The organism is Natrarchaeobius oligotrophus, from assembly GCF_003841465.1.
Lineage (GTDB): Archaea > Halobacteriota > Halobacteria > Halobacteriales > Natrialbaceae > Natrarchaeobius > Natrarchaeobius oligotrophus.
The window spans coordinates 115,344-172,702 of sequence record NZ_REFZ01000002.1 but is presented as its reverse complement, the minus strand read 5'-3'; the positions used below and the strand labels follow the sequence as shown (position 1 = coordinate 172,702).

Annotated in this window: 52 protein-coding genes and 1 pseudogene (1 of these 53 only partly in view); 36 read left to right on the top strand and 17 right to left on the bottom strand. The window is 63.0% G+C overall.

Translation table 11 applies throughout. The annotated features are described in order from the left end of the window. Entirely contained in the window at positions 1-903 is a 903-nt protein-coding gene (locus EA472_RS03620) for a universal stress protein (protein WP_124190150.1), read from the bottom strand. A 121-nt stretch (positions 904-1,024) separates the two neighbouring features. Continuing rightward, positions 1,025-2,266: a glycosyltransferase gene (locus EA472_RS03615; RefSeq protein ID WP_124190149.1), complete on the bottom strand. Its 1,242-nt coding sequence runs from the start codon at positions 2,264-2,266 to the stop codon at positions 1,025-1,027. Between the two features lie 183 nt (positions 2,267-2,449). Between EA472_RS03615 and EA472_RS03610 the strand changes: the two genes are divergently transcribed. After that, positions 2,450-4,003 (top strand): ABC1 kinase family protein, encoded by a 1,554-nt coding sequence (locus tag EA472_RS03610; RefSeq protein WP_124190148.1) that lies wholly within the window; start codon positions 2,450-2,452, stop codon positions 4,001-4,003. 52 nt (positions 4,004-4,055) lie between these two features. On the opposite strand, the gene EA472_RS03605 is transcribed toward EA472_RS03610, so the two are convergent. From EA472_RS03605 to EA472_RS03590, 4 genes are all read right to left on the bottom strand, one after another. Further along, positions 4,056-4,547 (bottom strand): pyridoxamine 5'-phosphate oxidase family protein, encoded by a 492-nt coding sequence (locus EA472_RS03605; protein ID WP_124190147.1) that lies wholly within the window; start codon positions 4,545-4,547, stop codon positions 4,056-4,058. A gap of 301 nt (positions 4,548-4,848) precedes the next feature. Further along, the gene (locus EA472_RS03600; RefSeq protein ID WP_124190146.1) at positions 4,849-5,307 is read right to left on the bottom strand and encodes a DUF6691 family protein; all 459 of its coding nucleotides are present in this window, start codon (positions 5,305-5,307) and stop codon (positions 4,849-4,851) included. 2 nt (positions 5,308-5,309) lie between these two features. After that, positions 5,310-5,867: a YeeE/YedE family protein gene (locus EA472_RS03595; RefSeq protein WP_124190145.1), complete on the bottom strand. Its 558-nt coding sequence runs from the start codon at positions 5,865-5,867 to the stop codon at positions 5,310-5,312. Positions 5,868-5,887: 20 nt separating this feature from the next. Next, on the bottom strand, positions 5,888-7,129 hold the full coding sequence (locus tag EA472_RS03590; protein ID WP_124190144.1) for an MBL fold metallo-hydrolase: 1,242 nt from the start codon (positions 7,127-7,129) through the stop codon (positions 5,888-5,890). Between the two features lie 244 nt (positions 7,130-7,373). Between EA472_RS03590 and EA472_RS03585 the strand changes: the two genes are divergently transcribed. The 5 genes from EA472_RS03585 to EA472_RS03565 all read left to right on the top strand — a co-directional run bounded on the left by EA472_RS03585 (position 7,374) and on the right by EA472_RS03565 (position 12,174). Next, on the top strand, positions 7,374-7,619 hold the full coding sequence (locus tag EA472_RS03585) for a sulfurtransferase TusA family protein (protein ID WP_124190143.1): 246 nt from the start codon (positions 7,374-7,376) through the stop codon (positions 7,617-7,619). A 1-nt stretch (position 7,620) separates the two neighbouring features. After that, complete coding sequence (locus tag EA472_RS03580) at positions 7,621-8,220, top strand: DsrE/DsrF/DrsH-like family protein (protein WP_124190142.1); 600 nt, start codon at positions 7,621-7,623, stop codon at positions 8,218-8,220. A 253-nt stretch (positions 8,221-8,473) separates the two neighbouring features. Beyond that, on the top strand, positions 8,474-10,510 hold the full coding sequence (locus EA472_RS03575) for a heavy metal translocating P-type ATPase (RefSeq protein ID WP_124190141.1): 2,037 nt from the start codon (positions 8,474-8,476) through the stop codon (positions 10,508-10,510). Positions 10,511-10,648: 138 nt separating this feature from the next. Continuing rightward, positions 10,649-11,857 (top strand): sensor histidine kinase, encoded by a 1,209-nt coding sequence (locus tag EA472_RS03570; RefSeq protein WP_207891117.1) that lies wholly within the window; start codon positions 10,649-10,651, stop codon positions 11,855-11,857. 71 nt (positions 11,858-11,928) lie between these two features. Further along, positions 11,929-12,174 (top strand): hypothetical protein, encoded by a 246-nt coding sequence (locus EA472_RS03565; protein ID WP_165874795.1) that lies wholly within the window; start codon positions 11,929-11,931, stop codon positions 12,172-12,174. A 130-nt stretch (positions 12,175-12,304) separates the two neighbouring features. On the opposite strand, the gene EA472_RS03560 is transcribed toward EA472_RS03565, so the two are convergent. Next, a complete protein-coding gene (locus EA472_RS03560) occupies positions 12,305-12,676 on the bottom strand; it encodes a thioredoxin family protein (RefSeq protein ID WP_124190138.1) in 372 nt (123 codons plus the stop codon). A gap of 188 nt (positions 12,677-12,864) precedes the next feature. Here EA472_RS03560 and EA472_RS03555 point away from each other — a divergent pair, with 188 nt between their 5' ends. Both EA472_RS03555 and EA472_RS03550 read left to right on the top strand, forming a co-directional pair. Next, positions 12,865-13,215 carry a DsrE family protein gene (locus EA472_RS03555; RefSeq protein ID WP_124190137.1) on the top strand — a complete coding sequence of 117 codons (351 nt, stop codon included), beginning with the start codon at positions 12,865-12,867 and terminating at the stop codon, positions 13,213-13,215. A 70-nt stretch (positions 13,216-13,285) separates the two neighbouring features. Further along, positions 13,286-13,696 carry a DCC1-like thiol-disulfide oxidoreductase family protein gene (locus tag EA472_RS03550; RefSeq protein WP_124190136.1) on the top strand — a complete coding sequence of 137 codons (411 nt, stop codon included), beginning with the start codon at positions 13,286-13,288 and terminating at the stop codon, positions 13,694-13,696. A gap of 30 nt (positions 13,697-13,726) precedes the next feature. Here EA472_RS03550 and EA472_RS03545 read toward each other — a convergent pair whose 3' ends face one another. Continuing rightward, positions 13,727-14,563 (bottom strand): universal stress protein, encoded by an 837-nt coding sequence (locus EA472_RS03545; RefSeq protein WP_124190135.1) that lies wholly within the window; start codon positions 14,561-14,563, stop codon positions 13,727-13,729. Positions 14,564-15,009: 446 nt separating this feature from the next. Between EA472_RS03545 and EA472_RS23500 the strand changes: the two are divergent. The 6 genes and pseudogenes from EA472_RS23500 to EA472_RS03520 form a co-directional block, all read left to right on the top strand. Further along, positions 15,010-15,141: pseudogene (locus tag EA472_RS23500) on the top strand (DUF7512 family protein); the annotation flags it as partial. Positions 15,142-15,144: 3 nt separating this feature from the next. Beyond that, positions 15,145-16,170, top strand: coding sequence for a sulfite exporter TauE/SafE family protein (locus tag EA472_RS03540; RefSeq protein WP_124190134.1), 1,026 nt, complete (start codon positions 15,145-15,147; stop codon positions 16,168-16,170). Positions 16,171-16,246: 76 nt separating this feature from the next. Then, entirely contained in the window at positions 16,247-18,100 is a 1,854-nt protein-coding gene (locus tag EA472_RS03535) for a cation:proton antiporter domain-containing protein (protein ID WP_124190133.1), read from the top strand. A 359-nt stretch (positions 18,101-18,459) separates the two neighbouring features. Continuing rightward, positions 18,460-18,819, top strand: coding sequence for a thioredoxin (gene trxA, locus EA472_RS03530; protein ID WP_124190132.1), 360 nt, complete (start codon positions 18,460-18,462; stop codon positions 18,817-18,819). Next, positions 18,816-19,871: an NAD(P)/FAD-dependent oxidoreductase gene (locus EA472_RS03525; RefSeq protein WP_124190131.1), complete on the top strand. Its 1,056-nt coding sequence runs from the start codon at positions 18,816-18,818 to the stop codon at positions 19,869-19,871. The genes trxA and EA472_RS03525 overlap by 4 nt, the downstream gene beginning before the upstream one ends. 438 nt (positions 19,872-20,309) lie before the next feature. Beyond that, complete coding sequence (locus tag EA472_RS03520) at positions 20,310-21,200, top strand: VOC family protein (RefSeq protein WP_124190130.1); 891 nt, start codon at positions 20,310-20,312, stop codon at positions 21,198-21,200. A gap of 35 nt (positions 21,201-21,235) precedes the next feature. On the opposite strand, the gene EA472_RS03515 is transcribed toward EA472_RS03520, so the two are convergent. After that, positions 21,236-22,234, bottom strand: a complete 999-nt coding sequence (locus tag EA472_RS03515; RefSeq protein ID WP_124190129.1) for a quinone oxidoreductase family protein — start codon at positions 22,232-22,234, stop codon at positions 21,236-21,238. A gap of 289 nt (positions 22,235-22,523) precedes the next feature. Further along, a complete protein-coding gene (locus tag EA472_RS03510; protein ID WP_124190128.1) occupies positions 22,524-23,621 on the bottom strand; it encodes an NADH dehydrogenase subunit in 1,098 nt (365 codons plus the stop codon). Between the two features lie 536 nt (positions 23,622-24,157). On the opposite strand from EA472_RS03510, the gene EA472_RS03505 reads away from it, so the two are divergent. Both EA472_RS03505 and EA472_RS03500 read left to right on the top strand, forming a co-directional pair. After that, positions 24,158-25,309, top strand: a complete 1,152-nt coding sequence (locus EA472_RS03505) for an acyl-CoA dehydrogenase family protein (protein WP_124190127.1) — start codon at positions 24,158-24,160, stop codon at positions 25,307-25,309. 182 nt (positions 25,310-25,491) lie between these two features. After that, positions 25,492-26,592, top strand: coding sequence for an ABC transporter substrate-binding protein (locus EA472_RS03500; RefSeq protein ID WP_124190126.1), 1,101 nt, complete (start codon positions 25,492-25,494; stop codon positions 26,590-26,592). A 171-nt stretch (positions 26,593-26,763) separates the two neighbouring features. Here EA472_RS03500 and EA472_RS03495 read toward each other — a convergent pair whose 3' ends face one another. Continuing rightward, complete coding sequence (locus EA472_RS03495; protein ID WP_124190125.1) at positions 26,764-27,585, bottom strand: enoyl-CoA hydratase-related protein; 822 nt, start codon at positions 27,583-27,585, stop codon at positions 26,764-26,766. Between the two features lie 213 nt (positions 27,586-27,798). Between EA472_RS03495 and EA472_RS03490 the strand changes: the two genes are divergently transcribed. Further along, positions 27,799-29,355, top strand: coding sequence for a class I adenylate-forming enzyme family protein (locus tag EA472_RS03490; RefSeq protein ID WP_124190124.1), 1,557 nt, complete (start codon positions 27,799-27,801; stop codon positions 29,353-29,355). A gap of 89 nt (positions 29,356-29,444) precedes the next feature. Here the strand turns inward: EA472_RS03490 and EA472_RS03485 are convergent, their stop codons facing one another. Continuing rightward, positions 29,445-29,888 (bottom strand): carboxymuconolactone decarboxylase family protein, encoded by a 444-nt coding sequence (locus tag EA472_RS03485; RefSeq protein ID WP_124190123.1) that lies wholly within the window; start codon positions 29,886-29,888, stop codon positions 29,445-29,447. 280 nt (positions 29,889-30,168) lie between these two features. On the opposite strand from EA472_RS03485, the gene EA472_RS03480 reads away from it, so the two are divergent. Beyond that, positions 30,169-30,747, top strand: coding sequence for a cysteine hydrolase family protein (locus EA472_RS03480; RefSeq protein WP_124190122.1), 579 nt, complete (start codon positions 30,169-30,171; stop codon positions 30,745-30,747). Positions 30,748-30,932: 185 nt separating this feature from the next. Further along, the gene (locus EA472_RS03475) at positions 30,933-31,709 is read left to right on the top strand and encodes a fumarylacetoacetate hydrolase family protein (RefSeq protein ID WP_124190121.1); all 777 of its coding nucleotides are present in this window, start codon (positions 30,933-30,935) and stop codon (positions 31,707-31,709) included. A gap of 30 nt (positions 31,710-31,739) precedes the next feature. Here the strand turns inward: EA472_RS03475 and EA472_RS03470 are convergent, their stop codons facing one another. Together EA472_RS03470 and EA472_RS03465 are read right to left on the bottom strand one after the other, a co-directional pair. Beyond that, positions 31,740-32,780, bottom strand: a complete 1,041-nt coding sequence (locus EA472_RS03470; RefSeq protein WP_124190120.1) for an amidohydrolase family protein — start codon at positions 32,778-32,780, stop codon at positions 31,740-31,742. Positions 32,781-32,860: 80 nt separating this feature from the next. After that, a complete protein-coding gene (locus tag EA472_RS03465) occupies positions 32,861-33,799 on the bottom strand; it encodes a sugar phosphate isomerase/epimerase family protein (RefSeq protein ID WP_124190119.1) in 939 nt (312 codons plus the stop codon). 98 nt (positions 33,800-33,897) lie between these two features. On the opposite strand from EA472_RS03465, the gene EA472_RS03460 reads away from it, so the two are divergent. Beyond that, on the top strand, positions 33,898-34,665 hold the full coding sequence (locus EA472_RS03460) for an SDR family NAD(P)-dependent oxidoreductase (protein ID WP_124190118.1): 768 nt from the start codon (positions 33,898-33,900) through the stop codon (positions 34,663-34,665). A 211-nt stretch (positions 34,666-34,876) separates the two neighbouring features. Next, the gene (locus EA472_RS03455; protein ID WP_124190117.1) at positions 34,877-36,232 is read left to right on the top strand and encodes an APC family permease; all 1,356 of its coding nucleotides are present in this window, start codon (positions 34,877-34,879) and stop codon (positions 36,230-36,232) included. 409 nt (positions 36,233-36,641) lie between these two features. On the opposite strand, the gene EA472_RS03450 is transcribed toward EA472_RS03455, so the two are convergent. Then, positions 36,642-37,445 carry an ABC transporter ATP-binding protein gene (locus tag EA472_RS03450; RefSeq protein WP_124190116.1) on the bottom strand — a complete coding sequence of 268 codons (804 nt, stop codon included), beginning with the start codon at positions 37,443-37,445 and terminating at the stop codon, positions 36,642-36,644. Between the two features lie 253 nt (positions 37,446-37,698). Between EA472_RS03450 and EA472_RS03445 the strand changes: the two genes are divergently transcribed. The 10 genes from EA472_RS03445 to EA472_RS03400 all read left to right on the top strand — a co-directional run bounded on the left by EA472_RS03445 (position 37,699) and on the right by EA472_RS03400 (position 50,134). Further along, a complete protein-coding gene (locus tag EA472_RS03445) occupies positions 37,699-38,799 on the top strand; it encodes a hypothetical protein (RefSeq protein ID WP_124190115.1) in 1,101 nt (366 codons plus the stop codon). Between the two features lie 21 nt (positions 38,800-38,820). Continuing rightward, positions 38,821-39,645, top strand: a complete 825-nt coding sequence (locus EA472_RS03440; RefSeq protein WP_124190114.1) for an ABC transporter permease — start codon at positions 38,821-38,823, stop codon at positions 39,643-39,645. Between the two features lie 76 nt (positions 39,646-39,721). Then, complete coding sequence (locus tag EA472_RS03435; RefSeq protein WP_124190113.1) at positions 39,722-40,537, top strand: ABC transporter permease; 816 nt, start codon at positions 39,722-39,724, stop codon at positions 40,535-40,537. A gap of 222 nt (positions 40,538-40,759) precedes the next feature. After that, the gene (locus EA472_RS03430) at positions 40,760-41,725 is read left to right on the top strand and encodes an amidohydrolase family protein (protein WP_124190112.1); all 966 of its coding nucleotides are present in this window, start codon (positions 40,760-40,762) and stop codon (positions 41,723-41,725) included. A 93-nt stretch (positions 41,726-41,818) separates the two neighbouring features. Then, entirely contained in the window at positions 41,819-43,291 is a 1,473-nt protein-coding gene (locus tag EA472_RS03425) for an FAD-dependent oxidoreductase (protein WP_124190111.1), read from the top strand. A gap of 177 nt (positions 43,292-43,468) precedes the next feature. Beyond that, the gene (locus EA472_RS03420) at positions 43,469-44,365 is read left to right on the top strand and encodes a VOC family protein (RefSeq protein ID WP_165874810.1); all 897 of its coding nucleotides are present in this window, start codon (positions 43,469-43,471) and stop codon (positions 44,363-44,365) included. Between the two features lie 163 nt (positions 44,366-44,528). Then, a complete protein-coding gene (locus tag EA472_RS03415; protein WP_124190109.1) occupies positions 44,529-45,563 on the top strand; it encodes a dihydrodipicolinate synthase family protein in 1,035 nt (344 codons plus the stop codon). 2 nt (positions 45,564-45,565) lie between these two features. Beyond that, entirely contained in the window at positions 45,566-46,816 is a 1,251-nt protein-coding gene (locus EA472_RS03410) for an Nramp family divalent metal transporter (protein WP_124190108.1), read from the top strand. Between the two features lie 299 nt (positions 46,817-47,115). Further along, positions 47,116-48,177, top strand: a complete 1,062-nt coding sequence (locus EA472_RS03405; RefSeq protein WP_124190107.1) for a TAXI family TRAP transporter solute-binding subunit — start codon at positions 47,116-47,118, stop codon at positions 48,175-48,177. Positions 48,178-48,247: 70 nt separating this feature from the next. Continuing rightward, a complete protein-coding gene (locus tag EA472_RS03400) occupies positions 48,248-50,134 on the top strand; it encodes a TRAP transporter permease (protein WP_165874809.1) in 1,887 nt (628 codons plus the stop codon). Positions 50,135-50,206: 72 nt separating this feature from the next. On the opposite strand, the gene EA472_RS03395 is transcribed toward EA472_RS03400, so the two are convergent. Next, the gene (locus tag EA472_RS03395; RefSeq protein WP_124190105.1) at positions 50,207-51,664 is read right to left on the bottom strand and encodes an aldehyde dehydrogenase family protein; all 1,458 of its coding nucleotides are present in this window, start codon (positions 51,662-51,664) and stop codon (positions 50,207-50,209) included. Between the two features lie 234 nt (positions 51,665-51,898). On the opposite strand from EA472_RS03395, the gene EA472_RS03390 reads away from it, so the two are divergent. The 4 genes from EA472_RS03390 (at position 51,899) to EA472_RS03375 (ending at position 54,967) form a co-directional block, all read left to right on the top strand. Next, complete coding sequence (locus tag EA472_RS03390; RefSeq protein WP_124190104.1) at positions 51,899-52,990, top strand: amidohydrolase family protein; 1,092 nt, start codon at positions 51,899-51,901, stop codon at positions 52,988-52,990. Then, positions 52,987-53,349, top strand: coding sequence for a Rieske (2Fe-2S) protein (locus tag EA472_RS03385; RefSeq protein WP_124190103.1), 363 nt, complete (start codon positions 52,987-52,989; stop codon positions 53,347-53,349). The genes EA472_RS03390 and EA472_RS03385 overlap by 4 nt, the downstream gene beginning before the upstream one ends. Positions 53,350-53,423: 74 nt before the next feature. Beyond that, positions 53,424-54,563: an alpha-hydroxy-acid oxidizing protein gene (locus EA472_RS03380; RefSeq protein ID WP_124190102.1), complete on the top strand. Its 1,140-nt coding sequence runs from the start codon at positions 53,424-53,426 to the stop codon at positions 54,561-54,563. Positions 54,564-54,661: 98 nt separating this feature from the next. Continuing rightward, the gene (locus tag EA472_RS03375; protein WP_165874808.1) at positions 54,662-54,967 is read left to right on the top strand and encodes a ubiquitin-like small modifier protein 1; all 306 of its coding nucleotides are present in this window, start codon (positions 54,662-54,664) and stop codon (positions 54,965-54,967) included. A gap of 13 nt (positions 54,968-54,980) precedes the next feature. Here the strand turns inward: EA472_RS03375 and EA472_RS03370 are convergent, their stop codons facing one another. Continuing rightward, positions 54,981-56,642, bottom strand: coding sequence for an aldehyde ferredoxin oxidoreductase family protein (locus EA472_RS03370; protein ID WP_124190100.1), 1,662 nt, complete (start codon positions 56,640-56,642; stop codon positions 54,981-54,983). 271 nt (positions 56,643-56,913) lie between these two features. On the opposite strand from EA472_RS03370, the gene EA472_RS03365 reads away from it, so the two are divergent. Continuing rightward, positions 56,914-57,359, top strand: partial view of a WD40/YVTN/BNR-like repeat-containing protein gene (locus tag EA472_RS03365; protein WP_124190099.1) — the start only. Its footprint extends 616 nt past the window's final position; only the first 446 of its 1,062 coding nucleotides appear in the window; it begins with the start codon at positions 56,914-56,916; its stop codon lies off the right edge, out of view.

Here is a 57,359-nt window from a genome sequence, read left to right as displayed (position 1 = left end):
TCACGGCGACTCCGCGCTGACCGGGACGCAAAACACCGGGACGTCGGTCTGTCGAACCACGTTCTCGGTGACGCTCCCGAGAAACCACTGGCCGATACCGGTTCGGCCGTGCGTCCCCATGACGATCAGATCGACGGCGCGTTCACCTGCGGTCGTGAGGATCACGTCTACCGGCGAGCCGGTCGCGACCGTTCCCGAGACGCCGACGCCGGCGTCGCCGGCACGCTCCCGAATCGCGTCGATCGCCCCCTCGCCTCTGTGCTCGAGCGCCGCCAGAATTTCGTCCGGCTCCTGGACCCGCGACACGCGACCCGTGTCGACGGAGTACACCGCGTGAACCATCGAGTCCAGTTGCGTTGCGAGCGCGACACCCCAGTCGGCGGCGATCGCGGCGCCGTCGCTGCCGTCCGTGGGCACGAGGAGATCGTCGAACGCGACGTCGTCGATCTCGGGCGCGTCCGCGTTCGGCGGAACGGCGAGCACGGGGGTTCTCGCCGTGCGGAGGACGTTCTCGGTGACGCTTCCGAGGAGGACCCTGTCCAGCCCCGTCCTCCCTTTCGTTCCCATGGCGACGACGTCGATTTCGCGTCGCTTCGCGTACTCTCGGATCGTCTGAAACGGCGTTCCCCGCTTGACCGTCGTCGTCACGTCGAGACCCGAATCGTGGGCGGACACCATCTCCGCGACGGTTTCCACCGCGTCTTCCGCGTCGGCCTCGAGCGTCGAGCGTAGCGAGTCGGCCGCATCGATGATCTCGGGCGAGTCGTCGGGAACGTCGACGACCGAGAGCACGTGCACGTTCGCGTCGGTTCGTGATGCGAGCGCAATTCCCCGTTTCGCTCCTGCGAGGGCCCCCTCGCTGTCGTCCGTCGGTATCAGTATCGAGTCGATGGGCCGGCTCATAGCCCTCTCGTCTTCACCGTCGCAGCGGATAATTGTGTGGGACCCGGTGGCGACGTGCAGTCCGCCCCTCGACTTGTCGACGAACCGACGTCAGAGGGACTGTCACACTCGGCGCGAGACGTCATTTCGACCGGTCCAGCGCGTCGACGGCGACCTCGAGCAGATCGACGAGCTGACGGGGTAACAGAAAGCGCTCGCGAACGTGCTCCCGAGCGTGTTCGCCGAACTCCGTTCGACGGCGATCGTCCTCGAGGAGATCCGCGACGCGGTCTCCAGCGCCCGAGGCGTCCTCCGGGTCGACGAGATAGCCGGTTTTCCCGTCTTCGATCTGCAGCGGAATCCCGCCGACGTTCGAGCCCACGACCGGCGTTCGCTTCCAGAGCGCCTCCGAGACGACGAGTCCGAACCCCTCGCGCAACGATTTCTGGACGACGACGTCCGACAGACGCTGCAGGACGTTCACCCTCGCGTCGGGCAGATCGGCCAGCACGTGAACGTTCGGATCGTCGACCGCTTCTCCGGCGACCCGCTCGTACAGCTTCTCTCCCTCCGGATCGTCGCCGGCCATCCCCCCGGCCAGCGCGAGCTGGAGGTCCGGAACCCTTTCGCGTGCACGACGGTACGCCTCGAGCGTACCGAACTGATCTTTCCACGGATCGAACCGCGACACCTGCGTCACGACCGGAGCGTCGAACGACAGCGGGTACAGTCTGTCGCGTTCGTTCGCCATCGTTCCCTCGTCGAGCGAGCGGTTCTTCTCCGTCAGCGGGTCGATCGACGGGTAGACGATCGTCGTCGGTGCGTCGATCTCGATTTCGTAGGCGGATCGGCTGAAAACCGCGTGGTCGATTCTGCTCGTGTATTCGGAGACGAACGCGAGATACTCGTCGGAGGGATCCGTGAGGTCGACGTGACAGCGCCAGGTGATCGGCGCGTCCGGCATCGTCTCCTCGAGTCGATCGATCATACCGAGCGGCTGCGGATCGTGAATCACGACGAAATCGTATTCCCCGTCGAACTCGCGCGCGTTTCGCTCGGTTACCGCACGATAGGTCGCTTTCATCCCTTCGGTCAGCGAAGGACCGCTTCCCTGGAGCCCGTTGTGCATCGCTTTGGTAACTTCGAAGAACTCGTCGTCGCCGTCCATGACGAGCCAGTCGGTGTCGATACCGAGATCGGTACAGAGCGGAACGATCGATCGAAGCAACTCGGCGACGCCACCGCCGGTCGCGGTCGAGTTGACGTGGAGGATCCGGACGTCCGCCAGCGCGTCGGCGAGCGACCGGAGACGCTCGAGTCGCTTGCGCCCCGTCACGGAAGCGTACGCTTCGATCGATCGATCCGAGAGTGATGGAGCGTGCATCCTTCGTCCGAGTCCTACGACGACCTGTAGTATCAGTTGTGGGGCGCCGACCGATCGGGACGGCTTCGAGGATCAACTTCCGGCGACTCGGGCAGGGGGAAAATCAGCCAGCTATTAGTAGTGTCTCGGTCAACGATCCGTCATGAGTCGACACCGGATCGCACCCGCAGCCGCTCGGCGACGATGAGGTTTTACTACCGGTATCTACAGGTGGTCGTTCGATTTTTACCGATCGCGATCGCGCTCCTCAGAGACCGGCGGCGATTCGTTCTGTTCGGTCCCTCGCGATCCGTCTCCGAAGCGGTTCACCGCGAACGCGCGGAGCGATTGACGGAGACGATGCTCGAGCTCGGGCCGGCGTTCATCAAGGTCGGACAGGTCCTCTCGACGCGTCCCGACATCGTCCCACCGACCTACGTCGAGGTTCTCTCGACGCTACAGGACGAGGTTCCCGAGGAAACCGGCGGCGACCCGTTTACGGTCGTCGAACGGGAGCTCGGCGACGTGATCGACCTCGAGACGGTGACGCCGATCGCCGGCGGCTCGCTCGCGTACGTCTACACCGCGGAGTACGAGAACGAACGGATCGCGCTGAAGGTTCGCCGTCCGGAGCTCGTCGAGACGATCGAACGGGACCTCCACGTCATCCGTCGGCTGATTCCTCCGCTCGCGTTCTTCGCGAACGAACGACAACGGTACTCGATCGAGAACGCCGCCAACGATTTCGAGGAGATAATCCTCGACGAGCTGGATTTCGAGCGCGAGGCGTCCGTGATGGTCGAGATCGGCGAGAACTTCGCGGACGACGACCGGGTGGTCGTCCCGGACGTACATCCGGCGCTGTGTTCGAAGCGAATCGTCGCGATGGAGTACGTCGACGGGACGAAGATCACGGACGACGACGCCCTCGCGGATGCGGGGATGGACGCGACCGAGATGGCGACGCTCATAACGCGCACGTACCTCCGGATGGGGTTGATCGACGGCGTCTTTCACGCCGATCCTCATCCGGGAAATCTCGCAGTGACGACACGGGGAAAACTGGTGATCTACGACTACGGCATGAGTCAGCGGTTGACGTCGCAGGAACAGGCCGACATCACCGCGCTGTATCGAACGCTCGTTCGACGGGACATCGACGGGCTGGTGAACGTCCTCATCGCGCTCGACGTCCTCGAGCCGTCCGTGGACCGCGTCGCGGTGCGACGGGTTCTCGAGCTGGTGATCGAGACCCTCGAAGGTCGATCCGTAATCACCTGGCGGGCGATCATCACCGAACTGTTCACGATGCTCCACGACTTCCCGTTTCGAATTCCGCCGAACGTGATGTTGCTCGTCAGGGTCGGCACCGTCGGCGAAGGGGTCTGTCGGAGCCTCGATCCTGAGTTCGACTTTCTAGCGGCGACGCGATCGTTCCTGGTCGATCACGGATTCATCGAGAACGAACTCGAGGCCCTGATAGAGGACATGCGGGCCGACGTTCGTCGGTCCGCACCGGCGGTAGCAGGGCTACCGGCGCGGATCGATACCGTGTTTGGACAGCTCGAGCGCGGCGAACTCGTCGTCAGAACCGATCCCGTCGAATCAACCGACGGCGATTCGGGGACCGGATACGCCGTCCTCTCGAGTGCGTTCGTGGTCGCGGCGGCGCTGTTGTCGTTTCAGGACGCGCTGTTTGCGGCCGTCACGTTCGTGGTCGCCGTTGGGTTTTTGCTGTGCTACGTTCGGGCCAGGTGAGCGGACGCCACCGTTTCGCTTTCGCTCCGAGCGAGCGCTACGGGACCGACTTTCACTCCGATCGCTCGGGACTTTTCCGCTGGGCGAACGTCGGCGGTTTGATCGAATGTCGGATTCCCGACCACTCCTCGATCCGAAGTTCGTAGAACCGAGTCTCTTCCAGTTCACCGGCCGCCTCGAGGAGTTCCGGTCGCCACGTCGGAGTCTCGGCGTCCGCCACGGCCGATCGTTCGTCCTCGGAGAGCGACCGAATCGTTCCCCTCGTAAGAACGCTTTGCCAGTGAAACATCGTCTCAGCGCTGTAGACGAGAAAGCTGGCCGTCTCCGTCCGATCGGAAAGCGTCGCTTTTCGGCTCTCTGCCCCCACGACGTAGATGAAATACAGCCGCGACTCCCCGTCGAATCCGTACGACATCGGAAGCAGATAGGGCGCTCCTGCTGCGGGGAGTCCCAGCACGCCGAGACTCTTCGTCGAGAGGAATTGTTCGATCTCGTCGTCGTCCATCGGCTCCAGTCCGTAGTTGGAAAGTTCGTCTACGGTCATCCGTAGAATAACTCATGGTACCAAGCACCATAATTCGAACACTCGCGGTTTCCCGCCCGGTACTGACGAACCAAGCGTGCAAATCGGTAACACGGGAGCGTACGGCTCGAGTATCGCCGGTAACGCGAGGGGATACTCGTGACCGATCGGAGGGCTCATCCGGACTGTTGTAACGAGGTACCGCTGCACCCGACGGGCTCGCGATCCCACCGATACCGACGGACGACAGATCGTCCGACGGACGGTAGAACGAGTGACCGCAACTGATCGCGAGGTGAGCACCGACCGCGTTTTTCGATCATCAGTCGGCGCTTGCGGGTGCCGTCGAACCAGCGCGCTGACTGCGCCAGTACCCCTGCAGGTAGGCGCCGACGAACATGCCGGCCAGCGCCCACAGGATCGTAACGTTGCCGACGCCGAGGCTGGCGTAGGCCGCTCCGGGACAGATCCCCGACAGGCCCCAGCCGACGCCGAAGATTCCGCCGCCGATCAGGACGTTCCTGTCGAAGGATTTCAGCCGACGACCGTAGGTATCGCCCGTCAGCGGCGCGCGCTCGAGCAGTCGCGGCACCAGCGCGAAGGCGATTCCGGTGACGACCGCCGCCCCGCCCATGACGAACAGCAGCCCGAAGTCCGTAAACTGCAGGAAGTTGAGGACGACCTCGGGACGGGCCATGTGGCTGAAACCGAGCCCGAAACCGAAGATCAGACCGCCGACGAAGATCAGCGGCATGAACAGCGGATGTCGATTTCCGTTCATCGTTACGGACTCACCCCCAGTGCCATCACGACTTGCGCCGTCCCGATCGCCACGATCAGGAACGTTACCACACCGACGATCGACGTCTTAGAGGCCGAGCCGACGCCACAGACCCCGTGGCCCGACGTACAGCCCTTGCCGATCCGGGTGCCGATTCCGACGAGGATCCCGCCGAGGAACAGCCGCCACGGCTGGACGTCGGTCAGCCAGAGGGTGAACCCGCCGACCTCCCGCAACTCACCCGTCGTCCCGGACTCGTAGAGGCCGCTCGAGACCAGCCCCGACTGGAACGTCAGCGCGTACACCGCCGCGCCCGCGACGATGCCGAGCGTGAAGACGATCCGCCAGTCTCTCGAGGCGCGATACCGCTGGAACCGCGACTGGTCCGAGACGTACGACAGCGTCGACTCGAGGAACGTGCTCGCGCCGGCCGGAATCCCGGTGCCGAGGTAGATGACGACGGCCCCGAGGCCGACGAGCAGTCCACCGACGGCGTAGCGGCTGATCCCGGCGGGAAAGAGCGTTTCGTACAGCGCCGGAGCGAAGAGCTCAGTTACCATACGGCTGGTGAGTGGTCGGGTTAGTCACCGGCCAGCGACCCCTGGCTGGCGGCGCAGTTGTTCGGTCCGAGCTCGAGTTCGAACGCCTCCTCGTCGTCGGCCTTCCGCTGACCGAGATTCGTCGGGATGATGTCCTCGTAGTTGGCCGGCCGGGGCGGCATGTCCGAGAGGATCAACTCGACGAACTCGTCTTCGTCCATCGTCAGCGCGTCCATTTCGTCGGCGAGCTGGCCGATCGGTGCCGTGTAGGTGCCGTCTTCGGCGGGCTCGGCGGCGTCGCTGAAGTGAGCGCCGCCGATCAGCGTCTCGTCGGGCAGCGAGAGTACGCGCTCCGTGAGTGACTCGTAGAGCTGTGCGGCGGCTTCGGGTGCGCCGTCGTCGCCCTCTTCGAGGTCGGGGCGGGCGACGCTCTCGACGAAGAGGCCGTCGCCCGTCGCCAGTAACTCGTCGTCGATCAGATACGAGGTCATCCCGGAGGTGTGGCCGGGTGTGTAGACCGTCTCGATCGTCGCGTCGCCGATCTGAAACTCGTCGCCGTCTTCGGCCAGCGTCATCTCGTCGGCGTAGGTGACGCCGCGGTCGACGGACGCGTCGGGGATGACGCCCTCGACTCCCTCCGCAGCGAGGTTTCGGACGCCCGAGATGTGGTCCGCGTGAATGTGCGTGTCGATGGCGTACGTTAGGTCGACGCCCAGCTCTGTGGCGTCCTGCTGAGCTTGCAAAGCAGGGCTCGAAGAACGTAGTTCTGCGGCGTCCTCGAGGTAGCGGTCCGTGAACGCACGCAGCGGGTCGATCACGGCCGCTTCGTCGCCGTCGACGAGGAAGTAGCCGAGACAGCCGCTCGAGGGACGCTGGTACTGGTAAAGCGTCCCGGCGCCGTCGTAGCGCTCGACCTCGACGCGCTCGTAGATGCGCGCCCAGCCGTTCATCCCCTCCTCGAGGTGGTTCACGTCGTAGCCGCGCGCTTTGAGCGAGCCGGCGACGAACTCGCTCGCACCGCCTTTCGCACAGAGAACGGTGACCTCCCGATCGTCCGGAATCTGTGCAAGAACGTCGTCGTCGATCTCCTCATCGAGGAACTCGAAGTACGGAACGTTGACCGAATCGACGTTCTCTCCGTCGATTCGCCACTCCTCGTAATCCGACGCCATCCGCGCGTCGAGCAGCGAAACGTTCTCCCCCGCGTCTATTCGCCCTTTCAGCTCGGCCGGCGACACCGATTCGACCTCGACGTCCGGCGTTGGAAAGTCCATGTCGTTCATGTGGTACAGTTCCCAGTACCGACCGCTGGCACTTAAGGATTTGCATGATATTTACCCAAATGCACAATACAGCTGTCGACGTGACCCGACCGTCACGGTACCGAGTGCGCGTAGATCGGGAATTAAACTCGTGAACGAGTCTCATCTGGAGCGTAACAGTTCGTCTATTGCACAGTAGCCGACATCCTTATAGTGGATCGCCCAGTATTGTGTAATAGGTCCAATATAGAGCATCATATCGATCATGAGTTCAGAATACCACACCGCGGAGACACTCGACGTGAAAGGGCTGTCCTGTCCGATGCCCATCGTCAAGACCAAACAGACCGTCGACGGCCTCGAGATTGGAGACGTACTCGAGGTCGTCGCGACCGACTCGGGCAGTACGAGTGATATCCAGGGCTGGGCCGAGGGCACCGACGGAGTCGAGCTCCTCGAGCAGATCGAGGACGGCCAGCGCTACGTCCACTACGTGGAGAAAACGGCGTAACATGAGCACGGACAATCGAGCGACGACGACCGACGATGGCACGGCCGATGCGGCGCCCGAGTTCGCCCCCGCCGAGCTACAGGCGTTGCGCGAACGCGTCGACGAACTCGAGGCGTCGCTGATCGACGGAACCGACGATGGCGGAAAGAAGATGACGATCGTCGCCACGCAGGGGAGCTTCGACATGGCGTATCCGCCGCTGATCCTCGCCAGTACAGCGGCCGCTTTCGGCTGGGACGTCGTCGTCTTCCACACGTTCTGGGGGCTCGACATCCTCCACGAGGAGAAGTCGAAAGGGCTCAAGCTGAGCGCCGTCGGCAACCCGAACATGCCGGTTCCGAACGCGCTCGCCGCGATGCCCGGTATGGATCGGATGGCCACGCGCATGATGGAACGGAAAATCGACGAGAACGGAACGGCGACAATCGAGGAGTTGATCGATCTCTCCCTCGAGCAGGGCGTCGATCTCCAGGCGTGTCAGATGACGATCGAGTTGATGGACTACGACGAGGACGACTTCTACGACGGTGTCACGACCGGCGTCGGTGCCGCGACGGCGCTCCAGCACATGGCCGAGTCCGACGTTCAGCTGCTGGTGTAGCTCGTAGACGATCCCTCTCGGCGAAAGCGGCGTTCGAGGACGTCCACGGCGACGACCGTCCGGTCGGCACGACCGACGGAGCGACCACTGCCCGCCAGTTCCGGAGAGTCGCGACCGGAACTCGGGTACGACACTCCGTATCTGCCGTCCAGGTACGTCTGAACGGAACAACGAGACCGGTCAGCATCGGTCAGTGACCGGCGTTCGGTCGGATTATGCGAACGCTTATCCAATGTAGACGATACGTATCACCATGGAGACGCCATCGAGTTCCGCTTCGATCACTCCCGGGGGACCGGCGGGGCTCGCGGAACGCCTGGACGTTCGGCGGCAAGCGGCGTTCGTCGCCCTCACGTTTTTCGGGATGATCGGCGGGCTCCTCGGTGGCTGGTTCGGCGCTCCGTCGTCGTTCGTCTGGGGCTGTTACGCGGTCGCCTACGTCTTCGGCGGCTGGTACGGACTCAAAGCGAGCGTCGCCGCGTTGAGTGAGCCCGCGGTGGAAATCGATCTCCTGATGATCATCGCCGCACTCGGTGCGCTCTACATCGGCGCGCCGTTCGAGGGCGCGATGCTGCTGTTTCTGTTTTCGCTTTCGGGCGTGCTCGAGGAGTACGCGATGGGGCGATCGCGAACGGCGATCAGGTCGCTGATCGAGATGCGACCGGAGTCCGCCCGGATACTCCGAGACGGCGAGGAGGTGACGACCCGAATCGACGACGTCGAGGTCGGCGACGTGTTCGTCGTTCGCCCAGGTGATCGGCTACCGCTGGACGGCGTCGTCGAGGCCGGCGAGAGCACGGTCGATCAGTCGTCGCTCACCGGCGAGTCGGTTCCCGTTCCGAAAGCGCCCGGTGACGAGGTGTTCAGCGGGACGATCAACGAGACCGGCAGCCTCGAGGTGCGCGTGACGCGGGAGTCCCACGAGTCGGCGATTTCGCGGCTCATCCACATGGTCGAGAAGGCCCAGGAAAAGCGCGCGCCGACCCAGCAACTCATCGATCGGTTCGAACAGCCGTACGTGCTGGGCGTCTTCGCGATGACGGCCATCGCGATTGCGCTCCCGCTCTGGCTGCTGGAGCATCCGTTCGAATCGACGTTCTACCGCGCCATGACGCTCATGGTCGCCGCTTCTCCCTGTGCGGTCATCATCTCGACGCCGGCGGCGGTCCTCTCGGCGATCTCCGCCGGCGGCCGACAGGGCGTCCTGTTCAAGGGGGGCGAACACATCGAGACGGCGGGCAACGTCGACGCGGTCGCGTTCGACAAGACGGGGACGCTGACGGAGGGGAACACCCGGTTGACCGACGTGACCGCTCGCGACGACGCGTTCCTCTCCACCGATGGCGGTTCCGCCCAGAACGACCGCCTCGACGAATCCCTCGAAGACGGACCGCTGACCGACGAGCAACTACTGGCGCTCGCTGCGGCCGTCCAGTCCCGATCGGAGCACCACCTCGCGGAGGCGACCGTCGAGGCCGCCGAGGAGCGTTCGCTCGAGATTCCCGACTCGAACGGCTTCGAGGCGGTCGTCGGCAAGGGCGTCCACGCAGCCGTCGGGGGCCGAACGATCCACATCGGAAACCCGCGGTACGTCGAAACCGTCCTGGACGATCGGCCGATCGACGGCCTCGAGACCGGGTTGGACGCCGTCCACGATCTCGAAGCGAGCGGAAAGACGAGCGTCCTCGTCGTGGGTGAAACCGACTCACCCGACGACCGTCTGTGCGTTCTCGGCTGGCTCGCGTTCACCGACACGATCCGATCCGACGCGGCCGAGATGATCGAGCAACTCCGCGAGCGGGGCGTCGAACAGATCGTCATGCTGACGGGCGACAACGAACGGGTCGCCCGATACATCGCGGACGAACTCGGCATCGACGAGGTGTACGCGGAGTTGCTTCCCGAGGAGAAAGTCGACCACGTCGAGGCACTCCAGGAGCGCCACGAAGCCGTCGCGATGGTCGGCGACGGGGTGAACGACGCCCCCGCCCTCGCGACGGCGGACATCAGCGTCGGCATGGGCGGCGCTGGAACCGACGTGGCCCTCGAGACGGCCGACATCGTGCTCATGTCGGACAAACTCGATCGGCTCCCCTACGCGTTCGCGCTCAGCAAGGAGACGCGGCGAACGCTCTACATCAACTTTTCCATCGCGTTCGGCGCCATCGGGATCATGGTGATCGCGATCCTCACCGCCGGAATCCCGCTTCCGGTCGCGGTGGTCGGCCACGAGGGATCGACCGTTCTCGTGAGTTTGATCGGGCTGCGTCTGCTTCGCTTCGACGGATGACCGACGAGGAAAACCGGATCGCGCTCGGCCGCAAACAGCCGTCGCCCGTCGGTGATCACCTCGATCGCATGCGAGCGATTCGTTCGAGTGGTGCCGCACAAAAGCGTTATTGACTCCACTCTCCAATAACGGTCAATAATGTCGTGGCCACCCGTTTCGATCGACGGGAAAGGACTCGTTAGCGTTCTCGGTGCGTTCTACGTTCTCGTTGCGATCGTGACCGCGATCGTTCCGACGTCACACGACGAGTCCGCTATCACCGTCCTCGTAACGTTCGGGTTCATCAGCGGTTCCGGATTCGTTCTCCTCGTCGGTGGCTACCGGCTCCAGCGGACCGACATCGATCCGCAGTTCTACGGCGACGTATTCCGTCGGTCGGTCGCCGGAATCGCCGTGATGCTCTCGATACTCGGGCTCTATCACGTCCAGCCCGGCATCGGCATCACCAAACCGCACCGGTCGGTTCCGATCCTCACCGGATTCGCGGGCGTCGCCGGCTACGCCGTCGGAACCTTCGACGCGCGTGCGAAAACGCGCGAACTCGAGCTCGAGGAGCGAAACCGACAGCTCGAACGAATGCAGGCGCGCCTCGAGGAGTCGAACGAGCGCCTCGAACAGTTCGCCTACGCCGCGTCGCACGATCTGCAGGAACCCCTTCGGATGATCTCGAGTTATTTGGAGCTGATCGATCGACGCTACGGCGACGACCTCGACGAGAACGCTCGGGAGTTTCTCGAGTACGCGCTGGACGGGTCGGACCGAATGACGGCGATGATCGACAGCCTGCTCAAGTATTCGCGCGTGGACACGCAGGGCGAACCGTTCGAGCCCGTCTCACTCGGGGCGATACTCGACGACGTCGTCAGGGACCTCGAGCTACGGATCGAGGAGTCCGGTGCCGAGATCGAGTACGTCGGGCTACCGCGCGTCGAAGGGGACGAGAGACAGCTCCGGCAACTGTTCCAGAACCTCCTCTCGAACGCGATCGAGTACAGCGGGGACGCGCCGCCTCGAATCGAGATCGACGCCGAGCGATGCGAGGAGATCCCCGTCCCGGACAGCGGCGGCGATGGCGCTGAACGCACCGGCGACGACTGGATCGTCACCGTCCGAGACCACGGCGTCGGCATCGATCCGGCGGAACAAGAGCAGGTATTCAGGATGTTCCAGCGACTCCACACGCAGGAGGAACACCCCGGAACGGGCATCGGACTGGCCCTTTGCAAACGGATCGTCGAACGTCACGGCGGCGAGATCTGGGTCGACTCCGAGCGCGGCGAGGGGACGACGATTTCGCTGACCCTTCCGGCGGTCGGGGTCGTCGAACGGCAGTCCGAGGACGTCTGATCACGTCTCGAGAGAGGATGACACGTGAATCGGTTCGCAACGCGAGTTTAACGGCGGTCGCAACGTACCGTATGGAAGCGACCGACGAACCGTTCGACCTCTTCTCGATCGGCGTGGTCGGGACTCGACGTCGCTACGCCGCGGGCCGTCGGCGGCAGTCGGTCGCGGTCGTCGAGAAGGAGCCGCTCGGGTGCACCCGTCCCAACCGCGTCTGTATTCCCTCGAAGAACACGCCGTTCGAGGCCACAGCGATCACGGCCAGGACTACTGTGACGGGCGTGAACACGATCCCCGACCACGACCGCCGCCGCGAGTGAGAGACGGTGTCGGGCGTCTCGAAGCAGTCACGTCACGAGTCTTATCCACCGGTCCAGTTCGTAAGTCGGCGTCGAAAAGCGCCGCTACCGACTAGCCGGACCACCGCCGCGACGGGCGGTATCGACCTCGTTATCTTTCGGCGTGCGTCTCGAGCACCTCGACGAGCGTCTCGGCGCCCTGGAACCCGTCGTCCAATCGCTCGACCTCGGTTCCGTCTTTCAGGACGACGAGCGTCGGGACGGTTCGGACGCCGAACTCGCCGGCGAGATCCGGGACGAGACCGGCGTTGGCGATCGCCACCGAACCGGGTGCGCTCCGCGCGACCGTGCCGAGCACCGGCTCCATCGACGCGCAGATCCCGCAGCCGGAAGTGACGAACTCGAGTAACACGAGATCGTGGGCCTCGATCAACTCGTGGTAGTCTGCCGTACTGTCCACCTGAACTGGCGTTGTTGGTGCGTACGAGTCGACGGCCGTCTCCGGGCGTGCTGTGTCAGTCATTACTGGAACGAGGGGCCGAGAGTATTTGAGTATTGCGCAATATTAGACCCATTATGACTGCGGACCGACGATCTGCCCATCTCCGGGATTTCCCAGTAAACGTCTACCTCGTTCGAGAGATGATTTCCCCCGCCGCGTGAGTCGGCTTCGGGGGAACCGTTATGGTTGTGTGGCTTCTGTACACTATTATGACGCAGGATGCGACGCAGGCGGTAGAACGGCTCGGAATCGTCCTCGAGACGGCGGATTCCGAACGGGCCTGGAACGCACTCCGACTGGGTATCACGGCTCTCGAGCACGGTCACGAGGTTTCGGTGTTCCTTCTCGGAGCGGGCGTCGAAGCCGAAGAGGTCACCGACGACCAGTTCGACGTCCGCGATCGGATGGAGGCGTTCGTCGACGCGGGCGGCGATCTCCAGGCGTGTGGAACCTGTCTGGACATCAGAAACAGCGAGGAGAGCGAGTACTGTCCGATGTCGACGATGGCCGACCTTCTCGAGATCGTAACGACCACCGATCGCGTGCTGACGATCGGATAGCGAATTCGGATCCGAATCGACGTCGACCCGCCGGTCCACAACTAAGGCAGTACTGGTGGTACGGGGAGACATGAGCGACGCACTCCTCGTCTACGACGACGACTGTGGCTTTTGCACGTGGTGGGCCGAGTTTTTCGAGCAGCGATCCGACGTACCGATCGTCGGCTTCTCCGACCTCGAACCGAGCCTTCGGAACGCACTTCCCGACGACTACGATCGATGTGCCCACCTGGTTACGGATGGGATGGGATACTCCTGTGGAGCCGCGTTGGAGGAAGCGTTCGCCCGTTTGGGCGGCGGTCGACCCGTTCGACCGTCGATCGATTTCCTGCGTCGATTCGACGCCTACATCGCAGCCAGAGAGTGGACGTACAGCGGGATCGCTCGCAACCGGATGCTCTGGGGAAAACTGCTCTCGAAGCCGACAGGGTCGTCCGGACGAGCGAACGCAGACCGGACGGTCGACGCTGGTTCGAGGTGATCCGTTAGAGTGGAAAAGCGACTGGCTCGCTCACGCCGGCGGCACGAGCAACACGTTTCCGTTCGCTCGCGCGACGAGGTCCTCGGAGACGCTGCCAAGCAGCAGTCTGCGAAGCCGGCTGTGACCTCGCGAGCCGACGAGGATCGTCGTCGGGTCGTACTCGTCCTCCGCGGCGAGAATCTCGTCGGCCGGGTCGCCCCGACGGACGGCCGTTCGCGTCTCGATGCCCCACTCCTCGAGCTGGGCGGCCAGGTCCGCCAGCCGCGATTCGGGATCGTCGTCTTTGGGGAGTCCTGGGTCTTTCGGCGTCTCGACGTGAACGAGCGACGCCTCCCGGGTCGCGTGACGCAGGTACGAGAACGCCTCGAACGCGCGCTCGGCGTTCTCGGAGAAGTCCGTCGCATGCAGCATCCGCTGGAAGAGGTGCTGTCTGACGACCGCAGGGTCGTCGGTGCCACGTTCGACCCGGTTGACGAGCAGCGGCGTCTCGGTCGTTCGCGAGAGGTTCCGCGCCGTCGAGCCGATGACGCGGTTCTCGAGCGGGCTCTTCCCGCGCGAGCCGACGACCGTCATGGTCGCACCGATCGTCTCGGCGATGCCCCGGATCCGTCGGTGCGGCGTGCCGCGGACGACGTGCGTCTCGACGTCGAAGCCGGCGCGTTCGATGACGCGCTCGTAGTTCGAAATCGACCGGCGTCGTCGCTTCTCGAAGTCGATCCCGGGCATGCCGCCGTGGACGTTCGACGGGACGACCGTCACCAGGTGCATCTCATCGATCCCAATTCGGCCGAGACACTCGAGACAGGTCTCGTTCTCGATGGTCGCCTCGCTGGCGGCCGAGAGGTCGGTGGCGAGTACTGCTTTCATACCGGTCGTAGGGAGCGACGGTATAATATTGTTTGGGTAGTCCAATACACAACCGATCCGTTCGGTCACGAGCGGATCACAGTCCGTACTCTCGCGCCGACTCTTCGCGTTGGTTACGGCGGCTTCATCGCCCGCGGTCGCTCGCGTCCGGGCGGGCAGACCGTCGAGAGGCCCGAGTAGCGTCTCGGCCGTCTCCGTCGCACGGTACGTGTGCTGCGGGCGACACGACGCGCCAGCGCGGGGTAGGACGTGCGTCCACCATCTTATATCCCCATAACGTATTCGAATATCTCCGTTGGATAGTCGTGGCATATTCAGCAGTAATATTGTGCGTCATTCCCAAAAGCGTTATACGTACACTCCGGGTAGTGACTACTGAGTAGAAATCCATGATCCGCACACTACCGAACGCACACGGAGGTCGGGACGCATGATCGGATCCGCTAGCGCTATCGGCACCCGTACAGGCGACGCTCGTCGTGGCCGTCATCCTCGTTCAGGCGGTCGGCCTCTACGCCGGCTACGGCGCCCTCGAGCGAGTCGCATCACCGATAATCGAAACGATCACGGACAGATAATCGATGGAGATACTGGGACTCAGCCCGGCGCTGTTGGCGCTGTTCGTGAGCTTCGGCTTCATGGTCGGGGTACTGTTCGGCTTCTTCGGGATGGGTGGGTCCTTCCTGATCACGCCGACGCTGTTGATCCTCGGTTATCCGGCACCGGTCGCGATCGGCAGCGGGTTGGCGTTTTACTTCGGAACCTCCGTGATCGCAGTGTTGAAACACTACGACGTCGGACAGGTCGACTACAAACTCGGCGCGATCCTGTTCGTCGTCCTCTCGATCGGGATCGAACTCGGCAGTCGACTCGTGTTCGGTCTCGAGGCGCTCGGAATCGCCAGCCTCGTCACGGGCGTCGCGTACGTCGTCCTGCTGGCTGGGATCGGGGCGCTGTTCCTCCGTCGCGCCTACAGGCTCGACGACGAGGACGACGAAGTCGGAGACGTGGACGACGAGGAGATACCCCAGATCGGCCGGCAGATCCAGTCGTACGACGTTCCTCCGATGATCTCGCTGACGTCCGGCGGCCGAGCGTCGCTGTGGACGATCACGGGCGCTGGCGGGAGCGTCGGCCTCGTCTCGGGACTGATCGGCGTCGGCGGCGGATTTATCCGCATGCCCGCGATCTACTACCTCATCGGGACGCCGCTGACGGCCGCCGTCGGGACCAGCCTGTTCGCCGGGCTGTTCTCGGGCGCGTTCGGGACGTTCACGTACGGGATGTCCGGCAGCGTCGACCTGACGGTCGTCTCCCTGTTGCTCGTCGGCAGCGCGCTCGGCGCGCGGATCGGCTCGGCGGCGACGACCACCGTCGACGAAGACGACGTCATCGTCTACTTCGGCATCATGATGGTGCTCGCGAGCGGCGGTATTGCACTCAGTGAACTGGCGAACTGGCTCGGAACGGGCGCGCTCGACCTGGTAAGCGTCCTCCTGCTCGTCGGATCGTCGTTCGTCGTCGCGTCGATGATCCTCTACCGGGTCGTCCGGTCGGTCGGTGCGGACGAATCCGACGGACAGCCGACCCCCGACGGTGGTGACTGATGACGCCAATGGTTAGCCAGCGAACCGCCAACCCACCCGCGTACTCGTTCGGAAAGGGTGACCGTCTCCAGCCGTGATGCTCGTTGCGACCGTCGCGCTCGTGCTCGCACTCGGGGTCGCATCCCGCGTTCTCGCCGACAGACTTCGGATTCCGAGCGTCCTCTTTCTGATCGTCGCCGGAATCGCGATCGGTCCAGAGGCGCTCGGATTCGTCTCCGGGGGGACGTTCGGCGGGGGACTCTCGGCGATGGTCGGCGTCAGCGTCGCGATCATCCTCTTCGAGGGAGGCTACCACCTCCAGTTCGAGAAGCTCCGCGAGAGCCCGACGGTGCTGTCCAGGATGATCACCGTCGGCGCGGCGATCACCTGGCTCGGGACGGCCGCCGCCGCGGTCGTCTTCCTCGAGACCAGCCTCGAGGTCGGCCTGCTGGTCGGCGCGCTGTTGATCGCGACTGGCCCGACGGTGATCGGCCCCATCCTGCAGGTCGTCACCGTCCGCGATCACGTCGCCGCAGTTCTCGAGGGCGAGGGCGTGATCAACGACGTCACCGCGGCGATTCTCGTGGTCGTCGTCTTCGAGGTGCTCGTCGCCGGTAACGGAACGCCAACCGCGCTCGTCGGCGACTTCGCGTTCCGGTTGCTCGTCGGGGTCGCTGTCGGCGCGATCGTCGCCGCTACCGTCTGGCTGGTGCTCGAGCGTGGACGGTCCAGACCCTGTGCCGCGCCGCTTCACGCCCGCCTGATCGTCCTCGCGGGAATCGTCGTCGCATACGGCGGTGCGGAGCTGATCGCAGGCGAAACGGGCATCGCCGCCGCCGCGACCGCCGGCTTCGTCCTCGGGAACGTCGACCTCCCGTACCACGAGGAGGTGATCGACTTCCTCGACGACATCTCGGTCGTCGTCCTCTCGTTCGTCTTCGTCGCGCTTGCGGCGCTCATCGACTTCGGAGACATCCTCTCGCTCGGCCTCGCCGGACTCGCCGTCGTCGTCGCGGTCACGATGGTGCTTCGACCGGCGGTGATCTACCTCTCGACGGCGTCGATCGACCGCTTTACGCGAAACGAGCGGCTCTTTCTCAGCGTCGTCGGCCCGCGCGGGATCATCCCCGCGAGCGTGGCGACGCTGTTCGCCGTCGAGTTGCAGGCGCTCGGGCGGCCCCAGGAGGCCCAGCTGCTCGCCGGCACCGTCTTTCTCATCATCTTCGCGACGGTGGTCCTCCAGGCCGGCCTCTCACGACAGATCGCGGACGTACTCGAGATATCACCAATGCGCACGATAATCGTCGGCGGGGGACGGGTCGGCCTGTCCCTCGCAGAACGGCTCGAACAGGACGGTGAAAACGTACACCTCGTCGACGAGGACCCAGCCGCGGTCGAGAAGGCCCGCAAACGCGGGCTCCGCGCGCTCGAGGGTGACGGAACCGACGCCGACCTCCTGGAACGCGCGGGCGCAGACGACGCGAAGACGGTCATCGCGACGACGCCCGACGACGACGTCAACCTGCTGGTCTGTCAGCTCGCGAAGACCAGTTTCGACGTCGAAACGGTCGCCTCGCGGGTCAACCAGCCCGACAACGTCGGTGCCTTCGAATCGCTCGGCGTCCGCGCGATCGACCTCTCGATGGCGACCGCCTGGTCGCTCGAGAACGTTCTCGAGCGGCCGTCGCTGTCGGCGTGGATGAACGAACTCGGCCGCACCGGCGACGTCCAGGAGATCGAAGTGACGGCCGCCGACACCGTTGGAAAGACGATCGCCGAACTCAACGCCGAGATTCCCGACGGCTGTATCGTCGGTTTGCTCACCCACCGTGACGGCGCGACCGAAGTGCCGACCGGCGATCACGAACTCCGGGAGGGCGATCGAGTCACGTTCATCGGCCAGATGGACGCGGTCGACCGAGCCGTCAAACGGTTTCATCCTCACGATTGAGTCGGCGTCGGCTCATCGAATGAGATTTTATAATTTGTGCAATATTCACAACCTATAGGCTAGCGTACCACCCGCAAAGGAGAATCTCAGGGTCTCGTCGATACTCGACCACGACTTGCAGTCAGAGACCGTGATCGAGCGTCTGTGCGAGCTGAAACGGTTAGACAGAACGTGTTGCCGCGAGATGGTTGAGAACGACGAGCCGTTCACGACCGACGGTCGACGAGCAGTTCACGATCGACGAGGTAGCAGGGCGGATCGCAACCGATCCAACGAAGTCAAGCGTCGATTGTCTGCGGGCCCTATATTGTGCAATAGACACAAAACCTTTAAACACTACCGGCTCGTAGAGGCAGTTGATGACAACCGAAACCGACGCCGGATCGACGAATCGCTCGCCCACCGAGCCGCTCCACGTCGAAAGCGAAAGCCACCTCGACGACGTGATCGCCGAACGCGACGTCGTCCTCGTGGACTTCTTCGCCGACTGGTGTGGTCCCTGCAAGATGCTCGAGCCGATCCTCGCGGACCTCGCGGAAGAGACGGACGCGACCGTCGCGAAGGTAGACGTCGACCAGCACCAGCCTCTCGCCGCCGCGTACGGCGTTCGCGGCGTCCCGACGCTGGTCCTCTACGCGGACGGCGAACAGGTCGAACAGCACACCGGCGCGCTGCCGGCCGACCGACTGCGGACACTGATCGAAAACTACACCGAATGAGCACGGATACCGGCGAGATCGAGGTTCGAGACGTCGTGATCGTAGGCTCCGGCGTGGCCGGCCTCTCGGCCGCAATCTACGCCGCGCGCGCCGACCTCGAGCCGCTCGTCCTCGAAGGGCCCGAGCCCGGCGGACAGCTGACGCTAACGACCGGCGTCGAGAACTACCTCGGCTTCCCCGACGGAATCGGCGGGATGGAGCTGATCCAGCGCGGCAAGGCGCAGGCCGAGCGGTTCGGCGCCGAGTTCGTCCACGGCAGCGTCGAAGACGCCACACTCGAGAATCGGCCGTTCGAGCTGGAACTGTCGACCGACGACGTCGTCACCACGCGAGCGCTGATCGTCGCGACCGGCGCGAGCGCGCGCTGGGTCGGCGCAGACGGCGAAGACGAGCTGATGGGGTACGGACTCTCGACGTGTGCCACCTGCGACGGCGCGTTCCACCGCGGCGAGGACGTGATCGTCGTCGGCGGCGGCGATTCGGCGATGGAAGAGGCGCTCTTCCTCGCGAAGTTCGCCGACAGCGTCACGGTCGTCCACCGACGCGACGAACTCCGCGCGTCGGACATTATGGCCCGGCGGGCACGCGAACACGATTCGATCGAGTTTCGCTGGAACGCTGAACTGCTCGAGATTCACGGCACCCAGGAGACCGGCGTCACCGGCGCGATCCTCGTCCACCATCCCGACGGGCGTCCGAAGACCAAACTCGAAGAGAGCGCGCCCGCAGCCGACGAGGACGTCGAACGCGAGACCGTCCACGTCGGCGGCGTCTTCTACGCCGTCGGCCACGTCCCGAACACGTCGTTTCTCGAGGGGACGGGCGTCGAACTCGACGAGGACGGGCACATCCTAACCGAGGCAGGGATGACGACCGAAACCGCGCTCGAGGGCGTCTTCGCCGCAGGAGACGTGATGGACCCAGACTACCGTCAGGCGATCACGGCCGCCGGAACCGGAAGTATGGCCGCCCTCGACGCCGAGCAGTGGCTCGAAGAACACGCTATGCGCGCCGAGAGTCGGCCGCACCTCGAGACGGAGCAACGCGTCTAGTTCCGTTTCGGCCGCACCTCGAGACGGAGCAACGCGTCTAGTTCCGTTTCGGCCGCACCTGAGTGGGGTGGCGATCTCTTCGCAGCGCAGACGTTCGGCGTGGCGAGCGACTGCTCTCGAGGGGGACGGACCGGACACGTCGTTCGGTGGACCGATTGCGGACCGAAACGACCGGTACACGCGAACACGGCGCGGATCGACGGGGTGAGCGCACGGTCGAGTCTTGCGGTGGCGACCGAATTCCGATACCGTTTGGGAAACGGCGCTTTACAATCCCCGAAAATCGGAGCGATACGCCGCGATGAATCGCCATACGGCAGCGAATCGAAAGCGACGATCAGCTGGGAATCCCCCCGATCGTCGACGAAAATCGTGGGACGGCGTTCGCTCGAGGGTAGGGAAAAGTTATTGTAGCATGTTAAATAATAGCAATCTGCAATGCCTAGCGCCCAGCGAATAGAACACGTTCACGTGAAAGTGGAAGAGCTCGACAGCGCCGTCCCGTTTTACACGGATGTGATGGGATTAGTCGAACAGGATCGAAGTGACGGTACGGTGTATCTCGGCTGTGGACTCGACGAGAACTTCGATCTCGCCGTCTCCGAGGGCGGGACCGGACTCGATCACGTCGCCGTTCGCGTCGAGAGCGAGGACGAGGTCGAATCGTACGAGGCGAGACTGACCGACGAGGGCGTCGACGTCCGACGAACTGACGGCGAGGAGCCGGGACAGGGCGTCGGCGTACAGTTCGAAACGCCGACGGGGAAGCGAGTAGAGTTCGTGACCGTCGAAGACTGGGCGTACTTCCACTCCGACGAGGCCCAGGATGGACGGCTCGGGGTTACGCCACCCGACCTCGATCACGTTACGCTCATGAGTCCGGACGTACAAGCCGATGCGGAGTTTCTCAGAGACGTCGTCGATTTCAAAATTTCAAACGTCATCGTCGCGGAGGAAAACGACGACGAGTGGGGTGGTGCGTTCACTCGACACGGCGTCCATCACCACGACATTGCGTTCCTCGGTGGCCCGCCGGAGTACAGTATGCACCACGTCGCCTGGGAGATGGAGAGCACGGAGCAGATGCGAATGTTCGTCGATCGAATCAACCAGCACGGACAGGAACTCGAACTCGGAATCGGTCGCCACTACGTCGGTGACAGTATCTTCTCTTACTTCTGGGAACCCGGCGGAAATCGCTTCGAACTCGCAGCCGGCGTTGCAGACGTAGATCCGAATGCCGAGCCGGGATTCTACACGTTCGAAGAGGCGCTCTCGGCGTGGGGGCCGATCATCCCGCCGGAGTCGTTCACCAGCGAGGGATCGTGATCGGCGATCCGACGTGAGCGAGACGAGACCGCAGTTCAGGGGACGATGACGAGCTTTCCGACGTAGCTCTCGTTTTCGACGGCCTTCTGGGCCTCGCTCGCTTCGTCAAGATCGAACCGACGATCGATTTCGACGGTGAGCGACTCGTCCTCGAGCAGCCGCCCGAGTCTCGTCAGCGCGGCGCTCATATCTGGTATGTTGAACATTCCCGCAGCCTGAATCGTGAGGTCCTTCCAGAGGGCGAGCCGCAGGTGCTGGTGATCGATACCCGTTTCGCCACCCTCGACGACCACGACCTGACCGTTCAGGTTGGACACCTCGATGTCCAGTTCGAAGTAATCGTCGAGGTGATAATCCAGGATGACGTCGACGCCGCCTTCGGTTGCATCGAGGATCGACTCCCGGAGATCGTCGTGCGACTGAGCGTAATCCAGTGCGTCGACGGCGCCCAGCTCACGGATCACCTCCCGAGCCTCGGCGGAGCCGGCCGTCGCGACGACGCGACTTCCCAGCGCGGCGGCAAGCTGGACGGCCACGTGGCCCACGCCGCCGCTTCCGCCGTGGACGAGACAGTAGTCACCGGGTTCCACGTCCGCGTGGTGGACGAGCGAATGCCACGCCGTGACGCCGGCGTGACCGATCGCAGCGCCGCTCTCGAACGACACGCCGTCCGGAAGGTGAGCGACGTTTGAAACTGGTGCGGCGACCTTTTCGGCGTACGTTCCCGGGAACTTCGCTCCCAGTCCGGCACCGAAGACCCGATCGCCCACGTCGAACCTTCGGACGCCGTCGCCGACGGCCTCGACGGTGCCCGCGAAGTCCGAGCCCGGAATATGCGGCAGTCGGGGAGGTTGGAGCCGGGAGTGCGGATACACTTCCGAAAACCCACCCTCTGCGAACACGGCGTCCACTCGATTGACTCCCGCTGCCTCGACGTCGACCAGTATCTGTCCGGGTGCTGGCGACGGTTCATCGACCTCTTCGACGGTCAGGGCATCGCTGCCCGACCGTTCGTGGAATCGTACAGCTCTCATGTACAGCGGAGAATAAGGCCTCATGGTATATAATAACATGCATCATTTATGAGTATTCCACGCGTGAACGGTGCCGGCGGCAGTCGCTTTCCCCGTTCGTAACGGTCCGCACGAGGTTTCCCGGGTGAACAAGGTGACGAACGTCCGTTGGGGGCTGGTTTCAGCGGAAGGTGTCGACGAGTTTCGGGCCTTCCGGCATCCGAGGTCACACGAAACCCCCCGTTTACGACGAGCGATCCGATTGGCACTCCCGGAGATCACGGCATCGACGTCCGGGTCCGGCGGTGGATCACTCGGACTCGAGCACGACGTGCGTCTCGGTCACCTCGGACACGACGCCGTCGATCGACGCGTGGTGGTTGTTCGAAATGGATCCGTCCGTCCGCTCGGCCACGACGTCGCCCCTCGAGACGCTATCGCCCGGTTCGACGGTCGGATCGCCCGGAGTTACCAGGCCGTCGTACGCCGCGTTCGTGATCAGCGGAATCCGAACCGACTCGGGTTCGAGCGTCGTCGGCTCCGTCTCGTGCTCGCGGGCGTACCAGTCGCGTTCTTCGAGGACGTTGACTCGGTCTTCCTGCTCGGTGTGCTCCTCGACGGTCGCTTCGTCGAGGACCATCACAGCGTTCGTTCGCTTTCTGGTTCCGAACGCGCGGGGGTCCTCGTCGATGGCGTAACTCCAGCCCGGGCCCCCATCTAGGAGGACGGCGTCGTCGGGCAACTCGTCCGGCGGGAGGTCGGCCGCCTCGAGCAGATCTGCAGCCGTCGTTCCCAGGGGGACCTCGAGACAGCGGTGAACCGGCGTGTCGCCGTCGACGTGGACGTACTTTCGGGTAACCGGCGTTTCGTCGGCCAGCGCGTTTCGGACGTTCCACAGCGTCTCGGTGTTGTGAACGAGCCAGCCGTGATCCGTGGGTAGGTCGCGTCCGATCCGTTCGCCGGCGGTGATCATCAAGAGCACTTGCTCTTCGCTGAAATCGTACGTCTCGCCGGTGTAGGCGAAGACGATTCCCTCCTCGTCGTCGAGATCCGCCGGAAGGTCGTCCTCGTGATAGACGGCTGCGTCGCAGGCCGCCTCGAACTCGGTCGTCCACTCGTCGCGATACTTCTGTTTCGTGCCGACGACTATCCGATCGAACAGCCCCTCCTCGATCATCGCCTCGAAGAACGCTGCGAACTCCTCGGCGCGGTCGTCCGCGAGCCAGACGTCGGAGTAGTAGTTCGGCTCGCTCTCCTGGTGGTTGACCAGCAACGAGTGAACGTCGTCGAGTTTCTCCCACTTCGCACCCGACGGAAAGCCCGCACCACCAGCGCCGGCAACCCCAGCGTCGTACAGCCGCTCCGAAATCGATTGCGGATCCAACTCGAACGTGGTATTAACTGCCATCTCTCGTCTACCTATGGCCGCGAGGACGGTATTAAGTGTTTGGCCCTCCATCCGGACGGCCACTCGGTGCGTTCCCCAGATGAGCGAGCGTCGATCGGACGAGGCAGTGGCGTCGTCCGCGGCGACGTGCCGCGGCCCATTTGATACACATCCTTAGTGTGTGTACAGTGAGTGGTCTACGCTCTACCCCATGATTGAACACTGTGTTATTTTACTGGTATATTTCACTCGTTTACTCACATACAACTGTAAAATTGTGTGCGTATGTTTGACGATATCGTAGTTTGTGTCCACACCGCAATTGCGATCGAGTGTCGAAACCGACCGGCGATCGCAAAGAAGCCATCCTCACAAATGCGGGGCCGATCGCCGGAGAGTGCGAGCCCCGCGGCGCGGGACAGCCAAAGCGCGAACCCACGACGGCCGCCGACGATTTCACGTGGGGGAACACAGCGCGTCGTCGAGAGTTGTCGTCCGCGAGAGTGGCGTCCGACCCCTTCCCACACTCTTAAGTGATCTTCACAAGAGAAGCAATCATGTACTCGCTCACAGACGAGCAGCGACTGATCTTTTCCGAGTGTCGTCGGATCGCGACCCAGGAGTTCGCCTCGAGCGCGTTCACCTGGCACGACGAACCGCCGACGGAGAACGTCGAACTGCTCGCCGACCTCGAGCTGATCGGCCTCAACTATCCCGTCGAACTGGGCGGCGGCGGGCTCTCGGAGTTCGAGGTCTGTCTGCAGATCGAGGCGATCGGCCGAATCTGTCCCGACACGGCCCAGAGCATCTACCGGCGGTCGATGATCGCCCCCCGCGTCATCGAGATGTTCGGATCGGAGTCGCTGAAAGAGACGTACATCTCCGAAGTGACCGCCGGCGAACGCTCCATCAGCGTCGCGATCAGCGAGCCGGAGGCCGGCAGCGACGTCCAGAACATCCGAACGCAGTTGACGGAAGACGGCGACGAGTTCCGGCTGAACGGCGAGAAAATCTGGATTACGCAGGGCGAAAGCGCCGACTCGCTGGTCGTCTGGACGAGGCTGCCCGATTCGAACATGGGCGTCGTCGTGGTCGACACGGACCAGCCCGGCGTCGAGCGTGAGACGAACTACACGAACATGGCCGGCGAAACGCAGACGCACTTTACGTTCACAGACGTCTCGGTTCCGGAGTCTCACGTCGTCGTCAGCGGGAAGAGCGCGTTCAAGAACATGCTACGGGCGCTGAACTGGGAGCGCTGTGCGTCGGCGATGGGATGCATCGCAATCTCCCTGTGTGCGTTCGACAAAGCGGTCGACTACGCAAAGACGCGCGAACAGTTCGGCCAACCCATCGCGGAGTTCCAGGGGCTCAGATGGAAGTTCGCGGACATGGCGATGCAGATCCAGCTCGCCCGAAACATGGTTTACAGCACGGTCGTCCGTGCCGTCGAAAACGAGCGGCCACCGGACCGACTCGAGTCGTCGATCGCCGCGTTGTACGCAACGGAGGTGTGTAACTCGGTCGTCGACGAAGCCCTCCAGATCCACGGTGCGAACGGCTATCAGCAGGGCCACCCCCTCGAGTACCTCTATCGACTGGTACGTGGGAAGAGGATCGCCGCGGGGACCGACGAGATGCTTCGCAATACCATCGCCGACGCCGTGTTGAGCGACGGACTCGCCGACACGCCCGATCTGTTGAGCTGAGACGGTCGTTCGTCCCGCCGAGCGGTAAACGGCGTTCCGGCGGTGGATCGACGATCGACCACTTCGAGTCGAATGGTTGAATTTTTATATACAACAATCCTTCCACCTGAAGGTACGTTTCTTCCGGTACTATTGATATAGTGACCAAAATATTTAAATTGGGTCTTGCGAATGGTGGTACTATGCCACATAACGATGGCAGTGGGAGGCGAACCATTCTCAAGACAGTTGGGGCAGGTGTTGCGGTCGGACTCGCCGGCTGTATGGGAGACGATAACGGCAACGGCGGAACGGGGAACGGCAACGGCGACGACGGAACCGCGGCAGGTGCCGACGACGATACGGGCAACGGCGACGGCGAACTTCCGAATCCGCTCCGCATCGGTCATCCCTCGCCGGCGATGGCGGGCTACAGCGTTCCGACGTACTCGATATTCAACGAGGCGATGGAAGACCGAGGCGTTGAGATCGAACCGGTCGTGTTCAACGGCTTCACCGCGATGGTGGCCGGAATCGTCAGCGGCGAGGTCGAACTGGGGTACTCCAACCCGCCGGCGATCATCAACTCGATCCGGGAAGGATTCCCGATCTCGTCGTTCCTCGAATTAAACCAGAAGTTCTCACAGCAGATCATCGCACAGCCAGACATCGAGTCGTGGGACGATCTCGAGGGTGCGCCCGTCGCGGCGCACTCGCCACAGTCGTTCTCGGCGCTCACGCTCCGAGCCACCGCAGAATCACAGCTCGGCGATCCGGAGGCGTTCGACATCAGCTACATCGCAGGTACGCCGAACCGTATCTCCGCCATGGAAGAAGAGGAGGTCGTCGCGACCACCGTGTTCGCGAGCGCGGCGGTGGACGTCGAAGAGCGCGGCATCGCACAGTGGTTCCACAACCCGAACGACGACGTCGCCGCAGAGCCTCTCTCGCTCGCCCAGTGGGTAACCACCGACGACAGGCTCGACGAGAACGAGGAGGTGTACCGGACGATCGCCGAGGAGTTGACCAACTCGTACGAACAAACCTACGAGACCGATCCGGAGGAGCTGGCGGAGATGATATTCGACTCTCCGGCGGACTTCCCAGAGTACGACTCCGGCGACGTCGAGGTCTGGGCACAGACCATCGAGGAGGCACAGAACGACGAAATGTGGGAGACGGACATGTCGAACATGCTCACGGACGACCGAGTCAATCGCTCGATCGACCTCGCGGAACGAACCGGTCTCATCGACGAGACGGTCGAGGTGGACGACCTGGTCGACCGGCGGTACCTCGAATAAGCCACCCGTCAACTCGTCGACCGGCGGCTCTTCGAGTAAGCCACCCGATCGCACTTCTTCTGTGAAGCCGGCCTCGCTGGTTCCGACTCGGCCCCAGCACGACAAAACGAACGCGAGTAGTTTACGGTCGATAGCGAGGGGGCCGCCGGCCAGACGACGCCTCGAGCGGTTCTACGAGGACTCCTCGGACTGTTCGTCGTAGGCCTCGAGTCCCGGCTTGTACTCGCGCTCTTTGAACTGGCCGATCCCCTCGTCCACCCACTCGTCCTGCTGGTAGTACTTCATCTCCTCGCTCTTGCCGCGCTCGTAGTCGAGCGCCTCGTGGAAGTCCATGTACCGCACGCGCTCGAGCACGGCGGTGTTGAACTGCATGGCGACGGGGTTCTTTTCGACGAGCGAGTTGACCAGATTCTCGACGGCATCGTCGAGGTCGTCCTCGGGAACGGCCTCGGTCACGGCGCCGATCTCCTCGGCTTCGGCACCGGTGAACGACTCGCCGGTCGAGGTGTAGTACAGCGCCTTCCGACGGTTCATCGTGTTGACCGCCGCCCACATCGCGCCGCCGCCGGGAATGATGCCGAAGTTGATCTCGGAGAGCCCGAACACCGACTCCTCGGTCGTGATCGCGAAGTCACAGACCGCCTGTAGACAGTAGCCCGCACCGAACGTCCAGCCGTCGATCTTCGCCACCACGGGTCGGTTGTAATCGAACAGCGTCGTGAACATGGTCCCCGTCTTCCGTCCCGCCTCGTAAAACGCCCTGGGACCTTCTTGGCGGGTCTCGTAGAACCGTTTTTCGAGGTCCATACCCGCACAGAACGCCGATCCCTTCCCCTCGAGAACGACGGCGCGCACGTCGTCTTCGATCCGCTCTAGGGCGTCGGTCACCTCGAGGGCGAGTTCCGGGACGATCGCGTTGCGCTTTTCGGGTCGGTCGAGCGTGAGCCGCCCCACGTTTTCCTCGACAATTAGTTCGATGTACTCATACTGCATGGTCTACTTGCTGGAGGAACCCGAATCCATCTATAACTACCGATTGTGGGAGAGCTGCCGAACGCGGAACGACCGATCGCTGTCGTCGATGCCTGTCGACGTGTCGATAGAGCCACAGAATCTCGTGATCGAGAGTATCTTCGGCGAGTAGACCAGGAGTTCCCTCACCGGACAGACAAAACAGTGTTGTACCCCGACCGTAATAGACCGGCCATGGGAACGCGATCGACGATTATCGACTCGCTGGTCCACGGGGCGACGTGGTATCCGGAACGCGAAGCGCTGGTTCAGGGGGAACGGGACGAGCGACGAGCCTACACGTACGGCGAACTCGAAGAAGAGAGCCGCCGGTTCGCGTACGGTCTCCGCGAGCTGGGAATCGAACCGGGAGATCGGATCGTCTTTCTCAATCGGAGCGTCGTCGAACACGCCGTCGCGTACTTCGGCGCGTTGCGCGCCGGAGCGATTCCGGCGACGATCCACTTCCGCGAGTCGCCCGCGACGATCCAGGCGATGACGGAGTCGGTCTCGCCGACCGCGCTCGTCTTCCAGCCACAGTTGCGCGAGACGGCGGAGGTCGTGCTCGAGGGGTCGTCCACGATTGCGGAGTCGATCGTCCTCGATCAGCTGGGGGAGGCGCCGACGTTCGCGAAGCGGTACACCGACCTCCTCGAGACGCCCGCCCGCGACCTACCCGAGATCGCCCCGTCCGATCGGGCCTTCATCAACTTCTCGTCCGGCACGACGGGCGTCCCGAAGCCGGTCGTCCACACCCACGAAAACATCGTCGAGAGCACGCACCTCGCGTTTTACAAGAAACAGATCGGCCCGAGCGACCGAACGCTCAAGACGAACACGCCGTCGTTCATCGCCTGGGCGAACACGACGTTCCCACACGTCAACGCGGGCGCAACCGTCGTCTATCTCCAGCAGTCGGACCCGGTCGAGATCCTCGAGGCGATCGACGCCGAAGAGATCACGTCGCTGATCCTGGTCCCGACCATCTGGAAACGGATTCTCAGCCAGGACCTCGAGCAGTACGACCTCGAATCGGTCGAAACGGCCGGCTACTCGGGTGAGCCGCTCGATCCGGGACTGTTCGCGCGGATCAAAGAACGGATCACGCCGAACATCTGTACGATGTACGGCACGACCGAGACGATGTCGTCCTCGATGACGCTCTTTCCGGAGGACGTCGACGAAGACACGCTCGACAGCGTGGGCTACCCCGTCCCGGACACCGAAGTGCGGGTCATCGAACCCGGCAGTCGAGATCCGAGCGCGGCGGTCGACCGCGGGGAAACGGGCGAGATCATCATCCGCGGACCGTCGGTGGCGGAGGAGATCTGGAACGATCCGGAGCGAACGCGGGCGACGTTCCACGAGGACGGCTGGCTCTTTACGGGCGACCTCGGCTACGTCGGCGAAGACCGGCTGTTGTACCTGCGTGGCCGCCACGACAACATGATCATCAGCGGCGGGATCAACATCTACCCCGAGAAGGTAAACGAGGTGCTCGGTTCCTGGGAGGCGGCTGCGGATTCGGCGGTCATCGGCGTCCCACACGAGACGTGGGGTGAGACGGTGACCGCGATCGTCGTCCCCCGAGACGAGTCGTTGACGGAGGAGGACGTGAAGTCCTTCTGTGCGGAGTCGCCCGACCTGGCGGACTACCAGCAGCCGCGGCTGGTTCGGTTCGTCGACGAGTTACCCAAGACGGGGACGAGCAAGATCGACTACGCCGCGCTCAGGGAGCGCTTTAGCGAGTAACGCGGGTACGGACCCCGAAACGTCTACCACGGTGAGTTTTCGATCGCGTTACCGATAGCGGTCGTCCCCATCCAAGACTGCCGCCGAGACTACCGTTGCCACTCGTGGGCGTCCGGATCGGCCCACCGCTTCGGATACGAGTGATCGTACTCGAGATCGAACCCGATCGTGATGCGGTTGTATCCCGAGACGATGTTTACGGCGTAGAACAACCCGACGAAGCCCCTGTCCGTCAGCCCGTACGCGTCGCGAAGCGAGGCGAAGTCCTCGTCGGTCAGCTCGTGGGGATCCTCGAGTAGCGTCAGGGCGAAGTCGACGAAGTCAGCCTCCCGTCCCGAGAGGTCGCCGCGCGCGAGCGACGTCTGGAACTCGCGAACGGCCTCGTCGTCGCCCAGACGACCGCTCAACAACGAGGCGTACGCGCCGGTGCAGTACCGACACTCGTTGGCCATCGATACCGCGATCGCGATCTTCGTAAACAGTTCCGGGCCGATTTCGCGGTGGCGCGCGATCGCGACGCGTGCGTCGTACACCGGCATCATCACCTCCGGGAACGACGTCTCGGACCGGAAGTGCGCGCCGACTTCTCCGTCGTGATTGGATACCTTCGACGCCCAGGATCTGACGTCCGGGTCGTCGGACTGTTTTGGATCTCACAGCTCGACTCGTGCCATGTGGTGACATCACAGCATCTTCTTGTAATGGTTCCGCCTCGAGGGACCGAACCGAGGAACGCCGTAGTCCGCCGAACGGGAGATCCGATCGACTCCATCAGCGGTACAACTATACGTAGTCGAGACGCAATCAACTGCCATGATCGCCGATCCGGCGCTGGTACTGATCGACGTGCAGGCGCAGTTCTGTGACCCCGATCACGGCTACGTTCCCGAGACGGAGGCGGGGACGATCGAGGAGCGCATCGAATCCGCGAACGAGTTGCTGGAGCGCTATCGGGAGACCGGGCGACGACCGATCTTCGTCAGGGTGGTTCACGACGACCGGGCGACGTCGCCCGTCTGGTCGGACAAGTACGGCGACGGACCGCTCCCGTGCGCGCCTGGAAGCGACGGCGCGGCGTTCGACTCGGCGCTCGACGTCCGCGAGGACGACGTCGTCGTCACCAAACACCGCTACGACGCGTTCTACGGAACCGATCTCGAGGTGTATCTCTCGAGCAACGACGTCTCGCGACTGCTCGTCGGCGGGATCGCGACCGACGTCTGCGTCGAGTCGACCGTCCGTTCGGCGTACGACCGCGATTACCGCATCACCGTACTCTCGGACTGCACCGCCTCGGCGGATCCGATCGCCCACGAACGAAGCCTCGAGCGTATCGACGCGAAGTTCGGCAGCGTGGCGGACTCGAACGAGATTTCGCTCGAAGAACGGTGAGTATCGATGTGCGGTTAACCGAGGGACGTTCGAAACCGGCATCCGTTCGGTCGTGAACGACCGATCGCAACGAGTGCGGCAGTACCGCCGGAACATTCGATGGTTCTCGTTCCAAATTACTGATTCGACGTGGCAGTGCGTTCGAGATCGGAAAAGAATATGAATGCCCCTGTCAATTGATTACTATGCGCACTGTCCGATTTCGAGCCGATGGAACGGTGAATAGCGGAACCGTCGACGGTGATCGCATCACGACCGACGACACCACCTATGGGATCGACGACGTCGAGATCCTTCCGCCGACCGAACCGACGAAAATCGTCGCGGTCGGAAAGAACTATCGCGACCACGTCCGCGCGATCCTGGGAGAAGTCGAGAAGGAGGAGTTCCCGATGCTCTTTTTTAAACCCCCGTCGTCGATAGTCGGACACGGTGACGACGTGATCGCTCCCGAGTCGTCTCACTTCCTCGATTACGAGGCCGAACTGGGCGTCGTTATCGGTGAGCGCTGTTCGTCTGTCTCGGAGGCGAACGCCCTTGCGTACGTCGACGGCTACACGTGCGTCAACGACGTCACCGCTCGCGACTGGCAATACAGAGAAGAGCAGTGGGCGCGGGCGAAAGGACTCGATACGTTCTGTCCGATCGGCCCCTTCGTTCAGACGGACCTCCAGGAATCGCTGGACATCACCTGCCGGGTCAACGGCGAGGTGAGACAGTCCTCGAACACCGACGAACTCCTCTTTTCGATCCCCGAACTCGTCGCGGAGATCTCGGATCACTTCACGCTGTTTCCCGGCGACGTCATCGCAACCGGTACCCCAGCCGGGACGAGCGCCGAAACGATCCCGATGGAGGAGTGGTCCGACCGCGCCGGCGAGGGGGCCCTCGAGCCGGGAGATACGGTCGAAGTCGAGATTGAAACGGTCGGAACGCTGGAGAACCAGGTTCGGTCGCCCTGACCGCTCTGCACTCTCTTCGGGGCATCGTCGCTACGCGAGCAGGTCGAGCATCGTCTCGCCGTAGATTCGACGCCGGTCGGCCTCGGAGACGTCCAACCGGGCGACCGCCTCGAGGGACCGCTCGACGCTGACGGCACCGCCATCGACGTCGAACGGTGCGTCGGTCCCAAAGAGTAGTCTGTCCGGGCCGAAGAACTCGAGCGCACACTCGAGGGCTGCGACGGAGCCGAAGGTCGCCGAATCGACGTAGAACTGCCGGAAGTGATCGACGTAGGGGCGAGAGAGGTCACCACCGACGTCCGCGTCGCCGAACGTTTCGAAGAGTTCCGCGTGAACGTCCATCCGACCGGCGAGAAGGGGGAGCATGCCGCCGGCGTGGTGGGCGATCACGTCAAGGTCGGGATGGCGTTCGAAGACGCCGCCGAAGACGAGTCGGGCCATCGCGGCACTGAGTTCGAACGGCCAGCCGAAGAGTTGCCAGATCAGGTGTTTCGAGTCGCGTTCGCCGACGTACTCGGGTACCGTCTTCGGTCGCGTCGGATGCAGCCAGATCGGAACGTCGAGATCGGTGACAGCCTCGTAGAATGGATCGAGTTCGGGGCGATCGATCGGTCGTCCCGTTCCCCCGAGATGCGGTTCGTCGGCCGGCCGGCGATCGACGCTCGAGTAGACCAACGCGCCTTGTAGTCCGAGATCGGTGACGGCCCGATCGAGTTCGTCGACCATCGCGTCGGGATCGTTCATCGGCACGGTCGCGACGCCGACGAACCGATCGGGGTGTTCGGTCGCGATCCGGGCGATGCCGTCGTTCATCGTTCGCGCGAGCTCGACCGCACCCCGGCGATCGGCGATCGTCTCGACCGGGGGACTGGCTGGCGTCAGAACGCCGACGTCGACGCCGTGTTCGTCCATGAGGTCGAGACGTCGATCGACGTCGGTGAGTTCGGGAATGGAATCGAGAAGTCCCGAGACTACGTGCGAACCGCCTGCGTACGAGTCGAGTGCGTCTTTGTACTCGGCCGGAAGGACGTGGGAGAATCCGTCGACGATCCGCTGTTCTGATTCTGTCATGTTTCACGTTCCAATTTGCGTCGGTCTTTCAAAACGATTTGCCTGCCGAACGATTCGATCGCCCATCGGAGATCACGGGTTCACAGGATCTCTCGAAGGAAGTGGGCCGACTTCTCGACGCTCGCGTGAGGCTCTTCGACTTCCTCGCGGAAGTACTCGATACAGAGGTGTCCGTCGTAACCACGCTGTTTCAAGGTGTGGACGAGCGCTTCCCAGTGTGCTCTCCCGTGGCCGACACCGGGGCGACAGAACGTCCACGATCTCTCCGACCCGTCGCCGAACGACGTGGCGTCGAGGACGCCGTCGACCCGTCGAGTTCGCTCCTGCACGAGGACGTCTTTGGCGTGAGCGTGAGCGATCGCATCGCGCTCCAGTAACGCGACTGCGGCATCGATCGCATCGATCCCCTGCCAGTAGAGGTGAGAGGGATCGAAGGTCGCCGCGACCGCGTCGGTGGTGTGCTCACGGAGCCGAAGCAAATCCCCCGGCGTGTGTACCAGCATGTTCACGTGCGGTTCGATCGCCAACGTTACGTCGTGGTCGTCCGCAAACGTCGCGAGTTCCGACCAGTACGGGATCGCCACCGACTCCCACTGATACCGATGGGCGCGGGAGTGATCCGGTGGCCAGGGCGCGACGATCCAGTTCGGGGTGCTGTCGTCGGCCGATCCGCCGGGAAGTCCGGAGAAACACGAAATCGTGTCCACGTCCAGTCGAGATGCGAGCCGAATCGCCGACCGTAACTCCGCGTCGGCGTCGCTTGCGACCCCCTCGTCCGGGTGGAGTGGATTGTTATGACACCCGAGGGCGGCGATTTCGACGTCGACGTCGTCGATCGCCTCTAGCAGTTCCACCTCGGTTTCTCCGTTCTCGAGAATCGAACTGGCGTCGAGAAATCTCGACGGTGCGAACCCGCCGACGCTGCACTCTATCGATTCGATTCCGTTCGATTGCAACCACTCCAAAAGCGACTCGACGTCGGTTTCGCCGAATGGCACCGTTCGTACACCGAGTTCCATGGGATTTCATTTGATAGCGTCGTACATAATTCTCCGCGTCGAGAGCCTCCCTGCCGGGCGGGGAAACGCTATTGTGCATCGCACGGTATGTCGAATCTATGCTCGACGACGTTACAGCGTTCGTCACTGGAGCGAGTGGTGGTATCGGACGAGAGACTGCGATAACGTTAGCCGACCACGGCGCGTCGGTCGCGCTCGTCGCTCGAAGCGACGGCGTACACGAGACGGCCGAGAAGATAGACGGTCCGACTCTCCCCATCCAGGCCGACGTGACCGACGAAGAGGCGGTCGCCGATGCGGTCGACGAAACGGTCGATCGGTTCGACGGCCTCGACGCCGTCGTCAACAACGCGGGCATCGTCGGTCCGACGAAGCCGGTCGAGGACGTCTCGCTCGAGGAGTGGAAACGGACGCTCGACGTGAACCTCACCGCGATGTTCACGACGGTCCATCACGCGCTTGGCCACCTTCGCGAGAGCGATCGCGGGCGGATCGTCAACGTCTCGTCGACGACGGCGAAACAGCCGGTTCCGAACCGAGTACCGTACAACGCCTCGAAGATGGGCGTCATCGGATTGACGCGGTCGCTCGCGCTCGATCTCGGCGACGACGGGATCACCGTGAACGCGATCTGTCCCGGAGCGACCGACGGCCCGCGAATTCGACGGTCTATCGCGGACCAAGCGGACCGGCTGGGAATCTCGGAAACGGAGGCACGGGAGGAAATTTTCGAGGGGAAGACCGCGCTGGGAACGCTGTTGGAACCCGAGGATACCGCCGACGTGGTCGCGTTTCTCCTGAGCGATCGGGCGCGACACGTTACGGGACAGGATATCAACGTCGACGCGGGACGCTGCTGGTCGTAGGACCGTCCGTTCAGCGACACGCTTTGGCACAGACGACACCGACATCGGTACCGAACGGTCGGGTCACTCGCGTCGAGCGGGGGCCTGTCGTCGAATATAGTGAGTCATTCACACCCGCGAGAATAAAATCCATGCCTATCCATCATATTCTTCCGATCTTGTTTGGCCTTCGTCATAATGTATAAGGGACATAAGCTCACTATCCCCACACATGTCCGGAGAGAATACCGCAAAATTAGCAACGATCGGGCTCGCAGGTGCCGTGGCGTGGATCATCGGACTCAATCTCAGTAGTTCGCTCTGGGTTATCCCAGCGGTCGCGGTGAACATCACGGGTACGTCGGCGGTGACGTCGATGTTGATCGTCGTCATACCGGTTATCCTGATCCTGCCCGCGTACTTCGTACTGGTGAGATCCGAACCGACCAATCTCGGCCACTTCAAGTATCCCGCTCGCTATCTGAGCGACAATAAACATCTAAACCAATTTCTGACCACAGCGGGAACGTTCAGTTTCTTCGCCACCGTTTCGATGTTCGCTCTCCCGCTCGGGGCGATCACCGCCGGCGACTTTCTGAACACGGTTTACTCGCCGATCTCTCCGATACTCTACGCAGCAGCGGTGATCGTCCTGGCGTACGCGACTAACGCCCTCGGGGTTCGGATCGTCGGCATCGTCGAGATTTTCTTCATCTCGCTTCTGTTCGTTGCGGTGCTGCTACTCGCCGCTGGCGGGTTACAGCATATGGAACCGGCTAATTTCGATCCGTTCTTCGCAGGCGAGACGGTCACGTACATCGCGACGTGGCCCCTCGTGTTCACCCTGGCCGGCGGGGCGCTATTCGCTATCGATCTCGGCTCCGACATTCGTGACGGCGCTCGGAACGTTCCAATCGTGTTGGCTCTCGGTATCCTGGGCGTCATGACCCTCAGTGCCGTCGTGACGCTGATCGTGGCCGGAACGGTTCCGCACGACGAACTCGCCGGCGAGACGGTGGCCTACGTAGCGTCGCAGATCTTGAGCGGCCCGGCGTTCGTGTTCACCGCGATCTTCGGAGCGCTGTTCGCATCGTTCTCGACCCTCGTCGCCGCGATGACTCTCACGGGGCGGTATCTGGCGGAACCCTCCCAGTTCAACGTGTATCCCGAGTCTCTCGCGACGGAAAACCGGTTCGGGGAACCGATGTACGCGCTGACGATCTCGTTCGTGATTGCGATCGTGTTCCTGTTCCTCGGATTGCCGTTCCAGATGCTGATCGCCGGCTTCACCTTCTCGTTCCTCTTTCTCTACTCGCTGGTGACGATCTCGGGTATTCGGTACGTCAAGAGATACGCGGACCAGGTCGAACGAAATGACGCGAGCGGGTCGTTCTTCACCAGTCCGAAGGCCGTGACCTGGGGCGGTTTCATCGCCCTTCCGATTTACGCCGTGTTCTTCGTCTTCCTGGCCCTCGAGAACCCGGTCGCATTCGGTGCGTGGTTCGCCACCTTGCTCATCGGCGGCGTCTACTACCTGGTGCGGAGTCGGGTGACAGAAGAGATGCCAACCGGGATCGACTTCGCATAGGAGACGAACGTTTTCAACATCCTTCAGTCGGTTTCGAATTTCACCGTTACTCGCTCCCCGGTCGACCGAGAAAGCGTACCGAAACTGCGCGAGATGACACCTACGGCAGGAGCCGTCGCCGTATCTCGGCTGATCTTTTGCACCCGTAATCGACGACGAGTACCGCCCCCCGACGTTCTCCAGGAGTCGTCGAGACATGGCACTCTCGGTCGCGAATGAACGGCCAGCACGCCCGTTGCTGGCCGCTCGAGTGCGGCGGTGAGTGAATCGTTTCACCGACTAGTATAGAAGTATCCTCTTCGGCCGTCAGGCGCACGCAGAAACGAAAATTGTTCCGGGTCCAGCAACGATCGCCAGACGGCACCGAACGATCGGTCGGCCGGGGTACGAGAAGCCGAAGTACGAACGGTTAGTACGCGTCCGCGCTCGCCGTTTTCTTGATCGCGTGGAACTCCTCGATCGCGTGCTGCTGGAAGGTGAGAAACTCCTCGGAGTCGACGGTACGCGGCCGCTCGAGGTCGACCGAGATGTCGCTGTAGATCTCGCCGTCGCCCAGCATCAGTATTCGGTCGGAGAGTTCGACCGCCTCGGTGATGTCGTGTGTAACGAAGAAGACGGTCTTTCCGAGATCGGACCAGATGCTGATCAACTCCTTTCTCAACTCGGCCGCCGTAATCTCGTCGAGGTTGCTGAACGGCTCGTCCATCAGCAGAATTTCGGGATCGATGCTGAGCGCGCGTGCGATTCCGACTCGCTGTTGCTGACCGCCGGACAACTGCGTCGGGAACTTGTCGTACTGTCCGTCCAGTCCGACGAGGTCGAGATACTCCTTCGCGAGTTCCTCCGAGAACGAATCGTTGTCCTCGTGGACGAACTCGATGTTCTGCACGCACGTATTCCAGGGTAACAGACGCGGTTCCTGGAACACGTGTCCGAGGGTGATGTCGTCCCCGGTCGACGATTCGAACCGTACGCGGCCTTCGGTCGCCTCTTCGATCCCGCTGACGATCGAGAGGAGCGTCGACTTTCCGCTCCCCGATCGACCGATGAGCGTCACGAAGCTTCCCTCGTCTATGGTGAACGAAACGTCGTCGAACACCCGTTCGATGCCGTTTCTCGTCTCGTATTCCTTCGCCAGTCCTTCGACGTGGATCGACGCCGACGACGGCGTCGTACCGGCGTCGCCGGAGGTTGAGTGTTGCTCGGAGTTCATGGAAGACCCGGTAGTTGATTGCAAGTCAGTAATTACCACGGTCGTATAAAACACTTCTGTCAATCGGCATTATCGGATCCGGATCGACCTCCCATTCGGACAGCACGCTGGCGCCTGACGGCCGACCGGCGACCGTGCCCGGACCTCCCCATCCATAGGCGTAAACCGTCGACGGGTGTGGAAGTAATCGTCTCGATGTTGTGTAGAACTTTTATATGATGAGCGCATCGAGCTAGACACGTCATAGCGAACCATGACAGAGAGAACCACTGATGTTCGCAGTCGGCGAACGGTGCTGAAAACAATCGGTGCAGGCACGGGAGTTGCTGCTGTTAGCGGGTTAGCCGGGTGCCTCGGTGACGATGACGACGAAGCGATCGATCTCGTGTTCAGTCCGGGTGGGTTCAAAGAGATCACGCTCACCGAACTGCAGGAACGTGGGATCCTGGAGGAGGAATTCGATGATCGCGGCTACGACGTGAGCGTCTCGTCGTCGACCGAAAACACCTCCCTGTACGCGTCGGAAGAGGCCGACATCGTCGACGTGAGCCCGCTCGAGGCGGCACAGCTCGGGACCGAGCGGGACATCCAGACGACGGTCGTTTCGGTACTCACCCCCCCGTACCCGGGTCTGATGGTACGGGCGGACAGCGAGTACGATCCGGACGTGTCCGGAAGCCTCGAGGAGTCGATGCAGCTTCTGGCGGACGACGGGCTGTTCGCGATCGGGTCCTGGGCGGGCGGCGACGTCCCGAAGTACCGGGTGATCATGCCGGAGATGTTCGACCTCTCGTTCGAGGAAGACGACGGGGATTTCGAGATGACGACGGCCGATTACTTCGCGCTGCCGGAACTGCTGGCGGACGGGGAAGTCGACGTCATCTCCACGTCCGGTCACTACGGCGTTGCACCGTACATGACGGGCGACGAGCCGGAGTTGACGACCCTGTTCTGGAACATGGACATGGTCCAGGAGATGGGGTATGGAACCGGAATCCACAACGCGTGGACCGCACAGACTGATTTCGTCGACGAGAATCCGGAGGCCATGGAGGCGGTTACGGACGCCTGGCAAGAGGGCGTAAACATCCTGTACGACGAAGCCGACGAACTGTTCTTCCAGGACGAGTACATGGAGCTCATCGGCTGTCAGACCGAAGAGGAAGCTGAGTTCGTCTACGAGTGGGCGATCGATCTGACTCATCCGGAGTCGCCGGACAACTTCATCGTCTACGACGACGTGGAACTGACGGACGAGTTCGTGAGTAACGAGCGCGACTACCTCGACAGAGCCGCGGAGATCGGAACGGTGACGTCGGAGTGGGACGAGTACGTGCAGTTCGAACCGCTGTAACGAGACGATTTACGAGCAGAGATGTCGGAAAACGATACCCTCTCGGAAACGGGCGCGCTCGGTTCGATTCGGCGAGTGGTAGTAACGAACAACAAGTTCATTTTCGTCCAGTCGATTCTCTCCTTCCTCGTCATCTGGCACGTACTGGCCAACGCGTTCGGCATGGCCGACACGATATCGTCGCCGTCGCTCGTCGCGTCCTCGTTGTACGAGTTGCTGTTAACCGACGACTGGTACTACCACGTCTACGTCACGCTTCGTCGGTCGTTGTACGGATTCGTCTTCACGATCGTCGTCGGGACCGCACTCGGCGTCGCGATGGGGATCAGTCCCTTCTTCGAGAAGGCGTTCAGAGACTACGTCATCGTGGGACTCGCGCTTCCGACGCTGTTTGCCGCGGTGTTCTCCGCGATGTGGTTCGGTCTCAGCGACGTGACGCCGATGGTCGCCGGCGCGCTGATCGCGTTCCCGTTCATCACCCAAAACGTCTACGAGGGCGTCAAAGACGTCGACCAGGAGTTGGTCCGGATGGCGCACTCGTTTTCGGTCTCGAGACGACGGGTGCTGTCCCGGATCGTGTTACGATCGATCATGCCGGAGTGGTTTTCGGGGGCCAGATACTCGTTTGCGATCTGCTGGAAAGTGACGACGCTGACCGAACTGATCATCGCCCAAAACGGGATCGGATACATGATCGCACGCCAGATGTCCGTTCTCTCGTTGACCGGCGTGATCACGTGGACCGTGCTGTTCATGGTCATCATTCTGATCCTGGAGTACGGCGTCTTCCAGCAGACCGAGAAGGTAGTGTTCGCCTGGCGGGAGAAACCGGTGGTGGATCTATGAGCCACGATCGACTGCGATGCATTGCGATTCGTTCGAACACGACCGATCCCGCCAGTGCCAGGCGAGGTGAGAACTAATGTGTGCACAACTTCTCTCCAGACGCAAGCTCGCGCAGTACCGAAAACAGCTGAACGGAACGCACGCGCGGGTGAGTGGAATCCTGTTCGGTCTGCTCGCGTGGTTCGTACTCGCGTCGATCTTCCCCGCCGACCTGATGCCCTACCCGTTCGAAACGCTCGTGTTAACGGGCGAGTTGATTCAGTCGGGTGTCGCGTTCTCGCACCTGTTCGTCACCCTGTGGAGAACGCTGCTCGGATTCCTGGGTGCGTTCATCCTGGGGGGTGTGATCGGCGTGTTGATGGGCGTCTCCAACTACGGGGAGAAGTTCTTCGTGCCGTACATCGTGATCGGACTCTCGATTCCCGCGATCGCGTGGGCCGCAATTTCGACGCTCTCGCTCGGCCTGTCGCCGATGGCGCCGGTCGTCGCGACGATCGCAACGACGTTTCCGTTCATCGCGATCAACGTCTGGAAGGGAGTCCAGAACATCCAAACCGACCTCCTCAAGATGAGTTCGGCGTTCGGCGTGTCGAACCTCCGTCTGCTCCGCAGAGTGATCCTCCCGAACACCGCACCCGCGCTGTTCTCGGCATCTCGGTTCGGGCTGGCGATCTCCTGGAAAATCGTCACGATCGCGGAGATCTTCGCCTCGAGCAGCGGCGTCGGCTACATGCTCATTCGGGCGTACGAAAGCTACCAGTACGAACTCGCGTGGGCGTGGGCGGTGCTGTTCATGATCGTTATTCTGCTCATCGAGTACGGCGTCTTCCGCCAGCTCGAAAAGCGGGCATACGCGTACCGCTCGACGACCGACGTCGTGGGGGTCGCGTAACGGACCCGGCTCATCAGCCGCCATCTCTCGGTTTTACCGATTTTTGGGTTCACAGAGCGACCGAACGCCATCCGGCGAGCCCCGTCAAACCCACGACTACCGGTCGAACGACGTCCGCTCGTTGGACGGGGTGCCGGGTTGGCGACGTCGTCGATCGGATCGTCCCTGTTCTCCGCGTACCCGTACCAATATTTATGTGAGTTTACGTTCGTTGTGTAGTCAATGTCAGATCAGGGTACACGGCCGATCGTCGATTTCGGAGGTCACCTCCATCCGACCGATCCCGAGGCGTTCGCCTACTACCACGATTTCATCGAAGAGAACGACGGATCGACGATCTGTCGGGACGCGCAAGCCGTTCGACGACGGTACGCGAACGCGGCGGTCGACTACGCGGTGCTGTCACAGCCGTACTTCATGGGATACGGAGACGCCGACGAAACCGCGGCGGCAAACGACGAGTTGCTTCGCATCGTCGAAGAGTTCGACGAGTTCTTCGGGCTCGCTGCCGTCCCGACCGCAGCCGGGGGCAAAGCGGCCGCGAACGAACTCGAGCGATCGCTCGAGGCGGGCTACCACGGCGGAGCGATCGAGACGAAATCCGACGGAATCGAGCTGATCGACGACGAGCTCGAACCGGTGTTTCGCGTCGCCGAAAAGCACGATGCGCCGCTTCTGGTACACCCGAAGTTGCACGACTCCCTCCACGAAGACGTCCTCGACGACACGTGGCGGTTGAACGCGATCTTCGGCCGGGAGGTGGCGCTCTGTGAGAGCATCTGCAAGGTGATCCACGAAGGCGTCCTCGACCGACATCCCGAGTTGAATCTCGTCTACCACCACACGGGAGGAAATCTGGCGGCGATGCTCGATCGCGTCCGCCTGCAGTTGGACGACGACCTGTGGCCGGGTCTCGACGACGTGGTCTCCTACCAGGAGTTCGAAGCGGCGTTCGAGACGCGAATCTACGTCGACACGTCCGGCTACGACGGCTCCCCGGCCGTGCTCCGACGGACGCTCGAGGCGCTGCCCTCGAGCCACGTGCTGTTCGGGACGGACTTCCCGTACGAAACCCGAACACCGGAAACGTTCGAGTCGCTCGTAACGAGCGTCACGGAGACGTGTTCGGAGTCCGATTCGGAGAGGATCCTCGGCGAAAATGCGCTCGAATTGCTCGCAAACACGTGAGTGGACCGCGGGTCGCGGGATTCGAGTAACCATGCGGAGGGAGCCGTCGCGATTCCCGGGGTCGCAGCGACGCCCGTTCGCTGGGGTGGGACGATGAGCGCCGACCCAGTCGAAGGAACCGAGGAAGTCGACGTGATCGTCGTCGGCGGAGGCGGGGCCGGAATGGCGGCCGCAGCGGCGGCAGCCGAATCGGAACCGGACGCGGACGTCGTACTGCTCCAGAAGCTCGACGAACTCGGCGGCACGACGACGATGGCGATGGGGTCGTACGCCGCGGCGAACACGGATTTGCAGGCCGAACGCGGAATCGACGATTCGGCCGCAGCCCACGCGGCCGATCTCGGACGGTTCCTCCGTGCGGCGGCGGATCCCACGGAACGACACCCGATCCTCGATCGTCAGCAGGCACTCGAGGAGACCGACGATCGCCGACTCCGGCGGTTGCTGGTAGAGAACGCGGGAGAGACGCTGTCCTGGCTCGAGGATCTCGGCTGCGAGCACGTCGGTCCGTACTGGGAACCGCCACACCGGGTTCCGCGACTGCACCAGATCGTCCCCGATACCGACGCGTACGCCGACGTACTCGGCGACCAGCTGCGCGACCGCGGCGTCGAGGTGTTATTACGCACCCGGGCGAGACAGCTCGTAACCGAGAACGGACGGATCGTCGGCGTGAACGCAGAGACCGAATCCGGCTCCCGTACGATCCGATCGAGAAACGGGGTTGTCCTCGCGACCGGCGATTACCACTCCAGTCAGCGGCTACGGGAGCGGTACACGACCGACTCGGGGACGCCGCCGATAACCGAGTTCAACACCGGGGACGGCCACCAGATGGCCGCCGAAGTCGGCGCTCGCCTCGTCGGGATGGACGTCCAGTTGCTGTTTCTCCGGATGGGCGCTCCGCTCTACACCTCGCCCGACGTCGCCGCGCTCGTCGAAGACGGAGCCGTGATCGTGAACGAGCGGGGGGAGCGATTCGTCACCGAAGCGGTCGATTACGAACAGTTACTCTACGCGACGGTCGATCAACCCGGAAGCTGCCTGTACGTCGTCTTCGACGAGTCGATCGCGAGCCGGTACACCGAGTGGCCGAACTACCTCTCTACGCTCGGGAAAGACGGCAAGATGTGGGGCTACGTCGACGACTATCTCGAGTACGGCGGACTCCATCGATCCGAGAGTCTCGAAGCGCTCGCCGAGAAGGTCGGGATTCCGACGGATACGCTCGCAACGACGCTGACGGAGTACAACGACGGCGTCGAGATCGGGGCGCACGTCGTCGATCCGATGGGACGAGAGCGCACGCGTCGTCGACTTCGTGAGCCGCCGTTCTACGCGCTCGGGCCGGTGAACGCGTACGCAGGGAGTGCGGAGGGCGGAATCGACGTGACGGCGGAGATGGCCGCCCTGGACGAGGGGGGCGAACCGATCAAGGGTCTGTACGCCGCCGGTAGCGCGGCTGGCAGCGTTCAGCTCTTCGGTCACGGACACCACCTTCCGTGGGCGTTCACGACGGGTCGTATCGCCGGTCGAGCGGCGGTCGACGACCGCGATCACGACTAACGGGCGTTGGTTCGACCGTCGGCGACGTACCGAGAGGGAGAACCGATCGGATCGGTCGTTCTCGGTCTCGTCCGGGGCGACCCCACCAACCTCGCAGGTTCGCTCGCGTCCCGTTCTATTCCGGCAATATTATCCATGACATGCAATGTTATGTCACTGACCGGGAGTTCATGGGATATGCCTGGCGTCCATCGATTCGAACACGCACAGCTCGGAGTTACCGACCTCGAGGAGGCGACGGCGTTCTACACCGACGTCGTCGGGCTGGTCGAGATACGCGACGACGGCGATTGCGTGTATCTAGGATCGGGACTGGACGAAACCTTCGACATCGCGATCCGCGAGGGCGACACGGGTATCGATCACTTCGCCGTCAGGGTGGCGGACGGAGACGAACTCGAGAGCTACGAGAGCCGTCTCGACGATGCGGGTGTCGACGTCGACCGTGTCGACGGCGACGAGCCCGGACAGAACGCCGGTCTCCGGTTCGATCTGCCGTCCGGGACGCGGATGGAACTCGCCACGGTCGACGACCGGCGCTACCGGCACTCGAACGAGGTGTACGGAGACGGCCGCGACGGCGCTGCGCCGATGGGGGTCGATCACATCACGCTCGCGAGCCACCGCGTCAAAGACGACGCGACGTTCCTCGCCGACCACCTCGATTTCAGCGTTTCCACCGCGGTAACGGACGATCCCGACGCCGAGGAGTGGGGCGGGGCGTTCACGCGACGCGGAGACTACCATCACGACGTCGCGTTCCTCCCGCACCCGGATCCCGAAAGCACCATGCACCACATCTCCTGGGAAGTGAAAACGGTCGATCACATGAAGTCGTTCGTCGATCGGATCAATCAACACGGCGTTCCGCTCGAGTTCGGTATCGGTCGACACTACGCCGGAGACAACGTGTTTTCGTACTTCCAGACGCCCGGTGGAAACCGGATCGAACTCACCGCGGAGATGGCGACCGTCGATCCGAGCGCCGACACCGAGTACCTTTCCTTCGAACGGGCGATTTCGGCCTGGGGTCCGGTCAGACCGCCCGAGTCGTTCCAGGAAGACGTTTCGTAGGAGACGATCGGACGCGTTCGGAGAATCCCGGCCGATCGAGGCCGCGGCCACTTCACGGTCCGCAGACGGGTGACCGTCGACGACCGGATCCCTTCGAGAACCGTACTACTCATCCGTCTGATCTGACAAAGCATTTATTACATATGGTCACACAACCCGTGTCATGGGAGACCATGAATCAGGGGGAGCGTACGATCGGTTGTTCACCGCGCTCGTGACGCCGTTCGAGGAGGGGAGTTACGACGTCGACGAGTCGGCGACTCGAGAGCTGGTCGACTACTACGTCGAAAACGAGACGTTCGACGAGCTCGACGGCGGGTTCATCGTCAACCCCGAGGCCGGCGAAGTGTTCTACCTCGATCGCGAGGAGCGGCGACGGAACGTCGAACTCGTGGCCGAGGGCGCGGGTGACGAGTACCCCGTCTTCGCCGGCGTCTTCGGCGTGAGCCGAGAGGAAATTCGAACGACTGCACAGGACGCCCTCGAGGCGGGTGCCGACGGGTTGTTCGTGATGCCGCCGGCGGGGACGATGGAGGTGACGACGACCCTCGACGCTCGAAACAATCCGGAGGTCTGGCGGGACCACGTCGCGACGGTCGCGGACGTCGCCGACGTACCGGTGCTGGTCCACCCGACAGCGCCGATGAGCCACGAGTACGGCGAGGGACTCCCCCTCGAGTCGACGAAGGCCGTCGTCGAATCGGAGCCGAACGTCGTCGGTTGGAAGATGACCTACAACTTCAGGGGCTACGAGACGATCGCGTCCTACCTCCGGTCGCTCGATCGCCACGTCGCGATCCTCGGCGCGGAGGGGTCGCACTTCCACGCTGCCCAGGCCACCGGCACGTTCGACGGAACGGTGACCGGGGCCTGGAACTTCGCGATGGAGCCGATGCTCGAGCACGTCTCGGCCTGGCGAGAGGACGACGTCGAGCGAGCGCGTCGGATCTGGCACGAGCGGCTGTCGGATCTGTTCGGCTACGTCTACGAGACGTTTTCGCGGCTACACATCCGATACAAGCTCGCGACGTGGCTGCGGGGGCTCACGCCGCATCCGTTCATGCGGCCGCCGATGCCCGCGCCGAACGAAGCCGAAGTCGACGAACTGGATCGGTTACTTCGTGACGCGGGACTCGAGACGATCGACGAGGACCGCCAGGAAGAGACGAAGCGGACTATCGCAGCCGGAGGGATCTAACTATGGCCCAAGGTGACGCCACGAGCTCGATCGAGGACATCCGGTGGCCCTCGCTCGGATCGGCGGTCAGACGGATCGGCCCCGCGTTCGTCCTCGGTGCGGTCGCGCTCGGGCCCGGCTCGCTGGTCCTCTCGAGTATCACCGGCGCGCTGTACGGTTACCAGCTGCTGTGGTTGCTCGTGTTTTCGGGCGTGTTCATGATCGTCTTCATGGAGATCGCCTCGCGATTCGGCATCGTCACGGACGAGCCGATCTGGACCATCGTCGAGCACAAGTACGGACGGATCGCGGCCGTCGTCGGCGGGATTTTCGCGATTCTGACGTCGCTTGGGTACGAAACCGGGAACGTGATCGCGATCGGACTGGGGATGGAGGCGATCGTCGGCGGCAGCCCCCTCATCTGGGGGACCGCCGGCGCGGTCGCCGCGATCGCCCTCATCACGCTCCAGGACCTCTACGACAAGCTCGAGAAGCTCATCTTCGCGCTCATCTTCGTGATGATCGTCGGCTTCTTCGGAACGCTCGCGATCACGGGCTTTTCGCCGGGTGAAGCCTCGACGGGACTCGTGCCGTCGTTCCCTGACCAGCAGGCGGTGTTTCTCGGCATGGCAATGATGGCGACGTACTTCAGCCTCTACGCCGCGATCTACCAGACGTACCTCGTGAAAGAGAAGGGGTACACGACCGACGACATCGGTCAGTCGATCTTCGACAGCGCCGTCGGAATCACCCTCATGGGAATCATGCTCATCGCGATCATGATCACGGGCGCGGTCGTCCTCAATCCCGCAGGTGTCGTCCCGGAGTCCGCGGTGGACATGGCGGTCCAGCTCGAGCCACTGGTCGGGACGAACGCGTCGCTGCTGTTCGGACTCGGACTGTTCGCAGCGGCGTTTTCGTCGATCGTCGTCAACGCGCTGATCGGGAGCACGATGTTCGTCGACGGGCTCGGCTACGAGACCGGAATGGACAGCAAACCCGTCAAGCTGGTCGCGATCACGCTCGTCGTCGTCGCGTGGCTGTTCGCGTTCGTTCCGTCGCTGCTCGGCGAGAATCCGATCGACACGCTCATCCTGGCACAGGCGGTCTCGATCGTCGGTCTTCCGTACTTCGGTGCCGTAATTCTCATCCTCTCGAACGACCGCGACGTCATGGGCGGCTTCGCGAACACGCGGGTGCGAAACGCGCTCGCGCTGATCGGCTACCTCGCGAGCCTCGCCATCGCGGTGTACTACGCGACGTCGTTCCTCTAGCGCCACGATTTCGGCTCCCTTCGCACCTTCCCGCGTCGTCGGTGCGAATTATTCCGCGCGTCGCATATTTGTACACCCTAAGTATGTGTATTGATGTGCACGTTCTCGACGTCGCCGTCGAAACCGTTCAGCCCGATCGAGTCGCACCAACCGCCTCGAGACGTGGCGTGCGTCGACGTGGGTGGACTACCGCATCGTTGACGCGCCGCGAAACTAAACTAATATAATAATGTACCTTCCGCGGCAACATATCCACACTACGTTAGCTGTTATCAATTAGCCCCGTTGAACGACTAGTGATGACGTTCAGAGAGGGCAATACGCAAGGGTCTGGTACGCGACGATCATTTCTGACGAAAGCGGGCGCCGTGGGGGCGCTCACGTCGACCGGGCTGCTGGCGGGGTGTCTGGGTGACGAAGAGGGCGGCGAAGACGACGAGTACACGTTCGGTGCGGGGCCGTCGGACTCGATGTCGTTCGCGATGGCGAACCAGTTTGCACACAACATCGAGAGCAACTCGGATCACAGCGTCGATCTGACGTCACAGCCAAGCTCGCAGGCGCTGTCGCTCGTACTCGGTGGTGAAAACGAGATGGCGTGGGCCACGGGGTTCATCGGTCAGCAGGCCGCCACCCAGGAAGGGCCGTTTGCCGACGTCGAGATGAACTACACGCCGATGCAGATCATGTCGTACTACTACATGCGCATCGGGCTGGTGGCTCCCGTCGATTCGGACATCGAGTACTACAGCGATCTCGCCGGGGAAGACTTCGCACCCGGGCCGGCCGGCGCGTCGTTCTATCCTCCCTTCGAGATGGCACTTCAGGAGACGCTGTCCGATGACGAGATTACCCCTCGGCACATGGACGTCTCGGAACTGGCCGACGGACTGGCGGAGGAACGGGCGGTCGCCGCCGGCGGTCCGCTAAAGATGAACGGGATCATCCCAGCGTTCATGGAGCAGGCGTACTCGCAAAACGATTGTCGGTTGCTGGCCTGGGAGGACGCCGCGATCGACGCGATCCAGAACAATCCGATGTTGAGCGGCGTCTACGAATCGAACGACGAGATGGGTGACATTCAGGAGTTCACAACGTCCGACGAGACGTTCGTGGTCTCCGCCGATTTTGTCGTCTACGGTTCCGAACAGGTATCCGAAGACACCGTCTACGAGATGCTCGAGACGCTGTGGAACAACCGCGACGGTCTCGAAGAGGGCCACGCCGCGTTCGCGCCGTTCCAGGACGACGAGTTCTGGGTCGAGAACCTGACGACGGAGCTACCGGTCCATCCCGGTGCCGCGTCGTTCTACGAGGACCAGGGAATCTGGAGCGACGATTTCGACGTCGGCGAGGTCTGAACGGACGGGAGCCGTGTTCAACGTCACTATGAGTTTCCTTCGATCGAACGTAGAGCGGAGTTTGCGAGGCGTGATTCTCCTCCTGGCCGTGGGCCTGTCGATGTGGATCATCATCTTCGCGTACAGCGGCGAGTTTATTCCCCGACAGCAACACGCAAACATCGTACTGGGACTCGGCTTGTCGGTCTACTACTTCAACAACGCCCATACCCTCCTGCAGCGAGACACGCTCGAGTTGCGCGAGCGAATCTCGCTCGGCGTATCGTTGGCGTTCGCGGTCGCGATTTTGGCGCTGACCGCCTACGTACACCTGAACTACTATCGCTGGCTCGAGTCCGGGCGACTCCTCGTCTATACCGACCTCGATCTGTTGATCGGCATCGGAATCATCACGGTCGTCATCGACGCCACGTTCAGGAAGTACGGAACGATCCTGGGGCTCGTCATCCTCTTCGTGATCGGCTACGGCTACTTCGGACAGTACTTCCCCGGCGTGCTGGGACACTCGGGACTGACCGTCGAACAGATCATCAGGCGACAGACGATCAACTTGACCGGCATCTACGGCTTTCTCCTGCAGGTCGGTGCGACCTGGATCGCGATCTTCATCATCTTCGCCGGTCTCGTCGAGGGTCACCGCGGTTTCGACTTCATCCTGGATCTCGGCGAACGGCTCGCGAAACGGTCGAAGAACGCCGTCGTCCAGACGGCGGTCGTCTCCAGCATGATCATGGGTACGATGATGGGGAGCTCCGCTTCGAACGTCGCGACGACGGGGTCGTTCACGATTCCGCTGATGAAAGATCGCGGCGTCCCGCCGAAACTGGCCGGGGCGATCGAGTCCGTCGCGAGCACGGGTGGACAGATTCTTCCGCCGATCATGGGAACGGCGGCGTTCATCATGGCTGACATCATCAACGTCCCGTTCGCGGAGATCGCCATCGCGGGTCTGGTGCCCGCCGCGCTGTTTTACCTCTCGGTGGTCCTGTCGATCCATTTCATCATGGTGAAAAAGGACATCATCGGTTCCAGCGGGATCGAGTTCGAGGAGTCGGAAGAGTCCGTGACGTCGCGGCGCGAACTCGCGATAACGGGGATTCAATACGTCGTTCCGCTGGCGGTCCTCGTCTACGTGTTGATGATCCAGCAGGTCAGTCCGATGGCGGCCGGTATCTCGTCGATCGGCGCGCTCCTCGTCACCCGATTCGTCTTCTTGACCCCGCAGCGACAGACCAAACAGTTCGTCACCGACACCGTCGACGGCCTCGAGAAAGGCGGGAAGAATCTCGCTCCCTTCATGGCGATCCTCGCGTCGCTCGGCATCGTCATCAACATCATTACGGTGACCGGACTGGCACAGCGGATCGCGACCCAGCTCATCGCGATCTCCGGGGGTCAGCTGCTGGTTTTCCTCGTGCTGGCGATGATCGTCAGTCTGCTGTTCGGGCTCGGCATGCCGACACCCGCTGCGTACGTGCTCGTCGCGACGATCCTGGCACCGGAACTCGTCTCGCTCGGCGTCCCGCAGCTGTCGGCGCACCTCTTCGTGTTCTACTTCGCGCTGCTGTCCGCGATCACCCCGCCGGTCGCACTCGCGGTCGCGATCGCGTGCAACATCTCTCACACCGACTTCCTCGCGACGACGAAGCAGGCGCTGGTCATCGGCGGCGTCGCGTTCATCATTCCCTACATCTTCGTCTTCAACGACGAGATCATCTTCCTGAGCGTCTCGGAAACCGTGCCGACGCTGTTGATCCTCGTCGTCGCGATCTGGATGCTGACGAGCGCCATCGTCGGCCACAACGGACTCGGTCGGATCTCCCCCGTCGAACGGGGCATCGGCGTCTTCGTCTTCGGCCTCCTCGCGTTCCAGGCGAGTCTGCTCACGATCACGCTTGGACTCGGTATCTTCCTGGTCGCGACGATCGCCGTCCAAAAACGCGAGCAGATCCTCTAGGCCGACGCATATCCTCGAACGAATGTTCGACGATCGATTCTCTCGAGCGATCGGGAACCGAGCCGGATCGGGCTACTTGTCGAAGACCGTCCCCGCAGACTGGCCGAGCGAGACGACGACGTTTTTCAGCTGGGTGTAGTGGTCGATCGCCTGCATCCCCTTCTCCCGGCCGAGACCGCTCTTTTTGTAGCCGCCGAACGGCGCCTGCGGGAACGTCGCCGGGAACTCGTTGATCGCGACGGTTCCCGCCTCGAGTTCGTTCGCGACGCGGTGTGCGCGGTCGAGCGTGTTCGTCCACACCGCGGAATAGAGGCCGTACTCGGTGTCGTTCGCGCGATGGACGACCTCCGCCTCGTCGGAGAACTCGTAGACGGTGATGACGGGGCCGAACACCTCGTCGCACGAGATCGGCGCGTCGTCGTCCGCGTCGGCCACGATCGTCGGCTCGAAGTAGTGGCCGTCGCGGTCGACGACCGATCCGCCTGTCAGCGCGCGAGCGCCGCCGTCGACCGCGCCGTCGACGTATCGCTCGATGTCCTCGAGCGCGTCCTCTGAGATCACCGGACCGATGTCGTGGCCGTCGATTCCGGGACCGATCGACATCGACTCGGTCGCCTCTGCGAGCCGGGACGTGAACTCGTCGTAGACCTCCTCGTGAACGAAGACGCGCGTCGTCGCGAAACAGACCTGACCGCTGTTGAAAAACACCTTCAGGGTGTCCTCGATCGCGCTCTCGAGGTCCGCGTCCTCGAAGACGATGCTCGGGCTCTTTCCACCCAGCTCGAGCGAGACGGGGACGACGTTCTCCACCGCGGCCTTTCCGACCATCGTCCCGCCCGTGACCGAGCCGGTGAAGGTTATCTCGTTGATTCGCGGGTCTTCGGTGAGCGTCGCACCCGTTTGCGAGCCGGGGCCGGGGACGACGTTGAACAACCCGTCCGGGAGCCCCGCTTCGGTCGCCAGCTCCGCGAATTTGAGCACCGACAGCGGTGCCTCGGAGGAGGGTTTCGCGACGACGGCGTTCCCGGCCGCGAGCGCCGGAACGATTCCCCGAATGCCGAGCATCACGGCCGCGTTCCACGGGATGATCTGTGCGCTCACGCCGAGGGGCTCTCGCCGGGTGTAGTCCAGTCGATTACCGTCGACCGGGATCGTCTCACCCTGAATCTTGTCGCAGAGACCGGCGTAATACTCGAAGTAGCCGATCCCGTCCGTCACGATTCCCGTCGACTGGCCGATCGGTCGCCCCATCTCGCGCGTCTCGATCTCCGCGAGTTCGTCGATCCGATCCCGAAGCCGGTCGCCGACCTGCCGGAGAACGCGCCCGCGTTCCGACGCGTCGAGTCGGGCCCACTCTCGCTGTGCGTCTCGAGCGGCCTCGATCGCGTGATCGACGTCGTCTCCGTCGGCGATTGCGACGCTCGCGATGGTCTCCTCGGTGGACGGATCTTCGACGTCGAAGAGGTCGGCTCCACTACGATATGCGCCGTCGATGAACGGCCCCGTTTCGTCGGCTACTGGTGACGACATGGTCCCGAATAACCGGTTACAGATAGATAAACGTTGACACCAGGTGGCGAATCCGCGGCCCGACCCGACGACAGAGAACCGATCGAACCGCCGCAAGGCAGCGAGACGAGACCGCCCGCCGAAAGTAGCCGCGTACCGTCTCCCTGCCCGAGTTACCTGCCGTCGGTCCCGGTATCGGACGCATCCCATGCCGGTTTCCGAATAATTTATACGATAACGGAGTTAGTCACTATCATGGCATCGTTTACCGTTACCGACGCGGACGCGCACTACTTGGAGGATCTAAGTAGGTTGTCGGAGTATCTCGAGGACGACAACCCCTGGAAGGGACGATTCGGCGGCGACGGAAAAGACAGCAGGGAGGACGTCGGCAGCGTGCCGGTCAACATCTTCCCCTCGAGCACCGGCTCGCGCAACCTGTACGGGCGGATTCAACGAGACGAGGTGTCGTATCCCGGCGAGGAGATGACTGCCGACGACGTGCCGCGGATCATGGCGCATCTGGGCCTGGACAACTGCGTTCTCCTCTCGCAGAAGATGCTCACGTTCGCCCGGCTCAAAGCCGACGACGAGCGGGCGAACGTGCTCGCGAAGACGTACACCGAGTACATGCTCGACCAGGTCGTCGACCCCGACGAGGGCGTTTACACGATGATCCCCGTTCCGTGGCAGGATCCGGAGTACGCGGTCGAACTCCTCGACGAGTACGGCGACGAACGAGGAATCTGTGGTGCGTGTATGATCACGGGCGGCGCGGAGCCCCCGATGGGGAACCGCAAGTACGATCCGATCTACGAGATCGCGGAGAAAAAGGACATCGCGATCAACTTTCACACCGGCGGCGGCGGTCTCGACGAGTTCCACCAGAAAGGCTACGAGAAGTTCATCGAAACCCACACGCTCGGCTTCCTCTACAACAACGCCTCCCAGATCGTCAGCGTCGTGATCCAGGGCGTTCCCGAGAAGTTCCCCGACCTCAAGATCGCCTTCCAGGAGTCGGGGCTGTTCTACGTCCCGACCGTGATGCACCGCCTCGACGCCGAGTACCTGAAACGCCAGTCCGAAGCACCGCTGCTCGAAAAGCGCCCGAGCGAGTACATGAAGGAGTTCTACTACGGCATTCAGCCGATGGAACTGCCCGAGAAAGAGGAGTACCTCGAGCAGATCATCGAGATGATCGGCGGTCCCGACCGGCTCATGTACGCCTCCGACTACCCACACTGGGACTACGACAGACCGTCGGTCATCACCGAGCGACCGTTCCTCGACGAAAGCGAGAAACAGCGGATTCTCTCGGGGACGGCCGAGGAGGTGTTCGGCATATGAGCCGAACCCACGTCGGCTCGGTCGACGAGTTCGAACACGGCGACCGCACGCTCACCAGCGTCGACGGAACGTCCGTGGGCGTCTTCTGCGTCGACGACGAATTCTACGCGCTCGAGAACGAGTGTCCCCACCAGGGCGGTCCCGCCTGCTCCGGCCGCATCGGCGGCGAAATCGTCGCCGAGATTCCGGAGCCCGGAAAGCGAAAGGAAGAGCGCATCTCCGACAACCTGGTCGTCGCCTGTCCGTGGCACGGGTGGGAGTTCGAGATCGAGACGGGAATCCACCTGGGCGACGACAGCATCTGCCTCGAGAAGTTCGAAGTCGTCGTCGAGGACGGCGAAGTGTACGTGACGAGCTAACGCATCGTTCGAACGCGACCGTCACCGCGTTCGAGACGTACTGTCGGTGAGCGCGTTCCGCCGAACCGAAATTCATGACGGATTCACCTCTATATCGTCGAAAACGGGAGATCGAAACCGAACGACGGGCCGTGCCGCTCGCCTTCGACGAACTGGAACGGGCGGCGCTCGAGCGACTGTCCCCGGACGCGGAGGCGTACGTGACCGCGAGCGCCGGCGCGGGAGAGACGGCGTCCGCGAATCGAGCTGCGTTCGACCGCTTCCGAATCGTTCCGCGAGTCCTCCGAGACGTCTCGGATCGAACGCTGAGCGTCGAACTGTTCGGCGAGACGTTCCCGTATCCGCTGATGCTCGCCCCCGTCGGCGGACAGACGAAGTACCACGAGGATGGCGAGCTGGCCACCGTCCGGGGCGCAGCCGACGCCGACGTGCCGTTCGCAGTGAGCACCGCTTCGGCTCACACCATCGAGGCCATCGCGGACGAACGCGACGACGCGACGCTTCTCTTTCAGCTGTACTGTACGCCGGATCGGGAGGAGACGACCGAACTCGTCCGGCGAGCCGAGCGTGCGGGATACGCCGGCATCCTGCTGACTGTCGACTTCCAGGTGCCCCGATGGGCGCCCGAAACCGCCGCCAGCACCAACGATCGACTGTACGAGAGCACGCTCGCCAACGTGAACTCCGATTCGGACGACGAAGGAACCGACGCGACGAGCGATCAACTCCCTCGAGACGAGTCCATGACGTGGGACGATCTCGCGTTCCTGACGGCGGCGACCGATCTTCCGATCTATCTCAAGGGGGTCGTCCACCCCGACGACGCGCGACTGGCCGTCGAACACGGGATGGACGGGGTCGTCGTCTCCAATCACGGCGGTCGACAGATCGACGGCTCGATCGCGGCGCTCACCGCACTGACGGACGTCGTCGACGCCGTCGACGGCGCGGTTCCGGTGCTGTTCGACAGCGGCGTCCGCGGCGGCGCGGACGTCTTCAAAGCGGTCGCACTCGGCGCGGACGCCGCGTTCATCGGCCGCCCGTACGTCTACGGGCTGACGCTCGCGGGAGAGCGCGGCGTCTACGAGGTGACCCACAACGTCCTCGCGGAACTGGACAGCGTCCTCGGACTCTCCGGCCACGACTCGATCGCGGACGTCGATCGGTCCGCGCTCGTCGACGCCGACGAGCGGGGAAACTCGCTAGCTCGCTAGCACACCGGACGTCGATCCGACCCGACGGCGACGGTCCGACCGCGTGACGATCACGACGACCCGACAACGTTTTTGTCCCGATGCGGGAAACTACCGCTATGAACGTGGAAGTCAGGGTGTTCGGGCCGTTTCACGACGTCGTCGGGACGCGCAGTATCACGTGTCCCGTCCCGTCGGAGCCGACGGTGGGTGGCGTCCTCGAGGAACTCGTCGAACGTCACCCCGACCTCGAGTCGCACCTCTACGAGGACGGCGAACTCGCGGACCGGCTCGCGATTACGAAGAACAAGTCCCACGTCGGCCAGCTCGAGGGTCTCGAGACGCCGATCGAGGGTGGCGATACGATCCGGATTTCCCCGCCGATCAGCGGCGGCGCGAACGAGCCGGTTCGAACGAAATCCTGAGCGCTAATTCTGGCTACGAGACGCGGGCTTCGTCTGCGAACTCGGACTCCGGCACGGTGCCGTCGTCGTTCCAGCCCCGCCGTTCGTAGTACTCGTCGAGTGCGTCTTCGAAGCCGTCGAGGTCGTACGGCAGCGTGTCGTCCTCGCGGGTGACGCCGCGCTGGTTGTGGAAGTGGCGCTCCAGTTCGACGATTCGGTTGCCGACCGAAAGCAGGTCGTCGTAGTCGGCGTCGAGCAGCCCTTCGTAGACGGACTCGTCGACGTGTCGACCGGAGAAACGACAGATGATCGCGGAGTCCTCGAACGCGCGGTGGTTCTCGCGCTCGATGACGAGTTCGGGTTTCCCCTCGAGCGTCTCGTTCTCGAGGTCGCCGTACTCGAGAACCAGCGTCGACGTGTAGAGGTGGTCAGCGCCCCGGTTCGAGACGGCGTAACTCAGCCCCTGCCCCCAGAGCGTTCGGCCGTCGTGTGCGGCGAAGTCCAACCCCTTGACGGACCAGTCCTCGACGCCGAGGTCGTCGTGGGCGCGGGCGACGCCTTCGGCGAGCGTGTCGCCGATTCCCTCCCGGTGGGCGATCTTCTCGGTCAGCTCGTGAACGAGGTCGGCGTTCCCGAACTCGTCCTCGCTCGCGAGGTAGGCCGCGACGGCGTTTCCGGCCGAGATCGTGTCCATGCCGAGCGTGTCACAGAGTTCGTTCGACTTCATCACCGCGACGATGTCGTCGACGCCGCAGTTCGCGCCGAACGAGAACACCGTCTCGAACTCGGGACCTTCCGTCTCGAGGCCGGTCTCCTCGTCCCGGGTCGGCAGCTTGCAGGCGAACGCACAGACCGAACAGCTTCCCTTCTTGTACTTTTTCTCCTCGACGCGGTCGCCGCTGATGCCGTCGATGTTCTCGAAGCCCATCTCCGAGAAGTACCGCGTCGGCACGGAGTAGTTCTCGTTGATGAAGACCGTGCCCGCCGTCGTCCCCTGACGGCGTTTCATATCGTCCGAGGTGGCGGCGTCCCTGTGGACGCTCATCTCCACGTCGCCGTCGAGTTCGACCGATGGCGTGCTGTCGCCGCGGAACGAGAGACACTTGACGTTCTTCGAGCCGAGAACCGCGCCGTGGCCGCCGCGGCCGAACGCCCGCGAGTCGAACGTCATCGCGCTCGCGAACCGAACCAGGTTCTCGCCGGCGGGTCCGATCGAGACCAGGTTGTCCGGTTCGAGGTCGTGCTCGTCGGCCATGTGCTCGGACACCTCGGGAACCGTCGCTCCTTTGAGCGAGGAGACGTCTTCGAACTCCACGCCGTCGTCCGTGACGTGGACGGCGACCAGCTCGTCGCTCGAACCGACGATCTCGACCGCGCTGTAGCCGGTCCCGGTGAAGTTTCGCGAGAGGAAGCCGCCCGCGTTCGACGAGCAGATGCCGTTGGTCAGCGGCGAGAGCGTGGTCATGCTCATCCGTCCCGTGAAACTCATCTGGGACATCTGCAGCGGGCCGGTCGTGAGGTAGACGCGGTTTTCGGGTCCGAACGGCTCGGCGTCGAAGGGGATGTTGTCGTGGGCGAGTTTCGTCCCGACGCCCCGGCCACCGATGAACTCCCGAAGGACGTCGTCTATCGATTCCTCCGTGGCGGTCCTGTTCTCGACGTCGATTCGCAACAGCGGGCCGATGGCGTGTTTCATTCTACCAGTATCGAGTTTCTCAACTGTAATAAATGCACCTCTACGGGCATCGAACGAAGGCGGACGGATTGACGCGCTCGTCGGTGGCGAGTGAACCGAACGCCTCGAGCCGAACGGAATTGCGTTCGATTCGCGGACGTTCCGAACGGGTGGGCACGGTGGATGAAACGCGCGCACGATCGTCGCCCGAACCTCGATTGCGAGACACTCACCGCGAGCGGGAAGGGAAAGAGGACTAACTATATATGGATTCTGTCCCTTCTACAAGCCGATGGCGCTTTTGATGGGCACGGACGACGGATTGTATCGCGCAGAACGCCTCCCGTTCGAAAACGGGGACGCTGAGCGGGTCCTCGACTGCGGGCGGGTGACACAGGTCGAGGACCTGACCCACGCCGAGGGCGTCTTCGTCTGCTCGACGGCCGGAGCGTTCCGGTCGCGCGACGGCGGCCGGACGTGGGACGAACTCGACGTGCCGAAGGGCGGCCGATACTGGTTCGAGGGAGATAGCGTCGTCTTCTCGCTGCAGGCGACCGCCGACGGCGCGCTGTACGCGGGGACGAACTTGCCGGCACTCTACCGCTCGTTCGACGACGGAGAGACCTGGCACGAACTGCGCGGGTTCCAGGATCTGCCCTCGCGACCGCACTGGGAGTCGCCGGAGGACCCAAAGCGAGCGCGGATCCGAAACATCGAGTCGGCTCCGAACACTCGTAA

Bases quoted from the DNA above. Each gene is read 5' to 3' on its own strand.
- EA472_RS03620 (WP_124190150.1), bottom strand. From the start codon at position 903: ATGAGCCGGCCCATCGACTCGATACTGATACCGACGGACGACAGCGAG.
- EA472_RS03615 (WP_124190149.1), bottom strand. From the start codon at position 2,266: ATGCACGCTCCATCACTCTCGGATCGATCGATCGAAGCGTACGCTTCC.
- EA472_RS03610 (WP_124190148.1), top strand. From the start codon at position 2,450: ATGAGGTTTTACTACCGGTATCTACAGGTGGTCGTTCGATTTTTACCG.
- EA472_RS03605 (WP_124190147.1), bottom strand. From the start codon at position 4,547: ATGACCGTAGACGAACTTTCCAACTACGGACTGGAGCCGATGGACGAC.
- EA472_RS03600 (WP_124190146.1), bottom strand. From the start codon at position 5,307: ATGAACGGAAATCGACATCCGCTGTTCATGCCGCTGATCTTCGTCGGC.
- EA472_RS03595 (WP_124190145.1), bottom strand. From the start codon at position 5,867: ATGGTAACTGAGCTCTTCGCTCCGGCGCTGTACGAAACGCTCTTTCCC.
- EA472_RS03590 (WP_124190144.1), bottom strand. From the start codon at position 7,129: ATGAACGACATGGACTTTCCAACGCCGGACGTCGAGGTCGAATCGGTG.
- EA472_RS03585 (WP_124190143.1), top strand. From the start codon at position 7,374: ATGAGTTCAGAATACCACACCGCGGAGACACTCGACGTGAAAGGGCTG.
- EA472_RS03580 (WP_124190142.1), top strand. From the start codon at position 7,621: ATGAGCACGGACAATCGAGCGACGACGACCGACGATGGCACGGCCGAT.
- EA472_RS03575 (WP_124190141.1), top strand. From the start codon at position 8,474: ATGGAGACGCCATCGAGTTCCGCTTCGATCACTCCCGGGGGACCGGCG.
- EA472_RS03570 (WP_207891117.1), top strand. From the start codon at position 10,649: ATGTCGTGGCCACCCGTTTCGATCGACGGGAAAGGACTCGTTAGCGTT.
- EA472_RS03565 (WP_165874795.1), top strand. From the start codon at position 11,929: ATGGAAGCGACCGACGAACCGTTCGACCTCTTCTCGATCGGCGTGGTC.
- EA472_RS03560 (WP_124190138.1), bottom strand. From the start codon at position 12,676: ATGACTGACACAGCACGCCCGGAGACGGCCGTCGACTCGTACGCACCA.
- EA472_RS03555 (WP_124190137.1), top strand. From the start codon at position 12,865: ATGACGCAGGATGCGACGCAGGCGGTAGAACGGCTCGGAATCGTCCTC.
- EA472_RS03550 (WP_124190136.1), top strand. From the start codon at position 13,286: ATGAGCGACGCACTCCTCGTCTACGACGACGACTGTGGCTTTTGCACG.
- EA472_RS03545 (WP_124190135.1), bottom strand. From the start codon at position 14,563: ATGAAAGCAGTACTCGCCACCGACCTCTCGGCCGCCAGCGAGGCGACC.
- EA472_RS03540 (WP_124190134.1), top strand. From the start codon at position 15,145: ATGGAGATACTGGGACTCAGCCCGGCGCTGTTGGCGCTGTTCGTGAGC.
- EA472_RS03535 (WP_124190133.1), top strand. From the start codon at position 16,247: ATGCTCGTTGCGACCGTCGCGCTCGTGCTCGCACTCGGGGTCGCATCC.
- trxA (WP_124190132.1), top strand. From the start codon at position 18,460: ATGACAACCGAAACCGACGCCGGATCGACGAATCGCTCGCCCACCGAG.
- EA472_RS03525 (WP_124190131.1), top strand. From the start codon at position 18,816: ATGAGCACGGATACCGGCGAGATCGAGGTTCGAGACGTCGTGATCGTA.
- EA472_RS03520 (WP_124190130.1), top strand. From the start codon at position 20,310: ATGCCTAGCGCCCAGCGAATAGAACACGTTCACGTGAAAGTGGAAGAG.
- EA472_RS03515 (WP_124190129.1), bottom strand. From the start codon at position 22,234: ATGAGAGCTGTACGATTCCACGAACGGTCGGGCAGCGATGCCCTGACC.
- EA472_RS03510 (WP_124190128.1), bottom strand. From the start codon at position 23,621: ATGGCAGTTAATACCACGTTCGAGTTGGATCCGCAATCGATTTCGGAG.
- EA472_RS03505 (WP_124190127.1), top strand. From the start codon at position 24,158: ATGTACTCGCTCACAGACGAGCAGCGACTGATCTTTTCCGAGTGTCGT.
- EA472_RS03500 (WP_124190126.1), top strand. From the start codon at position 25,492: ATGCCACATAACGATGGCAGTGGGAGGCGAACCATTCTCAAGACAGTT.
- EA472_RS03495 (WP_124190125.1), bottom strand. From the start codon at position 27,585: ATGCAGTATGAGTACATCGAACTAATTGTCGAGGAAAACGTGGGGCGG.
- EA472_RS03490 (WP_124190124.1), top strand. From the start codon at position 27,799: ATGGGAACGCGATCGACGATTATCGACTCGCTGGTCCACGGGGCGACG.
- EA472_RS03480 (WP_124190122.1), top strand. From the start codon at position 30,169: ATGATCGCCGATCCGGCGCTGGTACTGATCGACGTGCAGGCGCAGTTC.
- EA472_RS03475 (WP_124190121.1), top strand. From the start codon at position 30,933: ATGCGCACTGTCCGATTTCGAGCCGATGGAACGGTGAATAGCGGAACC.
- EA472_RS03470 (WP_124190120.1), bottom strand. From the start codon at position 32,780: ATGACAGAATCAGAACAGCGGATCGTCGACGGATTCTCCCACGTCCTT.
- EA472_RS03465 (WP_124190119.1), bottom strand. From the start codon at position 33,799: ATGGAACTCGGTGTACGAACGGTGCCATTCGGCGAAACCGACGTCGAG.
- EA472_RS03460 (WP_124190118.1), top strand. From the start codon at position 33,898: ATGCTCGACGACGTTACAGCGTTCGTCACTGGAGCGAGTGGTGGTATC.
- EA472_RS03455 (WP_124190117.1), top strand. From the start codon at position 34,877: ATGTCCGGAGAGAATACCGCAAAATTAGCAACGATCGGGCTCGCAGGT.
- EA472_RS03450 (WP_124190116.1), bottom strand. From the start codon at position 37,445: ATGAACTCCGAGCAACACTCAACCTCCGGCGACGCCGGTACGACGCCG.
- EA472_RS03445 (WP_124190115.1), top strand. From the start codon at position 37,699: ATGACAGAGAGAACCACTGATGTTCGCAGTCGGCGAACGGTGCTGAAA.
- EA472_RS03440 (WP_124190114.1), top strand. From the start codon at position 38,821: ATGTCGGAAAACGATACCCTCTCGGAAACGGGCGCGCTCGGTTCGATT.
- EA472_RS03435 (WP_124190113.1), top strand. From the start codon at position 39,722: ATGTGTGCACAACTTCTCTCCAGACGCAAGCTCGCGCAGTACCGAAAA.
- EA472_RS03430 (WP_124190112.1), top strand. From the start codon at position 40,760: ATGTCAGATCAGGGTACACGGCCGATCGTCGATTTCGGAGGTCACCTC.
- EA472_RS03425 (WP_124190111.1), top strand. From the start codon at position 41,819: ATGAGCGCCGACCCAGTCGAAGGAACCGAGGAAGTCGACGTGATCGTC.
- EA472_RS03420 (WP_165874810.1), top strand. From the start codon at position 43,469: ATGCCTGGCGTCCATCGATTCGAACACGCACAGCTCGGAGTTACCGAC.
- EA472_RS03415 (WP_124190109.1), top strand. From the start codon at position 44,529: ATGGGAGACCATGAATCAGGGGGAGCGTACGATCGGTTGTTCACCGCG.
- EA472_RS03410 (WP_124190108.1), top strand. From the start codon at position 45,566: ATGGCCCAAGGTGACGCCACGAGCTCGATCGAGGACATCCGGTGGCCC.
- EA472_RS03405 (WP_124190107.1), top strand. From the start codon at position 47,116: ATGACGTTCAGAGAGGGCAATACGCAAGGGTCTGGTACGCGACGATCA.
- EA472_RS03395 (WP_124190105.1), bottom strand. From the start codon at position 51,664: ATGTCGTCACCAGTAGCCGACGAAACGGGGCCGTTCATCGACGGCGCA.
- EA472_RS03390 (WP_124190104.1), top strand. From the start codon at position 51,899: ATGGCATCGTTTACCGTTACCGACGCGGACGCGCACTACTTGGAGGAT.
- EA472_RS03385 (WP_124190103.1), top strand. From the start codon at position 52,987: ATGAGCCGAACCCACGTCGGCTCGGTCGACGAGTTCGAACACGGCGAC.
- EA472_RS03380 (WP_124190102.1), top strand. From the start codon at position 53,424: ATGACGGATTCACCTCTATATCGTCGAAAACGGGAGATCGAAACCGAA.
- EA472_RS03375 (WP_165874808.1), top strand. From the start codon at position 54,662: ATGAACGTGGAAGTCAGGGTGTTCGGGCCGTTTCACGACGTCGTCGGG.
- EA472_RS03370 (WP_124190100.1), bottom strand. From the start codon at position 56,642: ATGAAACACGCCATCGGCCCGCTGTTGCGAATCGACGTCGAGAACAGG.